Annotated in this window: 55 protein-coding genes (2 of these 55 running past the window's edge); 27 read left to right on the forward strand and 28 right to left on the reverse strand. The window is 58.3% G+C overall.

Features of this window, described 5'->3' with window-relative positions; genetic code table 11:
- The 8 genes from HY247_02815 to HY247_02850 all read right to left on the reverse strand — a co-directional run.
- Positions 1-319 carry the 5' portion of a hypothetical protein gene (locus HY247_02815; GenBank protein QQG49259.1) on the reverse strand. The gene continues 722 nt to the left of window position 1, outside the view, so 319 of the gene's 1041 nt are visible here — the first part of the coding sequence; it begins with the start codon at positions 317-319; its stop codon lies beyond the left edge, outside the window.
- 86 nt (positions 320-405) lie between these two features.
- Positions 406-1371, reverse strand: a complete 966-nt coding sequence (locus HY247_02820) for a hypothetical protein (protein QQG49260.1) — start codon at positions 1369-1371, stop codon at positions 406-408.
- A 71-nt stretch (positions 1372-1442) separates the two neighbouring features.
- Entirely contained in the window at positions 1443-1946 is a 504-nt protein-coding gene (locus tag HY247_02825) for a hypothetical protein (GenBank protein ID QQG49261.1), read from the reverse strand.
- A 30-nt stretch (positions 1947-1976) separates the two neighbouring features.
- Positions 1977-4925, reverse strand: coding sequence for an MMPL family transporter (locus HY247_02830; protein QQG49262.1), 2949 nt, complete (start codon positions 4923-4925; stop codon positions 1977-1979).
- Between the two features lie 47 nt (positions 4926-4972).
- Positions 4973-5284 (reverse strand): Rieske 2Fe-2S domain-containing protein, encoded by a 312-nt coding sequence (locus HY247_02835; protein QQG49263.1) that lies wholly within the window; start codon positions 5282-5284, stop codon positions 4973-4975.
- Positions 5285-5320: 36 nt separating this feature from the next.
- Positions 5321-5983: a nucleotidyltransferase family protein gene (locus HY247_02840; protein ID QQG49264.1), complete on the reverse strand. Its 663-nt coding sequence runs from the start codon at positions 5981-5983 to the stop codon at positions 5321-5323.
- 148 nt (positions 5984-6131) lie between these two features.
- Positions 6132-8723: a hypothetical protein gene (locus HY247_02845; protein QQG49265.1), complete on the reverse strand. Its 2592-nt coding sequence runs from the start codon at positions 8721-8723 to the stop codon at positions 6132-6134.
- Positions 8724-9072: 349 nt separating this feature from the next.
- On the reverse strand, positions 9073-9627 hold the full coding sequence (locus tag HY247_02850) for a zinc ribbon domain-containing protein (protein ID QQG49266.1): 555 nt from the start codon (positions 9625-9627) through the stop codon (positions 9073-9075).
- A gap of 100 nt (positions 9628-9727) precedes the next feature.
- On the opposite strand from HY247_02850, the gene HY247_02855 reads away from it, so the two are divergent.
- From HY247_02855 to HY247_02910, 12 genes are all read left to right on the forward strand, one after another.
- A complete protein-coding gene (locus HY247_02855) occupies positions 9728-11344 on the forward strand; it encodes a glycosyltransferase family 39 protein (protein QQG49267.1) in 1617 nt (538 codons plus the stop codon).
- Positions 11345-11520: 176 nt separating this feature from the next.
- Positions 11521-12657 (forward strand): hypothetical protein, encoded by a 1137-nt coding sequence (locus tag HY247_02860; protein ID QQG49268.1) that lies wholly within the window; start codon positions 11521-11523, stop codon positions 12655-12657.
- On the forward strand, positions 12654-13571 hold the full coding sequence (gene hemC, locus HY247_02865) for a hydroxymethylbilane synthase (protein ID QQG49269.1): 918 nt from the start codon (positions 12654-12656) through the stop codon (positions 13569-13571). Before HY247_02860 ends, hemC begins: the two co-directional genes overlap by 4 nt.
- On the forward strand, positions 13568-14317 hold the full coding sequence (locus HY247_02870; protein QQG49270.1) for a uroporphyrinogen-III synthase: 750 nt from the start codon (positions 13568-13570) through the stop codon (positions 14315-14317). Before hemC ends, HY247_02870 begins: the two co-directional genes overlap by 4 nt.
- Before the next feature lie 48 nt (positions 14318-14365).
- Positions 14366-15298, forward strand: coding sequence for a porphobilinogen synthase (hemB, locus tag HY247_02875; protein ID QQG49530.1), 933 nt, complete (start codon positions 14366-14368; stop codon positions 15296-15298).
- A complete protein-coding gene (locus HY247_02880) occupies positions 15295-16005 on the forward strand; it encodes a chlorite dismutase family protein (protein ID QQG49271.1) in 711 nt (236 codons plus the stop codon). The genes hemB and HY247_02880 overlap by 4 nt, the downstream gene beginning before the upstream one ends.
- Before the next feature lie 9 nt (positions 16006-16014).
- Positions 16015-17301, forward strand: a complete 1287-nt coding sequence (gene hemL, locus HY247_02885) for a glutamate-1-semialdehyde 2,1-aminomutase (protein ID QQG49272.1) — start codon at positions 16015-16017, stop codon at positions 17299-17301.
- On the forward strand, positions 17298-18323 hold the full coding sequence (gene hemE, locus HY247_02890; GenBank protein QQG49531.1) for a uroporphyrinogen decarboxylase: 1026 nt from the start codon (positions 17298-17300) through the stop codon (positions 18321-18323). The genes hemL and hemE overlap by 4 nt, the downstream gene beginning before the upstream one ends.
- Before the next feature lie 17 nt (positions 18324-18340).
- Positions 18341-19243: a ferrochelatase gene (gene hemH, locus HY247_02895; GenBank protein QQG49532.1), complete on the forward strand. Its 903-nt coding sequence runs from the start codon at positions 18341-18343 to the stop codon at positions 19241-19243.
- Between the two features lie 92 nt (positions 19244-19335).
- Positions 19336-19986, forward strand: coding sequence for a hypothetical protein (locus tag HY247_02900; protein ID QQG49273.1), 651 nt, complete (start codon positions 19336-19338; stop codon positions 19984-19986).
- Between the two features lie 120 nt (positions 19987-20106).
- The gene (locus HY247_02905; protein ID QQG49274.1) at positions 20107-20757 is read left to right on the forward strand and encodes a nucleotidyl transferase AbiEii/AbiGii toxin family protein; all 651 of its coding nucleotides are present in this window, start codon (positions 20107-20109) and stop codon (positions 20755-20757) included.
- On the forward strand, positions 20745-21329 hold the full coding sequence (locus tag HY247_02910) for a hypothetical protein (GenBank protein ID QQG49275.1): 585 nt from the start codon (positions 20745-20747) through the stop codon (positions 21327-21329). Before HY247_02905 ends, HY247_02910 begins: the two co-directional genes overlap by 13 nt.
- 120 nt (positions 21330-21449) lie before the next feature.
- On the opposite strand, the gene HY247_02915 is transcribed toward HY247_02910, so the two are convergent.
- The 5 genes from HY247_02915 to HY247_02935 form a co-directional block, all read right to left on the reverse strand.
- A complete protein-coding gene (locus HY247_02915) occupies positions 21450-21590 on the reverse strand; it encodes a hypothetical protein (GenBank protein ID QQG49276.1) in 141 nt (46 codons plus the stop codon).
- A 93-nt stretch (positions 21591-21683) separates the two neighbouring features.
- Positions 21684-22106 (reverse strand): type II toxin-antitoxin system VapC family toxin, encoded by a 423-nt coding sequence (locus HY247_02920; protein QQG49277.1) that lies wholly within the window; start codon positions 22104-22106, stop codon positions 21684-21686.
- Entirely contained in the window at positions 22084-22335 is a 252-nt protein-coding gene (locus HY247_02925) for an AbrB/MazE/SpoVT family DNA-binding domain-containing protein (GenBank protein ID QQG49278.1), read from the reverse strand. Before HY247_02925 ends, HY247_02920 begins: the two co-directional genes overlap by 23 nt.
- Positions 22336-22434: 99 nt before the next feature.
- Positions 22435-22917, reverse strand: a complete 483-nt coding sequence (locus tag HY247_02930) for a PIN domain-containing protein (GenBank protein ID QQG49279.1) — start codon at positions 22915-22917, stop codon at positions 22435-22437.
- On the reverse strand, positions 22895-23125 hold the full coding sequence (locus tag HY247_02935; protein QQG49280.1) for an AbrB family transcriptional regulator: 231 nt from the start codon (positions 23123-23125) through the stop codon (positions 22895-22897). The genes HY247_02930 and HY247_02935 overlap by 23 nt, the downstream gene beginning before the upstream one ends.
- Before the next feature lie 210 nt (positions 23126-23335).
- Between HY247_02935 and HY247_02940 the strand changes: the two genes are divergently transcribed.
- A complete protein-coding gene (locus HY247_02940; protein ID QQG49533.1) occupies positions 23336-24493 on the forward strand; it encodes a S53 family peptidase in 1158 nt (385 codons plus the stop codon).
- Positions 24494-24568: 75 nt separating this feature from the next.
- On the opposite strand, the gene HY247_02945 is transcribed toward HY247_02940, so the two are convergent.
- Positions 24569-25312 (reverse strand): hypothetical protein, encoded by a 744-nt coding sequence (locus HY247_02945; protein QQG49281.1) that lies wholly within the window; start codon positions 25310-25312, stop codon positions 24569-24571.
- A 141-nt stretch (positions 25313-25453) separates the two neighbouring features.
- Here HY247_02945 and HY247_02950 point away from each other — a divergent pair, with 141 nt between their 5' ends.
- The 3 genes from HY247_02950 (at position 25454) to HY247_02960 (ending at position 26614) form a co-directional block, all read left to right on the forward strand.
- Positions 25454-25690 carry a hypothetical protein gene (locus tag HY247_02950; protein ID QQG49282.1) on the forward strand — a complete coding sequence of 79 codons (237 nt, stop codon included), beginning with the start codon at positions 25454-25456 and terminating at the stop codon, positions 25688-25690.
- Between the two features lie 280 nt (positions 25691-25970).
- The gene (locus HY247_02955; GenBank protein QQG49283.1) at positions 25971-26219 is read left to right on the forward strand and encodes an AbrB/MazE/SpoVT family DNA-binding domain-containing protein; all 249 of its coding nucleotides are present in this window, start codon (positions 25971-25973) and stop codon (positions 26217-26219) included.
- On the forward strand, positions 26216-26614 hold the full coding sequence (locus HY247_02960; protein QQG49284.1) for a PIN domain-containing protein: 399 nt from the start codon (positions 26216-26218) through the stop codon (positions 26612-26614). Before HY247_02955 ends, HY247_02960 begins: the two co-directional genes overlap by 4 nt.
- Before the next feature lie 206 nt (positions 26615-26820).
- On the opposite strand, the gene HY247_02965 is transcribed toward HY247_02960, so the two are convergent.
- From HY247_02965 to HY247_02975, 3 genes are all read right to left on the reverse strand, one after another.
- A complete protein-coding gene (locus tag HY247_02965; protein QQG49285.1) occupies positions 26821-27222 on the reverse strand; it encodes a type II toxin-antitoxin system VapC family toxin in 402 nt (133 codons plus the stop codon).
- Positions 27219-27434 (reverse strand): antitoxin VapB family protein, encoded by a 216-nt coding sequence (locus tag HY247_02970; GenBank protein ID QQG49286.1) that lies wholly within the window; start codon positions 27432-27434, stop codon positions 27219-27221. Before HY247_02970 ends, HY247_02965 begins: the two co-directional genes overlap by 4 nt.
- Before the next feature lie 332 nt (positions 27435-27766).
- Positions 27767-28201 (reverse strand): pyridoxamine 5'-phosphate oxidase family protein, encoded by a 435-nt coding sequence (locus HY247_02975; protein QQG49287.1) that lies wholly within the window; start codon positions 28199-28201, stop codon positions 27767-27769.
- A gap of 165 nt (positions 28202-28366) precedes the next feature.
- Here HY247_02975 and HY247_02980 point away from each other — a divergent pair, with 165 nt between their 5' ends.
- Both HY247_02980 and HY247_02985 read left to right on the forward strand, forming a co-directional pair.
- Positions 28367-28555, forward strand: a complete 189-nt coding sequence (locus tag HY247_02980) for a hypothetical protein (protein ID QQG49288.1) — start codon at positions 28367-28369, stop codon at positions 28553-28555.
- Positions 28556-28602: 47 nt separating this feature from the next.
- Complete coding sequence (locus HY247_02985) at positions 28603-28809, forward strand: type II toxin-antitoxin system RelE/ParE family toxin (GenBank protein ID QQG49289.1); 207 nt, start codon at positions 28603-28605, stop codon at positions 28807-28809.
- Positions 28810-28940: 131 nt separating this feature from the next.
- On the opposite strand, the gene HY247_02990 is transcribed toward HY247_02985, so the two are convergent.
- Positions 28941-29108, reverse strand: coding sequence for a hypothetical protein (locus tag HY247_02990; protein ID QQG49290.1), 168 nt, complete (start codon positions 29106-29108; stop codon positions 28941-28943).
- 578 nt (positions 29109-29686) lie between these two features.
- Between HY247_02990 and amrS the strand changes: the two genes are divergently transcribed.
- The 3 genes from amrS (at position 29687) to HY247_03005 (ending at position 32562) form a co-directional block, all read left to right on the forward strand.
- A complete protein-coding gene (gene amrS, locus HY247_02995) occupies positions 29687-30766 on the forward strand; it encodes an AmmeMemoRadiSam system radical SAM enzyme (GenBank protein ID QQG49291.1) in 1080 nt (359 codons plus the stop codon).
- Positions 30767-30941: 175 nt separating this feature from the next.
- Complete coding sequence (locus HY247_03000) at positions 30942-32267, forward strand: UbiA family prenyltransferase (GenBank protein QQG49292.1); 1326 nt, start codon at positions 30942-30944, stop codon at positions 32265-32267.
- A gap of 154 nt (positions 32268-32421) precedes the next feature.
- Positions 32422-32562 carry a hypothetical protein gene (locus tag HY247_03005; protein ID QQG49293.1) on the forward strand — a complete coding sequence of 47 codons (141 nt, stop codon included), beginning with the start codon at positions 32422-32424 and terminating at the stop codon, positions 32560-32562.
- Positions 32563-33296: 734 nt separating this feature from the next.
- Here the strand turns inward: HY247_03005 and HY247_03010 are convergent.
- The 4 genes from HY247_03010 to HY247_03025 all read right to left on the reverse strand — a co-directional run bounded on the left by HY247_03010 (position 33297) and on the right by HY247_03025 (position 38609).
- Entirely contained in the window at positions 33297-33728 is a 432-nt protein-coding gene (locus HY247_03010; protein QQG49294.1) for a hypothetical protein, read from the reverse strand.
- 12 nt (positions 33729-33740) lie between these two features.
- On the reverse strand, positions 33741-35459 hold the full coding sequence (locus tag HY247_03015; protein ID QQG49295.1) for a type II secretion system F family protein: 1719 nt from the start codon (positions 35457-35459) through the stop codon (positions 33741-33743).
- Complete coding sequence (tadA, locus tag HY247_03020; GenBank protein ID QQG49296.1) at positions 35452-37260, reverse strand: Flp pilus assembly complex ATPase component TadA; 1809 nt, start codon at positions 37258-37260, stop codon at positions 35452-35454. The genes HY247_03015 and tadA overlap by 8 nt, the downstream gene beginning before the upstream one ends.
- A 182-nt stretch (positions 37261-37442) precedes the next feature.
- Positions 37443-38609, reverse strand: a complete 1167-nt coding sequence (locus HY247_03025; GenBank protein QQG49297.1) for a hypothetical protein — start codon at positions 38607-38609, stop codon at positions 37443-37445.
- A gap of 830 nt (positions 38610-39439) precedes the next feature.
- Between HY247_03025 and HY247_03030 the strand changes: the two genes are divergently transcribed.
- Positions 39440-39832, forward strand: coding sequence for a hypothetical protein (locus tag HY247_03030; protein QQG49298.1), 393 nt, complete (start codon positions 39440-39442; stop codon positions 39830-39832).
- A gap of 470 nt (positions 39833-40302) precedes the next feature.
- Here the strand turns inward: HY247_03030 and HY247_03035 are convergent, their stop codons facing one another.
- A complete protein-coding gene (locus HY247_03035) occupies positions 40303-40791 on the reverse strand; it encodes a hypothetical protein (GenBank protein QQG49299.1) in 489 nt (162 codons plus the stop codon).
- Positions 40792-40865: 74 nt separating this feature from the next.
- Between HY247_03035 and HY247_03040 the strand changes: the two genes are divergently transcribed.
- From HY247_03040 to HY247_03050, 3 genes are all read left to right on the forward strand, one after another.
- The gene (locus HY247_03040) at positions 40866-42023 is read left to right on the forward strand and encodes a glycosyltransferase family 4 protein (protein QQG49300.1); all 1158 of its coding nucleotides are present in this window, start codon (positions 40866-40868) and stop codon (positions 42021-42023) included.
- On the forward strand, positions 42007-42519 hold the full coding sequence (locus tag HY247_03045) for a methyltransferase domain-containing protein (protein QQG49301.1): 513 nt from the start codon (positions 42007-42009) through the stop codon (positions 42517-42519). The genes HY247_03040 and HY247_03045 overlap by 17 nt, the downstream gene beginning before the upstream one ends.
- 104 nt (positions 42520-42623) lie before the next feature.
- On the forward strand, positions 42624-43889 hold the full coding sequence (locus HY247_03050) for a glycosyltransferase family 39 protein (GenBank protein QQG49302.1): 1266 nt from the start codon (positions 42624-42626) through the stop codon (positions 43887-43889).
- Positions 43890-43928: 39 nt separating this feature from the next.
- On the opposite strand, the gene HY247_03055 is transcribed toward HY247_03050, so the two are convergent.
- Complete coding sequence (locus tag HY247_03055; GenBank protein QQG49303.1) at positions 43929-44699, reverse strand: methyltransferase domain-containing protein; 771 nt, start codon at positions 44697-44699, stop codon at positions 43929-43931.
- Positions 44700-44936: 237 nt separating this feature from the next.
- Between HY247_03055 and HY247_03060 the strand changes: the two genes are divergently transcribed.
- Together HY247_03060 and HY247_03065 are read left to right on the forward strand one after the other, a co-directional pair.
- A complete protein-coding gene (locus HY247_03060; protein QQG49304.1) occupies positions 44937-45092 on the forward strand; it encodes a hypothetical protein in 156 nt (51 codons plus the stop codon).
- Positions 45093-45568: 476 nt separating this feature from the next.
- Positions 45569-48022: a hypothetical protein gene (locus HY247_03065; protein ID QQG49305.1), complete on the forward strand. Its 2454-nt coding sequence runs from the start codon at positions 45569-45571 to the stop codon at positions 48020-48022.
- Between the two features lie 6 nt (positions 48023-48028).
- Here the strand turns inward: HY247_03065 and HY247_03070 are convergent, their stop codons facing one another.
- The 4 genes from HY247_03070 to HY247_03085 form a co-directional block, all read right to left on the reverse strand.
- Positions 48029-48829: a methyltransferase domain-containing protein gene (locus tag HY247_03070; GenBank protein ID QQG49306.1), complete on the reverse strand. Its 801-nt coding sequence runs from the start codon at positions 48827-48829 to the stop codon at positions 48029-48031.
- Between the two features lie 39 nt (positions 48830-48868).
- Positions 48869-50578 carry a type II secretion system F family protein gene (locus HY247_03075; protein QQG49307.1) on the reverse strand — a complete coding sequence of 570 codons (1710 nt, stop codon included), beginning with the start codon at positions 50576-50578 and terminating at the stop codon, positions 48869-48871.
- Positions 50575-52290, reverse strand: a complete 1716-nt coding sequence (locus tag HY247_03080; protein ID QQG49308.1) for a type II/IV secretion system ATPase subunit — start codon at positions 52288-52290, stop codon at positions 50575-50577. The genes HY247_03075 and HY247_03080 overlap by 4 nt, the downstream gene beginning before the upstream one ends.
- A gap of 141 nt (positions 52291-52431) precedes the next feature.
- Positions 52432-57671: the 3' portion of a hypothetical protein gene (locus HY247_03085; GenBank protein QQG49309.1), read on the reverse strand. The gene runs 784 nt beyond the window's last position; 5240 of the gene's 6024 nt are visible here — the last part of the coding sequence; its start codon lies off the right edge, out of view — the gene reads right to left on this strand; the stop codon is at positions 52432-52434.

The following is a 57671-nucleotide window of genomic DNA, read 5'->3' on the forward strand; positions in this document are numbered from 1 at the left end:
CGACCCCGTTGTGAGAGACCCCGTACTTTGCGAACTCTGACTTTAGCCATGTACCGTATTCGTCGGCGCCGGCCAGGCCAACGAGGCTGACCGAGGCGCCAAGAGAGACCAGCTCCCTTGAGAGGTTCGCGGCCCCCCCCGGCAGGAATGTCTCCCCGATGTAGTCTCCGGCAGGGACCGGGGCCTCGCGGGCGAGCTTCCTGGCTGCGACCTCCACGAACCTGCTGACTATGAGGTCCCCGATGACGAGAACCTTGCGCCCTTGGAACTGTCGCAAGAGACCGGTCAGGCTTTCCTTGTCGACCGTGTCTAAGGGCATCCTTTTTCGATAATTCTGCCTCCCCCTGACACATTTAACCTTTGAAGAGAATTTTCGGACCGGATGAAAGTCGAGACCTTGTCCGGTCAGCCGGGGACCAAGCGGGGCCTGGCCAGGCCTCTCCTCGCGACGAAGTAGGAGGCTACGAGAGCTGCGGTCACCGCGAGCGCCAGCCCGGCCTGGGGCGGGAACTCTGGGATTCCGCCTCCCTGGTTCGTGGAGCAGGAGGTCGTCGTCGACTTTGTTATGGTGTCGTAGGTGGTCTTGAACTTGGAGACGTCGTAGCGGGTGCTCGTAGAAGAGATCGTGACCCTGGTGACGACGTTGCCTGTGATGGTCGTCGTAAGCTGGCTCGTTGTGGCCGACGTCGAGTTGACCGTTTGCGTGGTCGGCACGTTGGTGGTGCTGTAAGTCGTTGCTTCGGTGACCTGGGTTGTGTTGCCTGTCAAGGTCGAGGTCGTAACGGTCCCGACCGTGTCGGAGAAGGTCTGCTGAGTGGTCGTCACGTCGGCGTGATAAGTGGTGTAGTACGAAGTATCCTGCTGTACCGTGCTGGTGACTGTGGTGAGCGCGCCGACCGCGCCCACGGTGGTGTAGGTGGTGGTGTAGTAGGTCCCGTACGTCCCTGTGAAGGTCTGGCTTGACTGGTATTGCGTCGTGTAAGTGTTGGTTTGCCTCGTCACGACCGAGGTCGTAATGGTCGTCGTCGAGCTAGAGTTGAGGGTCACAGTCGTCTGCGTGAGCTTGGTGTCTACCAACTGGGTGGTGTAGGTGGACGCCACTGGGAAGGTAGTCGCTATGGTGGTGTTGCCGGTGCTCGTCGTCGCGTGCCCGATGGTGTCCGTGCCTGTGGCGCGCGTGATGGAGGTTGTCGTCGAGGTGGTGATCGTCCTAGTCGAGGTCACGACCGTCCCTCCTGACACCGTGATGGTCTTGCAAGGGGCGGCGGCCTGGCCCTCTGAGACCGGAGACGGGAGAAGCGTGAGAAGTACGAGAAGGCCCAGCACCACCGCGAGGATCAGAGGTTTTCTGGAGCCCCTTGGTTCCATCAATCTCTCGTGGCGCTGGGGTGCGGGCGCTGTCTAAAGAACGTATGCCGCTGAAGAGGGCACGTTGCCCCGTCTCATGGCTCGCTTGCTGCCTTCTTCTCGGAGGCCCAGGCCTTCTCCAGGAGCTCCTGGATTATCGGGAGGGCCTTCTTGAGCTCCCTGTCCATCGCGAGCGGGTCGTACCCCTTCGGCGGGGGGAAGTCCAGGAACTTTTGGTTCGGGTCCGCGTTCACGTAGTCCTTGCTGGCCTCGAAGATCCCCATCAGGGCGCGTCCGTCAAGACGGGAGAGCTCTGACTTCCATGAATGGTGGAATCCTTTGTCCGAAAGGAATGTGAGCTTGACGTCGCCTTCCGCCTCCTTCCTCACGTCCTCCCAGAAGGCCTTGTCGAGGTCTCCGGCCACTACCTCTCCCGACTTCAGCTTGTCCGAGTAGGACTTTGCCAGCCTTTCGACTCTCGCCGGGGTGGACTCGAAGCGCTCAGCTATCGCCTCGTCGGAGAGGCCCAGCTGCGAGAGATAGTAGCATCCTTCCTCGAGGACTTCGTCGCTGATCTCGGCTTCGTGGGCGGTGGGCATGGGCTTGAGAGGGTTGCTCGCGCTATTAACCTAGGCGCCGAACTTCTTGTCCCTCTCGTAGAGGGAGTGCGAGCGGTTGAGGTAGGGTATCGGGCTGAACCAGTTCCACTTGCCCATGAACTGCATCACCGCCGGGACCAGGTAAGTCCTAACCACCAGGGCGTCGATTAGTATCGAGAACGCGAAGGCGAAGCCCATCTGCTTGAGGAGGAGGTCGCTCGAGAGCATCAGGGCCCCGAGGGAGCCCGCAAGGATGATCGCGGCCGCGGTGATGATCCCGCCTGTCTGCTCGATTGCCCCGACTATGGAGTCGTCAAGGGATCTGCCTTTGGTCGCCTCCTCGCGGATCCTCGTCAGGATGAAGACGTTGTAGTCCATCCCAAGGCCCAGGAGGGTTACGAAGAGGAAGAACGGGGTGATGAAGAGGATCTGGTAGTTGAAGTACTGGGCGAAGACCAGGCGGGTGACCGCGAGCGTCCAGATTATACTCATGAGGACCGACAGGACTGCGAAGACCGGGAGGAAGAGAGAGCCCAGGACGACCAGGAGGACGAGCGCGACTCCAACTGCCACTATCGGGACTATGGAGTTGAACTGCGCGTCGAAGACGTTCTTCGTGTCGAGGATCGAGCCCGAGGCCCCACCTACGTAGACTCCCGTGACCCCCTGCGCCGAGTCGTAGTTCGCGTGGGCGTACTGCCTGATCGCCTGCGCGTCAGCGATCGCAGCCGTGGAGAAGGGGTCGATGGCGAGGTTGACCGTGATTAGCGCCGTGGAATTGTCCTTACCGATGCTCTGCAGGACCTTGTTGAAGGTCCTCTGGCCCTCGGCCGTGGAGGTGTTGATCGCTGCGTAGTTTACCTGCTCGCCAAAGGGCCTTGTCGGGCCGCTGACGTTGCGTATGTCCGCCGACTGCGCCAGGTGGGTCGAGAGTTCATCGACCTGGCCCATCGACGAGCTGTCGAAGCTATGACCCGTTACGATCGCATGGTCGAAGGTAAGGATGACGTAGGTCGGCGAGAGCCTTCCGCCGCCGAAGGAGTCGGTCAGCTGGTTGGAGGCCGAGACGGACTCGAGGTTGGACGGGGCCGCCGAGAGGAAGTCGTAGGTAGGGGTCGTGGTGGAGTAGACGTAGATCGCTGGCACAGAGACCAGGAGGGCGACGATGATGAGCGCCTTCGAGTTCCGGACTGCGAACGACCCGCTCCTCGAGAAGTACCCGGACTTCTTCTCGAGCTTCGAGAGGACCGAAGCGGAGTATCTCTCGAACCTTTTACCGGAATTAGGCCAGAAGGCCCTGCCTCCGACCATCCCTATGATTGCCGGAACGAGGGTGAGGGCGACCGCCAGGGCCACCAGGACGCCGAAGCCCACCACGAAGCCCATCGTCCTAAGGTAGACCACTGAGGTGAAGGCGAGGGAGAGAAATGAGATGATGACCGTGGCCCCGCTCGTCGCGATGCTCTCCCCGGCCCAGGTCACCGAGGTCTCTACGGCGTCCTGGACTGAGAGCCCACGGACCCTCTCCTCCCTGTACCTCGCGATGACGAAGACGCTGTAGTCAGTCCCGACCCCTATCAGTACGGTGAGCAGGATCGTCGGAATGGTGAAGTCCACCTTGGCCACGTACGTCCCTACGATCACGATGAAGACCTGGGAGATCCCGAGGGCGACCCCGATCGTCCCCAGCGTGATGAAGGGGGTCAGAAGCGACCTGAAGAAGAGTCCCGTGGCCACGATGAGAAGCACCAGCGTCACTGGGAGTATGAGGTCGAGGTCCTGCTGGGTGGACGTGCCGAAGTCGTTGGAGATCGCGTCCTGGCCGGTCACCTGAGGAGCTGCCAGGCCCGCGGCCGCGCTCTGAGAGTAGACGTGGGCCACGATCCAACGCACCGCCAAGAGGTTGGGTGTGCCACCCGTGTTGAGCCCCAGGGAGACGATCGTCGTGTCCCTGCCAGGGGAGACGAAGGACGAGATGAGCGACGCAAGCCCGGGGTCGACCGCGTATCCCTTCGGGTCGGCGACAACGTTCCCGGCCAGGGCGTAGAGCGACTCGTTGTCTGGCGATGGGCCCAGCGAGTAGGCTGCGTCGACGAAGGTCTCGGAGAAGCCGCTCGAGACGCTGACGTAGTGGACCGCAAAGACGCCAAGTGAAGAGGAGAATTGGGCCTTCGTCTCGTTGAGGAAGTCCCCGAAGGTGATCGACCTTGTCAGGCCTTCGGCGAAGGGCTTCGGCCCGGCATAGTGGGATGCGATGAAGGCCCGGTCTGCGACGTCGGCCGCGTAGGCGGCCCTGGCCCCGAAGGAGAGGCCGGATGTAGTCGAGTTTGACCAGGATGCGACCCAGGCGTCGTTGAAGTCTGTGAGCATGAATGATGTGTAGTGTTGGTACGCCGTCGCGTTCGCTGAGGAGAGTGTTGCCCCCGCGTTCTGGTATGCTATGTTGTTCGAAGCGTTGACGTCGTGGGTCGAGTTGAAAGCCCCGCTCCAAATCCCGAGGTAGAGGGCGGGCACGCCGTACAACGGCCGCAGGGTGGCGTTAGCCCCGTCGCGCGCAGAGTATGCACCGATGTTGACCCCCGAGATTGCGGCATAGAGCCTGGAGTAAACGTCGACGGTCTGGTTCAGGCCGACGATGGTCGTGTTCGACTTCAAGGAGGAGGTCAGTTCCCTCACCAGCCGCTGAGTGGCGGCAGAGGAGACGTTGTCCGCCGAGATCACGATGAGCAGAGTGCTGTTGGGGACGGACTTCGCGAACTGGGCTGCGACGAGGTCGGCCGCCTTGACCGACTCCAGCTGGTTTCCGGTGGCCGAGCCTTGCTGGAGGGAAGTGACCTTGCCGACGTTGGAAATGATGGGGATGACGAGTACTAGTGCGACAATCCAGGCGACGAGCACGACCTTCCTTCTACGATAGACGACCTTGCCCAGCCTCTTGAAAGGAGTCGAGGAGGGCCTTTGAGATGACTCAGAGACCAATGAAGCCGGGCGAATTTCTATCCTATAAGAATCTGTCCGGCTGAAATCTATCTCTTCTTGACGTAGAGCATCCCGGCCTCTTCCTTGACTTCGTAAAGAGGCTCGTCCGCGACCGGCTCGTCGTAGACTCCTTTACCCGTGTTGAGGTCCCAGACTGTCCCGTGGCCCGCGCAGGTGACCTTCGTCCCCTCCAGGGTTCCTTCGGACAGGTCCCACTCTTCGTGGGTGCAGATCGCCCCCATGCCGTAGTACCTTCCATCGACGTTGCAGATGAGGACCGACTCCCCGTCCACCTCGACCGTCATCATGTTTCCGGTGGGAATCTTCGACGCCTCGACGGCCTTCGCGAAATCGTTCATAACCCACGCGGCCTGCGGTCGGAGATAAAACCTTCCCTAGGCGGGCTGCTGCAGCGCTTCTTCCAGTTCCTTGAGATCCTTTGGCGAGTCAATGTAATGCCAGTCGCCGTAGTGGGGAAAGGAGAGGAGCTCTCCGTGCGCTACCAGCTTCGGGAAGGTCTCCCTCTCGATGTCGCCGTTCTCAGGGAGGTACTTCAGCGCCTTGCGCGCGTTGAGCACGTAGACCCCGCCGTTGATCCAGACGTCCGGAAAGACCGCCTTCTCTTCGAATCCCCTCACAGTCTTCAGCTTGTCTATCTTGACCACGCCGAACCTGGACTTGTACGGGACCACGAGCATCGATGCCGTGATGTCCCCGGCCTGCCTGTGGGCGTCGACCATCCTGCTTGGCGAAAGGTCGGTGACGATGTCCCCGTTGACAATCAGGACAAGGTCCTCGTTGGGCACCCCGGAGAGGGCCTTCTTCACAGCGCCACCCGTCCCCAGGGGAGATTCCTCCACGGAATACCCGACCTTGACTCCTTTGTAGTCGCTCCCAAAGTGCTCCTGGAGCTTCTGCCACTTGTATCCGCAGGCGAAGGTGACCTCGTCGACTCCCCCTTCCTTTGCGAGCCAGTCGATCTGGAGCTCGGAGATCGGCCGCCCGTTGACGAGGACTAGAGGCTTTGGGATGTCCTCGGTCAGGGGCCTGAGGCGCATCGCCTGCCCGCCCGCCAGGATTATGGCCCTCGTCGCGAAAGCACCCGGTCCTCGCCCGGCTTGCCTTCGGACATAAGCGTTCTCCCTGGAAGAGGTGCAGAGCTTACGCTAGGTTTCGGAAAAAAAGAAAGAAGAGAAAGCCGTCTGTTTAGGACAGCTTTCTGATCAGGATTGCAAGAGCCAGCACTAATGTGATGGCTGAGAGTGCAATGGCTACTAGGACGTACGTCGAGACTTGGTTAGCGGCATTTAGCGTGTCCGTAACCTGTCCCGAAAGTCCTGATAGACCATTGACAGACGTCTGAACTTGGCCCAGGGTTGTGCTGATCGAGTTGACCTTCGTTGTCAGGTCGTCGATCTTGGAAGTGATGCCGGAGGTGCCAGTACCTAGTGAGGTACTGATGTCGGCGACTGTTGCCTTGATGGACGAAACATCCGACTGGATGCTCGTGACCATCGAAGAGATGCTTGTGACTGATGCTTGTAGCGATGTTACACTAGCTGAGAGGGTGTTGACAGAGGACTGGATGGATTGCACGGTGGACTGGATGGAGCTGAGGGTCGAGGAGAACGAAGCTATCATCGCGCTGAGCGCGGACAGCTGGTTCGACAGGCCGTTGTAGACCGTGTCGTTGCCCGTCCCTACCCAGAACGTGTCATAGACTTCTGGACCGTATACGTGAGGCGAGCCCGTGTAGTTCTCCGGGGTACTGGTGAGTGAGATCTCGTGGATGCCTGGCCTGAAGCCGGCTGCTACGATCCACAGCCACGCAGTACCGTTGGGGTTGGATGTGACCAAACCGTGTACTCCGACGAAAGAGCCGGAGCTTCCGGTCACGGTGATTGTCTTGCAGGTCACGTGGACCTCGCCGCCTCCGATACCCGAGCCGGTGGTCTTAGTAGTGCAGACCACTTCGGTGTGGGTTCCACTAGTGACGCCGCCAATGAGTGTAGTTGAGAAGTCCGCCATCTGGTTGTCGATGTTGACCGAGTAGTAGTTGACGGGGATGAGCCCTTCTGCTACCACCTGGATTAGGGATCCGGTGTTGTTGAAGGCGTTGTTGTTGTTGACTTCAAGGCTTGCGACGACTGTGAATGGGGTCATAGTGATTCCTGCTTCTGGGAACTCTTCGCACATGTCCTCGTACAGGCCGTCACCAAGGTCAAAGCAGCCCTTGTTGTTCGGAAGGACCGCGTATGACGTTAGTACGCCCGACTCGAGGATGTCTTGGGTAGTGTAGTCGATTGCAGCGACATTGTGGCTACCGCCGAAGGTCTCTGGAACGGTGAACCAAACGGTCCCGTTGAACTGACCGTTGGATCCAGTGGTTCCGTTGACTAGGTTGTACCAGTTACCGTCATTCCACGTAGTGGAGTTCCAGTAAATGAGCACCTTGATGTCCGCCGGGAAGCCATAAGCGCTTAGAGTGACGTTTGTGTTGGGGTTGCTCGCAGTTCCCTGCGATGGTGTGAGAACAAGAGTTGGGAGGACCCAGATGTTGAAGTTGTACCACACGTTGTTGCCAAGGTTGACCTTGACATTGTGGAGGCCGTTGGAGAGGGTAGTCGGGACTGTCAAGCTTCCGTTGAAGAAGCCCTTGGAGCTGGAAGTTGCGCTCCCAACTTGGGTTCCGTTAATCCAGAAGCTGATGGCCGAGCTGACGTACGACCAGTTGCCAGCGATCCAAATTGCGCCGAAGATCTTGGCATAGACGCACTGGGTAGGGCCGGAGCACGGCTTCGCCAGGGCGAGAACGCCCGCAGAGGTTGTGATCGCTGTGTCGTTGGCGTAAACCTTGCCCGAGACCCACGAATTGGTCACATCCACCGCGGTTCCACCGCTGTCGTAGGAGAGTATAGAGGCGAAGCCCCTGTTGCTCTCCGTGAACGTGGTGGTTGCATACGCGGTGTGGGGGCTGTTGCCCTTGTAGGCTGTGAAGGTGATGACGGTCGTCGCGTGAGGACCGCCTGTTCCACCGACACCCTGCTTTGTGTCCAACATCACGGCTGATTGGTTGAAGTAGCCTGGACCGGTGCTGAAGTTGCCGACGATGTTACCCGTCTTCAACTTTGCAGTTCCGTTCGTCCAGTAGTAGAAGGTGTAGCTGTAGCCGAGGAAGATGTTGATGCCCGCTGGGAATCCACCGCCCATGAAAGTGGCTGGCGTTCCAGCCGCACCCGAGGAGGGTGTCACCTGGAGACCAGGCTTTACGATGAGCCTCTGGAGGGCGCCGGCGATTCCGGTACCACCGCAGAAGGTTGGATTCGACCCGCAAGATCCGTCGTATATCTTGATGTAGGCATACGCGCTAGAGATTGTGATCGGGATTGGTCCGATGATCAGCTTCTTCGTAGTTGAACCAGTTCCGATGTAGTAGGTGTGACCCGAGAAGGTCTTGGTCTTGAACGCGCCGACTAGGTCGGTCACGTTGAACGGACCGGCATACCTGATGTCGCCAGCCGTGGTGTTCACGTTACCAAAGCCGTTCTTCGAGATGTAGAGGAAGAACTGCGGGGCAGTGAATGTGACTGGGCCCGTAGTGAAGTCGATCGCGAGCTCAGCAGGGAGCGTTCCCGATGGGACCGCGTTGTCCTGCAGAGTCACGAGTGAAGAACCTGCGACAACCGTTACGTTGTTTGTTGCACCAGCGTAAACGGTGTGTGCCGGGTTCACGTGACCAAGTACCATGTTGCCTGTGATCGTTGCATGAGAGATGCCGATCGGGACGAACAGAATCAATCCCGAAACCAGCAATAGAGCTAGTAATGTTCCTGAACCGAGTTTTCTTGCATACGAATTACTCGTATGTATGTTCATTTTCAGAATTCGCCTCCCAAATCTAGTATTTAAGCCCCATGGACAAATTGTCCATTCTTTGTGGCGTTCGCACCGCTTTGAGGGCTTTTCTCCGGTTCGCCCGGGAAAAAAGAGTGAAAACGTGGCATTAGAATCGTTCAGACGCGTTCAAGAGAGATTTTCAAAGAATCGAAGTGTTTCCTTTTAGAATGGCGGGCAAATGGGGCTCGATTCCCGGTCCTTTATAGCGTTCAACCTCGCGAAGGGGAGTTCTGGGTCCGGAGGCTCTGAGCTACTTGCTCTGCGCTGCGGCCTTTGCGCCCGCTGGCCTGCCCAGGAAAGCCCTCGCATCTGCTCCTCGGAGGTAGTAGACCCCGTAGGCTCCGAAGAGGATGCTGGGGACCCCCAGCTGCCACGCCCCGGTTATCAGAGCGAGGACCCCGAATGCCAGGACCCCGGCTGATGACCACAGGGCGACCGTCCAGGCCCATGGCTTGAGCCTGAAGATCCCATAAAAGGCTGCGAGGGTGGCTGTCCCCAGGACGAGGAGTACCACTCCAAGAAGAATCGCACCCGCAACCACACCTGGAAGGCTGAGTGAGCTCAGGGCTATGAGTAGAATCAGAACACCAGCGAAGGCCTCGAGGACCATCAATGCGGTCACCCCGTTGGGCCTCGGAGGGCCCCTGGGAGCAGGAACATAGACTGGGACCTGAGGGGGAGGCGGAGGCGACTCCTGCAAGCTGGGCGCCGCCTGCTGCTGGGCGACCTGCTGGGGTGTTCCGCAGTTTGGGCAGAACTTCGTCCCAGTCACGAACTCCTTCCCACAATTATTGCAGTATGGCATCGGCGAAAAACCGAGGCTCGGTTGTTAGATAAGCGTATCTGGGTGAGCGGCCCCTTTTTCTATCGAGCTCCCACGATGACCGGCCGTGGACGCACCCGCGTTGCCAACCCGAAGGGACGGGCTGGCCCGCATAGCCCTGCGGCTGGGGGCCGGCGCCCTCGTTGCCCTTGGAGTCTTGCTCTCTCTCCTCGTCCTCAATGCGGCGAGTCCGGGACCCATCCTGTTCGCGGGAGTCGAGTTGGCGTTCTTAGCCTTCTTCGTGTTTGTGACATCTGCGATTTTCTCCGGGTTGTGGCACGCGTACTCGACGCACCCAGCAGAGAGGAAGGCAATGCTGGCGGTCGGAATCATCCTGGGCTTGACCCTAGGAGCGCACCTCTATATCATCAACTCGCCGGCGACGGCGGACTGCTACGACTCGGGGGACATGGTCAATGGGTGCATCGGGGACGAGCAGTACTACGTCCTTGCCGGGGAGAGGATCCAGCATGGCGTCAGCTGTAACGTTGACTTCCGCTCTCTCGTTTCAGATTGCAACTTCGAACACCCCTACCTCTCGAAGGCCTTCGTCGGGGCCGGGATTGCGCTCTTCGGGGACAACGACTTCGGTTGGAGGATATTTCAAGTTCTGCTTGGAACGTCCAGCCTCCCCCTGCTCTACCTCTTGGCGTGGAAGTTGACCGCGAGCCGGAGGTTCTCACTCATCGCTACGGTCCTCCTGGGGCTCGACACTATGTTCTTCGTCCATTCGAGCGCCGCCCTCATCGATGTGCACATGGTCTTCTTCTCCTTGCTGGCATTCGTCACTTACTTCTACAGAGTCAAACTCTGGAGGCTCGACAGGTTCGTCGTCTCAGGCGCCCTTATGGGGATTGCGGGGCTGACAAAGGAGACTGCGGTCTTCCTCGCCCTGACGCTCCTGACTTACCACCTGCTGGCCGGAGAAGCCGGGGAGGGGATCACGGGGGGAGGGTGGATGGCTGCCTTGAAGGCGAGGCTGAAGCCGACCGTGGTCATCGCCGTCTCCGGGTTCGCAGTATTCGCCGTGGGGCTTCAGGTCTACGACTCGCTGTTCGTCAGTTCCTCCGTCCACAGCTTCATAGACCACATAGTCTTCATGCTGAGGTACGGGGCTTCGCTGGTCGGGAAGGGAAGCTACGTGTATGGGCCGAGCAACACCCCAGTCACGCCCTTCTCGTGGCTTACGTACTACTGGCCGATCCCCTACCTCGTCGAGACGTACAGGTACTGCCCGAACCCAGGACCCGGACCTGCCTGCGTGAGCGTCTTCTACACCACTGTTGGGTACCGCAGCTTCACGAACCTCCTTGAGGCTTGGGCTACTTTCCTCTGGGTTCCGCTCACCGTCTACACTCTGTGGAAGAGACTGAAGCCCAGGTCACTCTCCCCCGAGGCAGCGGAGGCTCAGGTGACTGGACCTTCGGACCTCAAGGTCTCGCTACTCTCACTCCTCTGGTTCTCATGGAACTACTTTCCTTATCTTCTCCTCTACGCCTTGGGACGAGTGACCTACCCATTCTACCTGATACCAGCGATGCCGGGCCTCGCCCTTGGTACGGCGTACCTCCTGACTAGGAAGGGGATCCCACGGCCGATCGTCTATCTCTATCTGGCAGGAGTCTTCGGAGTCTTCTTCGTCCTCTTTCCCGTCAAGGCCTTCCTTCCTGAGTGGCTGCGCATCCTGATCGGGTACTAGGTGCGGTGCCGCCCCTTCTAGAGGGGTTTTTGGAGTATAACAACCGTTAAATAAAATATTAGAGCGCGGCCGATGCCCTGCCTAAGATAGCAGACATCACGAGCCAACCGATTCGAGGACTCTCCCTACTGCGCCCAGTTCCCCTGGTGGTCGGATGTTCCTTCAGGAACTCGACCTTGGACTATCGCGAGAAGTTTGCTTCCTTGCTTGGAGGGGTTGGGCTCAGGCGAGCCGTCGGGGACTCGGAGTGGGCGGTCATAGTCACCTGCAACAGGGTGGAGCTGGTGATGGCGACCCAGGACCCCGAGGGCGCCCTTGGCAAGGTCACTGCTTGGTCCATGAGGCGGATCGGGCAAGCACCACTGTACTGCATACAGGGGAGAGAGGCCCTCTCACACCTCTACAGGGTCGCCTCCGGCCTCGACTCTCTTGTAATCGGAGACGCCCAGATACTTGGACAGCTGAGATCCGCTGGGAGGCAGGCGCGTCTCGCCGGGTCCTCCAAGGGGATACTCTCTTCGGTCTTTGACTCCGCTGTGGAGGTGGGATCCAGGGTCGGAACCAATCTTAGAGCGAGAAAGGAGTCTGTGGCTACGCTCGCAATCGCGTTCGCCAGGAAGAAGCTCGGGAGGCCGCCGAAGGGAGTCCTCCTCGTCGGAACGGGCAAGATATCGAGGATCGCTGCGTCCAGCCTCGGGGGGCGGGTCCGAGTTGCTACAAGGAGGCCGAAGCTCCCTCCAAGCTTCGCAGGTGCGGAGCGCGTGGGTTGGAGCCGGATAAGGGAGGCGCTCTCTGAATCAGAGCTAGTGATATGCGCGACGTCGGGGAGCAGACTGGCAGTAACGACCAGTGATGTGAAGGACACAAAGAGGAGAGTGATACTAGACCTCGGGTTCCCGAGGAACGTCGACCCAAGGGTCCGTGGCCGGGGAAGGACGCAGCTATTCGACCTCGACGACCTTGCAAGAGTCGTGAAGGCCCCTGACGACCCGTCGGTCGCCCAGGCGCTGGCCGCCGTGGAGGCCGAGTCATCGAGGTTTGAACGATGGCTCAATGCGAGCAAGCTTGCGCCCGAGCTGCCCGCGATGTTCCAGTGGGCGGAGGCGATAAGGGTTAAGGAGACCGAGGGGACCCTGCGAAGGCTCGACGGGCTGAGCCCAAGGGAGAAGCGGCTCGTAGAAGCCCTCGGGCGGAGGATAACCAGTAAGGTCCTGGCGAAGCCCGCGGCGTTTGCAAAGTTGTCTACTCCTGACCTTCCTCAGGAACAAAGGATGAAGCTCCTTCGTGAGATATTCATCGAGGAGAGACCATGAGGCGGATCAAGATCGGCACGAGGGGCAGCAGGCTGGCCTTGGTCCAGACCGAGATTGTATGCGGGCTGCTTCGGGCACGCGCGGCAACGGAGATCGATGTGCTAGTAGTCAACACCACCGGGGACAAGCTACCCGAAGAGCGAAGGGGAGAGGTCGAAGGCAAGGGAGCGTTCACTGGAGACCTCGAGGCTATGCTCCAGTCCAACGAGATAGACCTCGCCATCCACAGCATGAAGGACCTCCCCACCAGCCTTGGAAGAGGCCTAGAAGTAGGCGCGACCCCGGTCAGGGCGGACCCGCGCGACGCACTTGTCTCCGCGCACGGGCTACTGCTCTCCAACTTACCAAACGGGTCGGCAGTGGGAACGAGCAGCATACGGAGGAAGGCCCAGCTCAGGGCGCTCAGGGGGGACCTGGAGGTCGTGGACCTTCACGGCAATGTGGACACGAGACTGAGGAAGGTGGGAAGCGGGAGCCTGGAGGGCATCGTGATCGCTGCGGCAGGCCTCGAGAGGTTGGGCGAACTCCAGAGAGTCACCGAGTTCTTCTCGATCGACAAGGTCGTCCCCAGCCCCTGCCAGGGGACCATCGCGGTCGAGAGCAGGGTCGAAGACGCGGATGCCGCCTCTTACCTTCGGAGCATCGAGGACCCTAGTGTGAGGACGGAGTCCGAGTGCGAGAGGGCCTTCGCAGCTCGGCTCGGTGGAGACTGCGACCTTCCGGCCGGGTTCTGCGCGAGGCTCGAAGGCGGGTCCATCAGGATGACCGGCGCAATCGCTTCACCCGACGGCTCGAAGGTTGTTCGCCTGGTCGACAATGCTCCGGCCGAAGAGGCTTCGCGGGCGGGCAGAGACTTCGCGGACCGGATGCTCAGCATGGGCGGGAGAGAGATCCTGGAGGAGGTCTTGGCTTGACCGCCGAGCGAAAGACCGTCCTGCTTACTCGGTCCCATGAGGGGAACTTGGAACTCGAGGGAAAGCTCAGGGCCATGGGACTCGAGGTAGTCGCTCTCGACCTTCTCGCCTTCCGCTCCCCCTCATCCTGGTTTGAGGTGGACTCGAAGCTCGAGGAACTTGCGCGGTTTGACTGGCTCGTCTTCACCTCCTCCACCGGGGCCAGGTTCTTCTCGGACAGAATGAAGTATCTTGGCCATCCTCTCTCATGGGGGCCCAAGCCTAAGGTGGGGGCCGTAGGAGAAGGGACTAGGGGAACTCTTGCAGAGCGCGGCGTCCGTGTCGACTTCACTCCTCGGGAGTATCTTACCGAGGCCCTGGCGCGCGACCTCCCCGGGCCGCCAGGGAGCGTCCTGCTTCTCCGGGCAGACATCGCCGAGAAGAGGATGACAGAAGTCCTTCAGGGGAGGGGATTCTCGGTCGAGGATGTTCCCATCTACAGGACTGAGAAGATGAAAATCGATGACCCGGGGCAGGTCCTGGGCACCCAGGTGATAGTCTTCGGCAGTCCGTCAGCGGTTGACTCATTTTGTACCTCCATCCCGGAAGGGATGCTGAACCAGGTCCTTGCGAAGACTGCGGTCTGCATAGGGCCGGTGACAGCCGCAGCGGCGAGGGACCGCGGCTTCACCTCGGTGGTCATGCCCGACCGGAGCACTTTCGAATCCCTCCTCGACCTTGTCCGAGAGACCATGGGGGACCGCTAGGTGGACGCACGCGCCTCACGGCTAAGGAGGCTCCGCGGCTCGGCAGGGATGAGGGCCCTACTGAGAGAGACCGAGCTGAACCCGTCAAGACTCGTCGCCCCACTTTTCGTGTGCGGCGGGACTGGAGTCGTCCGTCCGGTCGAGGGCCTTCCGGGGCTTACCTGCTACTCCGCAGAAGCGGCGGCTTCGCAGGCTAAGAAGCTGAGCGATCTCGGGATCCGGTCCTTCCTTCTCTTCGGGGTGACCGACAGGAAGGACGAGACAGGGTCGGGGGCCTACTCCCCCGATGGAGTGGTGCCGAGCGCAGTCAAGGAGATTCGGACGAAGGTCCCAGACGGCGTGATAATGGCTGACGTCTGCCTCTGTGAGTATACGTCGCACGGGCACTGCGGTGTCCTCTCAGGCGATGTAGTGGACAACGATGCGACCATCCCGCTGCTGGGGAAGGCTGCACTTGCCTATGCGAGGGCAGGGGCAGACGTGGTCGCACCAAGCGCCATGATGGACGGACAGGTCGCGGAGATACGCTCCGCTCTCGACGGCGGGGGATTCAAGGAGACCCTCGTGATGGGCTACTCGGCAAAGTACGCCTCCTCCTTCTACGGCCCCTTCAGGGATGCAGCCGGGTCAGCCCCCTCATTCGGGGACAGGAGGGGCTACCAGATGGACCCACCGAACGCGAGGGAGGCCCTGAGGGAGATCGAGAGCGACGTCAGGGAGGGCGCGGACATCGTGATGGTGAAGCCGGCCCTGGCCTACCTCGACGTGATTGCGAGTGCAAGGGCGAGGTTCGACCTTCCCATCGCCGCCTACAATGTAAGCGGGGAGTATGCGATGGTCGTCGCCGCGTCCCGCATGGGGTGGGTGGACGAAGAGAGGGCAGCCATGGAGGTCCTCACATCCATCAGGCGCGCGGGCGCCGACATCATAATCACATACTTCGCGGAGAAGTTTTCCGGCTGGGGAGGGTCCAGGCCTTGACAGAGGGCCAAGGTCCGACCGACGAGGGCAAGGTCAGGTACCTGAAGTACACCTTCTTCAAGCTCTCGAAGGGCTTCCGCTCCAAGGACGGGGAGGCCCGAAAGGCGATGAAGGCAGACTTCCTCTCCGCCCTCGGGAGGCACGTTGGAAAGGTCGGTCTGCAGTGCTTCTCACTTGTCGGACTAAGAGGCGACGTCGACTTCCTCGTGGTCGCCGACGCTGACGACGTCCTAGAGTTTCAGGCGCTCGTCTCCGACCTACTCGGGACCAGCCTGGGAAGATACCTGGACGTTCCCTACTCTTACCTAGCTCTGAGGAGGGGCTCGCAGTACCTTGGAGAACACCGCCATCCCGGACAGGAGGTTGCGGGGCAGTCTGGGACTGGGATTTCCAAGTTCATCTTCGTCTATCCTTTCGTCAAGAAGAGGGAATGGTACAGGCTCCCGTTCGAGGAGAGGAGGAGGATGATGGGAGACCACTTCAGGATAGGCCACAAGTACCCAAAGATCAAGATCAACACCGGCTATTCGTTCGGCCTGGACGACCAGGAGTTCGTACTCTCGTTCGAAGGAGACGACCCAAGCGACTTCCTCAAGCTCGTCGAGGAGCTCAGAGGTTCGGAGGCGAGCATGTACACCGCCCTCGAAACGCCGATATTCACCTGCGCGAGGGTCCGGCCTGAGAGGATGCTGGACCTGGCGGGATAGGGAGCGAGTTTGGAAACCGCAAGGTCAGCGTCGCTCTTCGAGAGGGCGAAGGAGGTCATGGTGGGCGGGGTCAGCAGCCCAGTGAGGTCCTTTGGCTCGGTCGGTGGAGTGCCGCGGTTCATCGACCGCGGCGAGGGGGCGCGCTTGTGGGACCTGGACGGGTCGAGGTACACGGACTACGTGCTCTCTTGGGGGCCTCTGATAATTGGTCACGCCCATCCTGACGTCCTTAAGGCGATAGTGAGCACTGCCAAGCGGGGGACGAGCTTCGGGGCGCCCACGCTCCCAGAGCTGGAACTCGCCGAGGAGATCCACAGGTCCATGCGCGGAATCGAAAAGTTGAGGTTCGTCAATTCGGGCACCGAGGCGGCGATGTCCGCACTCAGGGTGGCCAGGGCCCACACTCGGAGGAGGAAGGTCCTGAAGTTCGAAGGATGCTATCACGGGCACGCTGACCCCTTCCTGACCGCCGCCGGCTCCGGCTTGGCCACGCTGGAAATACCAACCTCGCCGGGGGTTCCCGAAGGGGTCACCTCAGACACCGTCACTGTTCCGTTCAACGACGTCGAAGCGGTCGCCAAAGTGGTAGAGGCTGAGGGTGAAGGCTTGGCCGCGGTGATAGTCGAGCCGGTCGCAGGGAACATGGGGGTGGTCCCGCCCGAGGAGGGATTCCTACGAGCACTCCGAACGCTGACAAGCTCCTGCGGGGCGGTCCTGATCTTTGACGAGGTCATCACTGGATTCAGAGTCGCTCGGGGCGGGGCCCAGGAACTCTACGACGTCGCCCCGGACCTGACGCTCCTGGGCAAGGTGATCGGCGGAGGGCTGCCCGTGGGGGCGTACGGAGGGTCTTCAGAACTGATGAGCCTCGTCGCCCCAGAAGGCAAGGTCTACCAAGCGGGGACGCTCTCAGGGAATCCAGTTGCCATGGCGGCAGGTCTCGCCACGCTGCGGGCCCTTGACCTGAGGGCCTACGAGCGCCTCGAGAGGACATCTTCGGCCCTGGAGGAGGCCCTACTTCAGGCGGCCTCGGAGGCGGGAGTGGAAGTCACCGTGAATCGGGTCGGATCGATGGTAGGGTTCTATTTCGGCGGCTCGAGGGTCCGTAGCTTTGGCGACGCGAGGGCGACGGCCTCCGATAGGTACCCGAGATTCCATCAACGGATGCTGAAAAGGGGAAACTATCTCCCGCCGTCCCCGTTCGAAACAATCTTCCTCTCGACGGCGCACACCGAGCAAGACGTCGGAGAGACTGGAGGTGCGGCGCTTGCCGCCTTGAAGGAGGAAGGAGACTGAGTCCTTTCATAGACGCGTGTTTCGGCAGGGAGGTCGAATACACCCCTACGTGGTTCATGCGCCAGGCAGGACGATATCTCCCATCGTACCGGAAGCTCAAAGGAAACAGGTCCATCCTCGACGTCGCCAAGGACCCAGGACTTGCCTCGACTGCGGCCTGCGACGCAGTCAGGGAGCTCGGGGTAGACGCAGGCATAATCTTCGCGGACATAATGCTCCCTCTGGAGGGCATGGGGGTCGGTTTCAAGATAGAAGAGAATGTGGGACCGGTCGTCTCCAACCCGATCAGGTCAGCGGATGGGGTCGCGGCCCTTGGAAACTTCGACGCCGAACGAGACGCGGGCGCGGTCTATGACGCAATCGATGAAACGGTGAGGAAGCTCGACGGGGTACCTCTGATCGGATTCTCGGGCGCGCCGTTCACCCTCGCCGGCTATCTCATCGAAGGGATGCCGAGCAGGGAGTTGGGAGTCACAAAGTCGATGATGTACACTCAACCCGAATCCTGGGGGGAGCTCATGACGAAGCTCACCAAGATGGTGAAGGACTATCTCAGGGGGCAGGTCGCCCACGGCGTCCAGGCTGTCCAGCTCTTCGACAGCTGGGTCGGCTGCCTCTCGCCGGAGGACTACGCCCGGTATGTCCTTCCGTATACGAAGGAGATCTTCGATTCAGTCGACCAGAAGGTGGCGACGATCCACTTTTGCGCGTCTTCATCCCACCTCATAGAAGGCTTCCGCGAGACCGGGGCCAGAGTCCTGAGCGTGGACTGGAGAGTCCCCATAGGCAGCGTGTGGAAGAGGTGCGAAGACTCGGTTTCCGTCCAGGGCAATCTAGACCCCTCGCTCGCCGTGGCGGGGGGAAGACGGATGGATGAGGGTGTGACGAGGATAGTCGAACAAGCCAAGCAGCACCGCGGGCATGTTTTCAGCCTGGGGCACGGGGTCCTGAAGGAGACGCCGCCGGAGAACCTGAGGGCGATAGTGAAGACAGTTCGCGAGAGGACGAGGGTCAGGAATTGACGAAGGGCGTGATTCTCATGGCCTACGGGACCCCGGCGTCCCTCGAGGGCGTGGAGGCATACTACACCCATATCCGCGGGGGGCGGAAGCCAAGCGACGAGCAGCTGGAGGACCTCGTGGGGAGGTACAGGGCCATCGGCGGAGCATCTCCCCTGATCAGGATAACCGAGAGCCAGAGAGACGGCCTGGAAGCCAGACTGAGGAGCGAGGGGTCGGAGACCTTGGTCTACGCGGGTATGAAGCACTCCCCGCCGTTCATCGGGGAGGTCGTCGAGAGGGCAGAAAGAGACGGAGTGGACAGCTTGCTCGGAGTAGTCTTGGCTCCGCACTACTCAAAGACCAGCACTGGCGGCTATCTCGCGGCCATGGAAGAGGCCAGCAGGAAGCTCAATGGCAAAGTGAAAATCGATTTCGTGAAGTCTTGGCACGAGAACCCGAAGTTGGTCGAGTTGTGGGGCGTCCTAGTCAACGAGGCGCAAGGACGGTTCGATGGCAGTCACTGGCTGGTCTGCTCTGCCCACAGCCTCCCCGAGAGAATCCTCAAGGAGGGCGACCCCTACAAGGATGAGCTGCTCGAGACCTCGAAGCTTGTCGCGGATGCGACCGGCAACGGGAAGTGGTCATTCGCATTTCAGAGTGCCAGCCACACGGGCGAGCCATGGCTAGGGCCGGACATACTGGAGCATGCAGAGGAGCTCGGCCGCCGCGGGGAGAGGAACCTCCTGGTGGCACCGCTCGGATTCACGTCGGACCACCTCGAAATTCTGTATGACCTGGACGTCGAGTGCAAGAATTGGGCAAAGGAAGCCGGGATGAGGGTCGAGCGGTGCGATCTGCCCAACGCCAGGCCAGAGATGATAGATGCTCTGTATTCGGTCGTCGAGTCGGCTGGCTACTCGGGCTCAGCGCCTCGGGCGTAGCCGGCCCAAATCGGTCGAACAAAACTACCCAAAGGGCCAGCGAGAATAAAGCATCCGCCATTAGAACCGACTGGAGCTTCACAGGGCTCAGGATGTCCGGGTTCTCCAAGAACTGGCAGAATAAGCAAGACCAGAGCGGCGGGGGCAAGGGGCTCAGCGGGCTGCTGAGGAGCTCCGCACCTATCCGCCCTCAGATCGACAAGGCCACACGTGACATCAGTCTTCTCATCTCCAGGCTCGGCGCCGCCGAAGCCAAGATCAAGACTAGGGACGAGACGATCTTCAGGAAGGTGGTCTTCGCGATGCAGAAGGGGGACAGGGACCACGCTGCGATTTACGCTAACGAGCTATCTGAGGTAAGGAAGGTCGGGTCCACAGTGACCGGGGCCAAGCTCGCCCTCGAGCAGGTCTCGATGAGGCTACAGACGATCACCGACCTCGGGGACATCGCCGCTACGCTGGCGCCGACCGTGGCAGTCGTAAGGGGCGTCAAGGCGGGCCTGGGGACGGTGCTCCCGAACGCGCAAGGCGAGCTGGACGAGATTTCATCGCTCCTGAGCAGCACTCTGGTTGAGGCCGGCTCGGTGGGCGGAACGTCGCTGAACTTCGGGGCCGCCAACGATGAGGCTGAGAAGGTCCTTGAGGAGGCCTCGGCGGTCGCGTATCAGAGGATGGAGCAGGAGCTCCCTAGGGTCCCCGCGACCGCAGCGCGGAGCGAAGAGGACGAAGGGCTCCTCGCGTAGACCATACGATAGGCCCGGCCCTTGCCGTACGGGCGCGGCTCCATTTCCAGAGCATTCTCTCTTTTCTACAATCTACCAAGATTATGTATATATATATGGACGGTTGATTCTTGATGCGTCTTGCCGGCCCTCGCGCTCGCGTTCCGACTCAGGAGCAGGGCCCAGAAGGACCTCGCCTTTGCGCAGGATCTGGCGGCCGCGGCCGTATACGATGTCTTCCCCAGCGCAGTACTTCATGGCGGGACCGCAATCTGGAGGTGCTACGGGGGAAACAGATTCTCTGGAGACCTCGACTTCTACCTTCCCAAGTCTGCGGGCGGGCGGTTTGAACTAGTCTCGAGACGCCTGGAGTCGGACGGGCTGGAAAGAGAGAAAGTGAAGAGGACCGAGAGAGCGATCTTCGCGAGCTTTCGGTATCAAAGGTCAGCCGTCAGCCTCGAAGCCGTCCTACGAGAGAGAGAAAGGTCGGTAACTAGGCCATTCGAGACGCTGAACGGAGGGTACTTCGCGGTCAGGACTCTTCCTCCGGAAGGACTTCTCGCGGAGAAAGCCGCGGCCTACTCGGACAGGAGGAAGGTTAGGGACCTCTACGACGTGTTCTCCCTTCTCCCACTCGTCAAGACCAGGGATGAAGCAGTCTCGGCTGTCGAGGAGATGCTCACCAAGTATAAGAAGCCCATCGACGAGAACAGCCTGAAGGCCCTCGTGCTCTCGGGCGTGGCCCCGCGGGCTGAAGAGATGAAGGAGGCGATCCAGGATTGGGCAAGGTAGTACATCTCAGCAAGGTGAAGGACTTCATCCGGATGACCCCCGTGTTCAGGGTCCGGGACGTGGAAATCATCGTCGGAGACAAGGGATACGCCTCCCTCCTGCTGCACAACCTGGCGTGCAAGGGGGAAGTAAGCAGGGTTGCGAGGGGGTGGTACAGCGCGAGGACGGACCCGACCTTCGCGGTCATGGCCTTCATGCCGGCCTACTTGGGGCTCGAGGAGGCCCTCAGCCTCCATAGGCTCTGGGACCAAGCCACCAACCCGGTGATAGTGACCCCATCGAGGGTCCGACCCGGGCTAAGAGAGAGCATGGGCGGGAGGATAGTCGTCCACAGGATCGAGGAGCGGTACTTCTTTGGATACGACTACCTAGAGTACGAAGGCGCCGCTCTTCCAGTATCCGACATCGAGAAGACTTTGATCGACCTGGTCTACTTCGGCGTGAGCCCGGGGAGGGAGTTCGTCAGGAGTGCCTTGAAGCAATCCGATCGCGAGAAGTTGCGGAAGTATCTCCAGAAATATGAAGTCCCCACGAGGAAGAAGCTGGCCTCCGGTGGGCTGCTCGGGCCTTGACTTGACGGATGGCAACCCCTACTTTAGTCGCCTTGATGCAGGAGGGAACGTCTGCCGTCGCTGAACTTCGGGCCGCACACGGCGAAGCCGAGAAGGTCCTGGTGGATGCTTGCAGCTCTTCTATCTCTTCTTCCGGCCCGGCCAATGCTTCAGCGCCTTCTCAGCCTGTCCGGCCATGAATTCTTCCCACCTCTTTGGGTCCTTCTTGATTTCCTCCAACTCCCCGACAAAATCCTCTTCGTTATGTTGACTAGGCCTCATTCTCGCTGACTCCGAATGGTGTACAGACGCTCAAAGGCTTCGCGGGGCGGCCGAGACTCTCACGATGGAGAGGGATGAAAGTGAAGCACACGCTCACTCCCCTGCGACCGGATCGAAGGCTTCGAGCCAGTCCACCTTCTTCAGTGCTTCGTCATGGGTCATGATCTTCTTCACCCCGGCCCTGCTCATCAGTGCGAGGATGGTTGCGTCTCTGCCCCCCACGCCAAGATGCGAGTACCTCTTGAGCATCTCCAGGGAGTCAAGCGCGCTCCTGTACTCAAAGTCTGAAATGACCAAAGGGAAACGGAGAAACAGGCCGAGTCTTTCCCCTCCCTCGACTGGGCCCAGGTTCTTGATCAGGAAGTGGCCCAACTCCATGATTATTGTCGTGTTGATTGCTATCTGTTCCGATTTCAGCGCCTTTTCCACTGGCTCGACCACTGACTTGTGCTCGGGAGAGTCACGATCGAAGTAGTAGGCCCAGATGCTGGTGTCAATGATGAGGATGGACGACACCCCAAATTGTCTTGAGGTCCTCTGGCTTGACGCTCGACCCCCTGACGCATCCTCTGAGTCCGGAGGCAAATTCGTCCACGCCGACCTCCGGCGACAGGACGAGCTCCTTTCCTTTCGTGGAAATCTTCAGCCTTTGCTCAGGTCTTAGCTTGAGCTCCACCCTAATCTCATTGGGTATCACTATCCTTCCTCGTTCGTCGATTACTGCCTCTCCCACGTCGGTTCCCATCCCACTGAAGTCCCCACACGATTATAACCCTTCCTCCAGCTGCCTAGTGCGTTCGCTCCCGGTTCACACCAGGAACTGCGACGTCCGAAGACCGCGCCCTCAATAGCGGTCTGGTTGATGACGCTCCCAGCGAGCCAGGTCCCAGACCTTCAAGCCTAGGGTCTCCGATTCTTCAAGGACATACCTATCGCTGGTCAGCAAGGGAAGGTCGTATCTCCTCGCAGTCGCCACGTGGAATGAGTCGAAATAGCTCAGCCTCCGTCGGCCGCCGTGCCTTCGGTAGAGGTCGAGTGCGTCTTCGGCGATCTCGGGGGTCATCGGAAGAGAGGTCTGTCTGAAAGACTTGATGTCGGCAACGAATCTTTGCGCGACTTCGAGCGGCAACCCGTCAGCCCTTATCGCCGTGATTGCGTCATCGTAGACCTCCGAAGAGGTTCTCAACTCGAGTTCCCCTTCTTCGGCCGACTTCAAGACTAGCTCGGCTTGGACCTGGCACCTTCCGCCCTTGAGGTAGAAGAAGAACACGTCGGTATCGCACAGGAGGGAAGGCGGGTTCTCCCTACCTTCGCCCTGAATCGACAAGGTCTTCTCCCTTTTCCTCCAGTTCTTCCCACTCTGACCCGATCAAGTCCCTGTACTTGCCCTTTAGCTCGGCGAGTCCCTGGATGGGTTCAAGTTCTATCTTGTTCCCCTTTACTGTCACCTGAAAGCGCCTGACGTGCATTCGCTTCCTCAACTCCAAAGGCAGCAGTATCCTTCCTTTCTCGTCCACCTCTACCACCGTCCTCATTCCCACCAGTTCACTAGTGGGCTGATATTTAAGCCCCCCAAGGGACGACTAATAGGCGCCTCAGAATGCAAGGTCTGCCCACTTCTATGCATTTTCTAAACCCTTTTAGCCGGCTGTGCCTCGGACTTGCACGTGCAAAAATCACGAAAACTACTTGCACAATCACTTATTGCGACTAGCATACTATTGCTCTCCGGCCTCGGCGGCGTGATGTCAGTTGCGACTGCCCTTAGCGGGACGAGCGCAGCCACGGCGAGCCCACTCTTCCATGTGAGGGGCGACGCCACCACATCACCGACCGGTCTCTCTCCTACAACAATCAACCAGCTCTATCAGTTCAACCTCCTGTCATGCAGCTCAGGCTTGACCTGTGGCTCAGGGCAGACGATCGCGATTGTGGACGCCTTCGACGACCCAACGGCGGAGAGCGACCTTGCCACCTTCAGCACCCAGTTTGGCCTACCGGCTTGCACTACGGCCAACGGCTGCTTCACCAAGGCAACGCCCCAGGGACTTCCGAGGGCCGACCAGGGTTGGGCACTTGAAATCTCCCTAGACATCCAGTGGGCTCATGCCATAGCGCCTGGCGCCAAAATACTCCTCGTAGAGGCCGCGACCAATAGCTTCACAAACTTGTTCGGCGCCATCGACTACGCCGCGACTCAGAGCGGAGTACACCAACTATCGATGAGTTGGGGAGGCGGCGAATTCTCCAGCGAAGCTTCTTCCGACTCGCACTTCCAGGTTTCCGGCGTCAGCTTCTTCGCGTCGTCCGGAGACGGCGGACACGGCGTGATCTATCCATCTTCCTCTCCGAACGTCATAGGCGTGGGAGGAACCACACTGAACTTCAACAGGGACAAGACCTTCACGGGCGAGACGGCTTGGCCCGGCAGCGGCGGTGGGATTAGCGCCTATGAGAGCGAGCCGTCCTACCAGGTCACATACGGCGGGACCTCCACAGGGACGCTTCTGACCACCACGGGCGGGAACAGAGGCGCGCCTGACGTGTCGTACGACGCGGACCCGAAGTCGGGCGTCTCCGTTTACGACAGCTATGGCTACCACGGGCAGCATGGCTGGTTCCAGGTCGGAGGCACCAGCGCAGGGTCCCCACAGTGGGCCGCGCTCTTCGCCATCGTGAACAGCGGAAGGTCTACTCCCATCTCCTCCACTTCCTTCGGCACTGGCTCCATCGTCTACAACTCCGCAACTGGCAGCGCCTATGCTTCGAACTTCAGGGACATCACCGCAGGGACCAACGGAAACTGCGGAACAGACTGTAGCGCCTCCTCAGGCTACGACTTCGTGACCGGAGTCGGAAGCCCGCTGGCAAACAACTTAGTGCCATACCTCCAGTCGCATTAAAAGATCCATCCGATATTTTTTGCAGAGTCCTAGTGAGAACCAGGTCTCGGCATGCGCTGGTGGATGTGCCGTGGCCTAGGTGCGAGCTTCGGACCTTTGGAGTATGCAGCCGCCGGGAGGTACTGCGACCCCGTTGACCTGGACTTGGGCCTTGAACGTGCAAGCAGACGCGGGAGGGGCCCCGGAGTATGGGACCCCGAGGTAGTAGCATACAAGCTGGCCGTCATTCTTCGTCTCGTTGTTGACCAGCAGTGCGCAGTGGTTGGCCTTCCATCCGGAGGTCTTGTTGATCCAAGCGAGTACGGCGTGGGAAGAGTACACTGGGAGTGAGGTGCTCGAGCCATTCCCAGTGACAACGAAGATGTCTGAGAAGAGCTGCTGCAGGGGCGCGAAGGTCATCGTGCACCCGTCGAAGGGTACCAGAGTCCCGTTGACGCGGGGCGCGGGGCCGTTGGGCGCTATGTTGCAGTCCGTGCCTACCTTCCCTTTGTAGTCCTGGCCGTTGTAGGAACAAGTTATGACGCTCTCTGGGGATATCCTGCTGAAGAGGCCGCCGAAGCCCCCTTGGAGATTGTCGGCCCGGCAGCTCTCGGTGGCGAGCTCCCCGTTCTGGTCGAAGACCGCGAAGGAACGCCAGACAGGGGCCGGACCGGTGTTGAAGGCTGACATCAGATAGGGTAGGAGGAAAACGATGCTCGAGACTATCAGGATGACGACAACCACGACGGCAGCGACCAACTTCAGAGGATTGCGACCGACTTCCCAAGACTCGCCGTCGGTCGGCTCCTTCTGGGCTGGGGGAACACCTTGGACTTGCAATCCGTTTCGGGGCTGATGGGTTGGTTCACTCCCGACTTAAAGTCCTCTGAGGCCAATTTGTGCAGACTTTCGCGCGAAGGGTCAAGGCCTGTTGACACCGCTCATTAGGAACCGTAGCGCCCAAGTGTCGACTGTCTGACGATGCGAAGCGACACCGCTGCGACTGGAATCTTCCTGTTCGCGCTGGGAGCCGTTGTTGTGTCCATTGGATACGGCTTGCAGGCGAGCACCCCCGTCCCTGAAGGCCCGGCGATGGCCTTCTACTATCCCCTGGCTTACCTGGCGACGCTCACCCAGATGGGAGGGTGGCTCGCGACGGGTGCGGGGGCCTTGGTTGCGACGTACGGGACCATAGGGAAGAGCCAACAGAGCTTTTAGTGCAACCTAAGTTGGCCTCGTAAGTAGTCGAGGGAACTCTCGGTCCTCCAACGTCACCCTAGAAACTTCCGCTGCGTCTACGACTTTCCCTTTCTTCCTGCCCAAACAGAGTTCTGGAGGTCAACCGACGTCAACCCCCCGTAGTCTTCCTTCAGTTTGCCCTTCATTGCTTGGCGTATCCTGTGGGGCATGGGTACTACTTACTCTCGTTGCCTTTTGAGATCAGGTCTACCTCCCGACCATACGTCGGTCTTAAATACATGGAATTCATTTATTTCGCATGGTAGTGACCGACACCGCGACGATTACAAGCAAGAGCATGGTCAACATCCCTGCCAGCTTGAGGAGAAAGTACGCGCTCAAAGAAGGCACCAAGGTGGCGTTCGTCGAGTACGAGGGGGCGATTTTGCTTGTCCCTCTCCTGTCACCTAGCGAATTGTTCGGGATAGACAGGGACCACAAAGACGAGATTGTGAAGGCGGTACGAGGCTTAGAGAGTGAGCGCAGAAGAGAAGCGGGAAAGGATTGACCGGTTACACCTTCGATACTGGGGTAATCTCCCTTCACTTCGCTGAAGACCGACGGGTAGAGGGTGCGTTCCGCGACGTCGAGTCGGGCCGCTCCCCTGGAAGCGTGGCCAGCGTGAACATGGCGGAACTCTTCTATCTGACGTGCCGCGTCCTCGGAAGACAGACGGCAGTGATCCGGTTCCGTCAGACTGCCGAGATCCTGAACGTGGTTGAGACGGATGAGGACCTTACGTTGCGGGCGGGGGCGTTCAAGTGCAGGGACTCCCAGCTCTCGCTCTCCGACTCCTTCGCCCTGGCGTTGGCACAGAGGACGGGTGCGATCCTCCTTACCACAGACACCCAGCTCGCGAATAACAAGGCGGTGCGGACTAAGCACTTTCCTGTGTCTACCTAGGACTCGGCCCGGGGCCCCTTCATCGATTCATGGGTTGGCCCGACCTAGTGCTGAGGCTCACGTGCAGGTTAGGCCCTCCTGCCGGAGTGGTTTGCCACCGGCCAAGTTCACCAGGAGCGAACTCCCAGTCATCGGGATAGGAGGGAAGATCGGCGACGCGGAAATCGAACGTCTGAGTCCGAAGCCGCGTGGGAGCTTCAGGACGATTAGATGAGCACCGCCCTCAGATCAGCTACCTTTTCCACCTGTTGGAAGTCGAGGTCTGATGTGACTATCGCGCTTGCCTTGTTAGCCACGGCTACCCCGGCAATCAATACGTCTAGAGCATTGATAGGTCTCCCGACTCTAAGCAACGCGCCCATGATTTGGGCCGCCTCTTCCGAGGCCTTTTGGTCTAGGGGGAGCATCCGGATTTCGCCAACCAGGGCTCTGATCGCCATCTCCTCTTTCTTGAGCCTCATGTGAGAGATGGGGGCCATCAGTTCGAAGTAGGAAATCGCCGTGGTGGCGATGACCTCTCCGGACTGCAAGGCTGCCGCCACAATGGACCTAATTCTCTCACCGCCGCGCAGGAATTCTATCACTGCAGAAGTGTCGAGGATCATCAAGTCCGGGACCTTGCGCCATTCCGGATCGCCCGCGACTCCTTCTCCAACTTCGCCAGGTGCTCGCTGTCAGAGAGTGCGCCCCAGAGAGCAAGCGGGTCTTCCTTCCTGTCCAGAATCCTCTCGATGAGGTCGCTGAAACTCTCGCCGGCGCGTTTGACCCCGGCTAACTTCCGATAGACCTCCTCCCTTATGGCGAGGGTTTTGGTGGGCATCTACATATGTGTATACATCACTACATATTTAAGACCTGCTGCGCCCGGTAACGGTCTTTGCAATCCCCCTTGCCTGCCTGGCGATGATTAACCAGATAGGAGGATGGCTGGCAGGGTGACTACTTTGATGAGGATCGTAGTCACCTCTTGAGCGCAAACCTGAGGCGCCTATACTCCTTCTTGCTGTCTTTTCCCTCTGCGGTGCTCCCGCCCAGTATTACGAACTTCACTTTACCGGGACCTTGGCGAGTCTGAACGAATAGTTCACCAAGGACTGGCCATGCATAAATTGAGGCCGTGTGCCTCTCAAGAAGTAGTTTTCACCGGCACCCTCAGACATGGCCGATTTCGGAGGTCTTCTCGGGCGTGAATACTAGGACCGAATCTGGCTTCCTTCCATTAATCCTCCATTTGTCAAGATGCCAGCCCGAGAGTTCTTCTATGATGCGTTTCATCTTCGGAAAATCTACCCCCTTGACCAATTGGGCTTCCCCCTGGAGCATCACACCTCTTCCAATACCATCCTCGACTACGTCCGTTACGATGCAGCACCTAGAATTCCGTTCGATGTTACGGGCTTTCTTTGTTTTGGCAACTGTTGGTATGTAGACAGTTCCCTTGTGATAGAAGTATCCCACAGGGACACAGTGGGGATAACCTTCTGAGTCCATAGTTGCGATGCGGCAAGTATCGATCCGCTTCAGAAATTGTTCGTGCCTTTGACTGAATCGTACTGCGGTTCCCTTCAAGGGTTCACAATCAATCATCGAGAACCTTGGAACCAGTTAGGTGTGCTGTCGCCGGACGACAGAACTACATGTAGGGCGGAAATTCTCCTCTCTCAAGAGTCGAACACTTTCACCGACCCTGTCTGGGAGTTCCGATTCAAAACTTCCAAACTGTTTTAAGCGGGAATTCCTTCAGACTTCACGATGACCACCCTTGAGAGCAAGGTAGCCTCAATCGAAAGACATCTTGAGGAGCTGGAGGAGACAATGGAAGTGATTTCCGACAAGAAAACCACCAGAAGCATAGCCAGGGGCCTCAAGGACTTGCGGGAAGGGCGATTCCGCAGGTACGAGGACGTGAACGAACTCCTCAAGGGAATCCAGCACGGTTGAGCTACGCCCTCATTTCGACGGCCAACTTCGAACGAGGGATGATGCGTTTGTCTTCCGCGGATTTCAACCGGAGCAGGCAGACACTTTTGGACATAGCTTCGGACCCCTACTCTTTCAAGGAACTGAAGGGAAGGTTCAGGAACCTCCGGAGCGCCCGTTTTGGAGACCGAAGGATAATTTACACCGTAGTGGAACAGAAGAAGGAGGTCGTATTGTTGGCCGTTGAGCCTCGTAGATCAGCCTACGCAAGATGATCCGTGCAACCCTAGTTTGAATCAGAAAGTGTGCGGTCGCCCGGACTTCAACCGCGTCGCATGAATGATCGATGGGAATTCTTGTGTTCAGATTCTGCAATCGTAGGTGACTACTTTGATGGGAAACGTAGTCACCTCTTGAGAGCAACCCTGAGACGCCTGTACTCCTTCAGGATCAGCTCCAGGGCGCCGTCGAGAGCGCGATACCTTTCGCTTTCTGGCAGGATGGACAAAAGGATGAGTTGGAGCCTCTCAGTCAGGAACTCTGCCTCGCCTGCTGAGAGCGTGCTACCTTCCATATCCTACGGTAATAAAGGAATGTCACGGCCGCGAAAAGTATTATCCCGAGGATTATTGCGAAGACGACGAACGACAGGGTGGTGCCCAACCCAGCCGGTACGTTTGACATATCCACACACGCCTATCAGAATAAACATCGCTTCGTATTAAAGCCGCGGCTCCCCAAAAAGCCCACAGCCCTTGCAATGCTACTGCGGTAGGCCACTGGTCAAGACGAGGGAAGGGTTTCTGGTCTGCAGGCAGTGCAGGCGGGCACCGGTAAATTGCGATTGCTTCCCGATTTGAATGCGTGACGTAGGGCCCTAAAGGGAGTCGAAAGAGTCCTTCGAAGAGGCTTTAAGGAAGCTGAGAGTTCGTCTTCCTAAGTGGGAGCCCTTTGCTCCTCCAACACATAATGAAGCTGAACTGCGAAGAATGCAAGCTGAGAACTGAGCATTACGTCCAAATTCGAGATAGTGTGATGCTGGTCTGCCGTTGCCTGAGGTGCGGCCAGCTCAAAAGAAGTCTTGGAGAAGATGACAGGGCCTATCCTTCTGATGACCGTAGGCCGATATACGTGTCCTGACTAGTGAGGGAAATGGTTGACAAGGAAGCGATTCTCTGGCACCCAAAGGAGAACGGCAAGGTAGTCTGCAACGCCTGTTACAGAGGGTGCCTGATACCCGAAGGGTCTCACGGATTCTGTTACGTAAGAAAGAACAAAGGAGGCAGGCTGTACCTCTCCTCGTACGGGAAGCTGGCAGCGATGCAAGTCGACCCGATAGAGAAGAAGCCATTCAACCACTTCTACCCAGGGACGTTCGTATCCACCGTAGGTACCGTGTCCTGCAACTGGCACTGCATGTTTTGCCAGAACCATTCGATAAGCAAGGAAACCGAGGTCTACGGCGAGGACGTGATGCCTGACGAGGTCCCCAACCTGGCCACAGCGAACGAGTGCGAGGGGGTCGGGTTCAGCTACAACGAGCCAACGATCTTCATCGAGTACGTAATCGACGCTGCCAAAGAAGCCCACAACAAGGGAAAGTACACCGTCTTCGTGACCAACGGGTATGCCACGGAGGAAGCAGTCAGGGCGATCAAGGGCTACGTGGACGCCGTCGTCGTGGACTACAAACGGAGCGGAGAGCAGCTCTTCCAGAGGAGGCAGACGATGACCGTCGGCGCAGAGCCCGTGAAGCAGACCCTCCTGGAGCTGAAGAAGCAGGGGATCCACACCGAACTCACCGACCTGATTATACCACAGGTCGGAGAGGACCTTGAGGAGGCAGGGAGGCTCTGCAGGTGGCTGTACGACAACCTCGGACCCGACGTGCCGATTCAATTCACTCAATTCCACCCCGACTACAAATTGCTCGACCTCCCCGTCACCCCCTACGAACTCCTCCTGAAGCACTACGATATGGCGAAGGAAATCGGGTTGAACTACGTCTACGTCGGGAATGTCCCAGGCAGCCCCTACGAGCACACATACTGCCCAGGATGCGGAACGGCGGTCATCAAGAGGTATGGTTTCATGATAACAGACTGGGCCCTGGATGAAAAGCACAATTGCAAGAACTGTGGACACAGAATCCCGATAACCGGCCAAAGGGCGAGCCGCTTCCGTTACAGGGACATTGAGGCCTTCTACATTCCGAAAACCTTGCCCCGATGATGCAGTCCGTAGAAGGGGAACGGCGTCCTTGGTGACATGATTAATGCGTAGTCCGCTAACTGAAGGAACCAAAGAATGACTCGCTCAAAGCTTACCAAAGCGTGGGGTCGCCGGGACCACAAACCTACGCGTGGGTCGAAAATTCGTCCCAACTCGCATGGAAAAGCCCGTAGAATTGGGCTCCCAGCAACCATTCCTGAAAGGTTTTAATTTCCAGGGCTACACTGCGTTCAGGATGTCGGAAGAAGCCGAGTATTCTTATTCGGGGATAGCCTGCGACAACACTGGCGTCATCACCTCTTACGGCATAGGGGCAACAAAGCTGTTCGGCTGGAGGGCGGATGAGGTCATTGGGAAGCAGAGCGTGACAATCTTTCACGAGCCTCAGGCGCTCGCGACCCTCGTCCCCCGGCTTCTAAGGACTGCAGCGGAAACGGGCAAGTTCGAGGAGGAGGTGACCCTGGTCAGGAAGGATGGGTCGAAGTTTCTTGCGATGCTCACCGTAAGGCCAATCAAGAAAGGTGGGGATATTGTGGGCTACATGGGCCTGACCAGGCCGATCAGGGAAGTTACACAATCGCCAGTTGAGATCGCGCCCAGGCAACACGGCGTCTGGATTCGCGAGCTCAGGGCACCGTTTCTCCTTCTCCCCGCAATCTTTGTCCCAGTTGGTCTGCTGATGGCCTGGGGCCAGGGGAGTTTCAACCCGCTCTACGCAGTGCTGACACTGGCTGGCGCGCTGTGCCTCCACGCGAGCGTCAACGTCCTCAACGACTACTTCGATTACACCTCGGGCATCGACCTCATCACCGCCCCGACCCCGTTCAGCGGCGGAAGTACGATACTGCCCTCGAAGTTGTTGACACCCAAGAGCGTCCTTACTGGGGGGCTGCTCTTCCTTTCGGTCGGGACGGCGGTGGGAGCATACTTCGTGGTCCGATTCGCCTTCGACCCCGTTGTCCTGGCCATCACAGGAATCGCCGTCGCTTCTATTCTCGCATACTCCTCGTTCCTCTCCAAGTGGGGGATAGGGGAACTCGTTACAGGCCTCAACTTCGGGCCTCTCCTGGTGCTCGGCACCTACTATGTACAGACCAGGGCCCTAGCTGTCCAGCCTCTCGTGGTCGGAGGAGTCCTGGGCATTCTAACGGCTGGGATTCTTTACATTAACGAGTTCCCGGACGTCGACGCCGACGGCTCAAGGGGCCGGCGGGACCTGGTCGTCAGATGGGGCAAGCAGGCGGCCGCTTCACGCTTCAAGGTGCTGCTGGCGAGCGCCTATGTCGTATTGGTCTTGGGTGTGGCGAGCGGTCTCGTCACGCCCTTAGCCCTTCTGGGTCTGCTTACAATCCCGAAGGCACGTAGCGCGGCAAGAATACTTGATAATACCAAAGGAAAAACTCCTGAACTGATCCCCGGGATGGCCGCAATGGTGATGACGACTCTTCTCACCGGAGTGCTGCTGGCCTTGGCATACCTGGCCCAAGGTCTGATTGGATAAATCTAACAAGATCGGGGTGTCCGGTCGCTGAGACTTCCGACCCACGTTCATGCAAGTCTGTGTTCGTTCTTAATTTACCGTAAATTAAAGCTCAAATCCGACCTATGGCATTATCGGCAGTAGTTTGGTCACACCAAGGTGTGAAGGCTCAAGTATGACCACCTCTATTGGTGAAAGGATACCAACGCCCAAGGTCACCAGAAGCGAACTTCCGGTCATTAGGATAGGAAGGAAGATTGGCGACGCGGAGATTGAGCGCCTGATATCCGAAGCAGCCGCCGAAGTCTCGGGATGAGCCCAGAGGCTGTCGTCTACACCTACGTGCCGGTTGACGCGACTGTCGCGGAGACGAGCGCGGACACCCACGGGACCATCGGTAAGAGCCACAGCGGCTCATAGCCTGGCCAATTCGAACACGTGCCAAGTCCCAGCGCCTTCGCGTAAGAGGCGTAGAGACCAAGGAAGGAAGGCAAGACCGAAAACAGAAGGGGCGCAGCCCGGATCTAGATAGATCAGGACCACGCTGTTGCGGTCGTTCCGGCCACTGAAGCAGAGCACGGACCACTCGTGTAACACGTGTGGTATGCTGAGCCTGACGGAGTATGCAGGTAGACGCTGATCCGTACAACTGGAGAACCAGTGCTCAGTGTCTTTGAGGCCCCTGTCGTTGAACAGCTCGACAGCGATACGAATGTCCAGACGCCGTTAGCTTGTCTGAAGTATGCGTATGTGTACGCCGAACCGTTGTTGTTGTTGCACTTTAGGTGTGCTACAGGGAATGATGCTGTTGCTGGGGCAATGGAAAACGCAAACGCAATCCAAATTGCTGCCCCGACCGCCAGTGTGGTCGACATCGTCTTTGATGTGCCCATCGAGCTTCGTGCCGGATGAAGGTGTTAAAAACGATTGTAAGGGAACAACCTTCTGTCAGGCCCTGCGCATAAACATAAGGCACCACGGAGGGGCAGTCGTGTGGAATCTGATAATCTCCATCCAATTGCCCCGTGCTTGGCCACCGGTTGACTCGACTTACCCGAATTCGACAATTATTCTCTCGGGTATGCCCGAGTTGTTCAGAAATAGGGTAAGCGAGGTGCTTCCCGCGAAGTTCAACTGTTCTAGCTCCTCGAAAGCCCGTAGGGCTTCGGCCGTCCCTCTCAGTTTGAATGCGTACTCCTGAAGTAGCTGGAGGTATACCTCGTTCTTGCCCATCAAGGGGTCCGTAATATCTACCATCAATGACCCAACCTTTTTCCATGCGTTTGGTTTCTTCGCTCGATCGGCGCGCTTAGAAGGACTCTCCCTGTGAAGGTTCTCGCGCATCAACTCCCCTGAGGCCGCCCCATACCTGTCGACCTGCTTCTGATAGTGTTCGAGAAGCTTCTTGATGTAGAGTCTCATGCTCTGGGTAGAGTCGAATGTTACAAGATAGTCGGGGAATTGGGGGACTTTGTCGACCAAGTTCGATCGCCTCTAGACGGGTATCGGGAAGAGTGTCTGGGCGATCGCCACCGTCGCCAGGGTGAGGAGCACCATGACTACGGCGTGTTTGAATCCCTCAGCTATGCTGGCTTCCCCCATCTTGCCGGCCACGATTCCGATCACCCAAGACTCGAACACAGCTGCGGCAAATAGGAGATCCACGGTTTCTGGATCGACCTGGAACTGTGTTGCACTCGAAGCCAGTCCGCTCGCTGCTCCTTGTCCTAAGAAGTATATGAAAATGTAAGTCGTCGAGATTATCATTATCCCTGAGATGTAGGCGATGAATGTATACCCTCGGAGGGCCGCCCTCGTCTCCAGCTCCATCGTATTCACCCTCTTTGTGAAGTCAGCCATGTCAGAGAACGACTTCACAGTACCTCCGCCCACGACTACGACCTCCAGCATCAATGTCCCCACTGCGCGTGCTATCCAGCTGTTGACTCGGACTACGAAGGCGGTAAGGACCTTCTTCAGGGACAGGCCCCATGTCAGTTGAGACCCCATCTTACTGACCGGCCTTGACAGAGCGCCATAATTGCGACCTACGAGCCTCTCCACGCTGGCTTCAGGCGCCAGACCTATCTTCCGACCTTCTGCAACGTCTCTGATAAAGTCAGGCAGGGCCTTCTCGATCCCCCTCCTATCTGCCGAGTACTTCGTCGCGAAGATCGCTGCGGGTAGTGCGAGCACGATCAGGGCGAGCGACAAGTGCAGATAGACTCTGATAGGAAGCGGGAGGAGGTAGAGTGCGACCCCGAACGGAAGCGTGATTGCGAATATCTTGTAGGGTCGGGTGTCCGTGAAGGGCCACTTCGGCTGTGTCCCATCAAGCACAAAGATGAAGACCCCGGAGACCAACGGAACGACCACAAACGCGAAAGTGAAGATGTTGGTGAGCCCCGAGACGTCTCCAGCTACCAGTGATTGCACGATGTACAGGGTGAAGACGATTATTCCGAGAACAACTGTTACGATGAGGTAGATTTCGGCGATCGCCCCGGTTATCTCGGAGGCCCTCTTGATTCTGGCCGCCCTCTCGTCGAAGACTTCCTTCAGCTTGATCGCGAGGTAGTTGATGTTGTCCCCGCCCGTCCGCAGGACTGTGGCGTACCCGGAAAGGAGCTCAGAGTACCACTTGTTGGGGTTGTACCTTGATGCACTCTCGAGAGCGTTGACCGGCTCTTCGCCATAGACCTCCACGTCCACGAGTAGCCTGTAGGCCTCCTTCGATGCGCCCGGGAAGATGTTCATCGTCGAGATTCTCTTCAATATCTGCACCAATGACTGCCCGCCCCCAGCGATTATGGACATGAACCCGACCACGAAGGGAAGCTCATTCTCCAGCCGACTTGCCCTCGAAGCCGCGCTGTATCCAGGCGCGTTCAGTACAATCATTGGGACTATGGGGATGGCGAGAAGCAGGAATGCCGCTGCATTGAAGCCAAGAATGGCGACCGAGAGAGTGACTATCGCAATGACTGCTATTCCGGTCGCAAGCGTCAGAAACAAGGCAACCGAGACTAGCCCCTCGGGGGTCACCGATATGTCAGACTTCAACAGGCTCTCCCTCAGACCCGGTATTGCCTTCGCGATACTTCTGGCTGGGGACCTGAAGATCCTGAAGGACGTGGTGGTGAGTCTGTCGAAGACTGTCAGTGGGACGGGTATCTCAGGCCTGCCGGGTTGGTCAAATCCACTTCTACTCACCCGAACCACGGCCTCCAGTCGCTCCGAGTTCTCTCACTGCCCTCTGGTAGGTTTCATTGGGATTCTTGACGTAGGATTCGAAGAGGGGCGTTGTCTCTCTGAAATTGCGAATGTCCTTGCTCCGCATCCACTTCAAGACGACGCTCCTTCTCCTGATTTCCTCCTCGACATCCCCCATGGACTTTCCCAGGTCCGCTGCGAGCTTCTGCAGCTTTCTGCTGTTCTTGAATGGTGCCGCTGTCTGAGTGTCAGTTGTAGGATCCCAATTGAACATGCGTGTGTAGTCGCCGACACCACCCACCTCGTCCACCGAAATGATTCTTCTTGCTGCGATGGTTCCGCCGTCCGGCGTTGGCAGTACAACCCTCCTCACGGTATACACGAGGTCCAGGAAGGAGATGAAAGAATCGGGCACGTCCATTGGCTTTGAAGTCAGCCTCTGTATCGCCGATGCGGCCTCGTCGGCGTGGAGGGTACAGAAACCCCCGTGGCCAGTGCTTATCGCCTGGAACAGGACGTAGGCCTCCTCACCTCTGACCTCCCCCACAACGATAATGTCGGGCCTCATCCTCATCGCTGCCTTTACGAGCTCGAAGAGGCCTATCTCGCCGGGTCCCTCTTCGGTCACGCCGTACTTCTCCCTGGAGACAAGCGGTGACCAGTTCGGATGAGCAAGGTTGAGCTCCTGGACCTCTTCTATGGTGATTATCTTGGCGTTCGTCCTTGTCATGGTGAGAAGCGCGTTGAGGAGGGTCGTCTTGCCAGACCCAGTGGCTCCCACTACCATCGCGACAGCCTTGTTCTCCATCAGCAGCCAAGTGTAGGCTGCGAGGTTGAAATCGAGGACGCCCAGCTTGAGCATGTCGATGATCGTTATTGGGTCTTCTCTGAACCTCCTTATGTTCAGGGTCCCTCCCGAAGGCGAGACTTCCGTCATGTAGGTGGCGATCATCCTGTGCCCGCCGGGTAGGGTTCCCTGCACTATCGGATAAGCGGTCGAAACGTGCCTCCCCGAGATGTGGGCGAACCTACCTATCAGGTCCGTCATGGATTCCGCGTCTTCGAACACCACATTGGTGGGAATCCTCTCGTACTTGTTGTGATAAATGAAGACGGGCTTGTCGATGCCGTCGACCGAAATGTCCTCAATGTTAGCGTCCCTCAGAAGGCCGTCGAGGTCGCCAAAGCCCACAATGTCTCTCTCCGCGAAGTAAAGAATCTTGGACCAAGGAAGCTTGGGAATCTCGATGGAGTACTTTGATGCTATCTTCCTTGCCTGAAGGTCGAAGTATTCGCTTGGGTTGACCTGCGTTCTTGGAATCGTCAATTCGTTCTCCAGGGCTTTCATCAGGTAGGTGTACGTCTGCGCCTCTGAATCTGAGAGGGGGACTTCGTCGAGGAAGTAGACGGTGTTGTTCCCTGTCGGGTCTTGGGCAATTGTCGCGTATACGAACGCGCTGTAGATGGGATACCTCTCGATGACCTTCCAATTCGGAGGGACCGGCCTTCCGGTGCGGGGGCGCATTATTTCCGAAGCGACGGGCTTTCGCTCGAATACGCTCAGCAGTCCCGGCTTCCCTGACTGAGCCACGGTTCTCTTACTTTGCTTCTCCGCTTCCTCGATGGCACGTTCGTCCTCAGCGCTCTCCCTCTTTGTCTGCTTTGCCTGGGCCCTCTCCTGATCTCTACGCTCTCTCTCTTCTCGTCGTGTTGCCTCCATCTCGGCTTTGAGCTTCCTCTCAGCTTCCTTCCTGGCCCTTTCCTGTTCCTTGATTCGCTCCCTTTCCTCTTTCCTCGCCAAGTCGGACTCTTCACTTTTGGCCCCACCTGATTTGTTCTTCTGACTTTCGTCTGTCAATTTTCAACCCATTCCATTTCTAACTCAGGCTCGAATCGTGTACTATTAATCTCAGTCGGACACCGCCAGCTCAAATTCGACGTTCTGGTAGCCTCTCCGGGAGAGCTTAAGGTGCGCATAGCAACTCAATATAGGAAAATTGTGACATAGGGCAGATTTTGGCCGTAATTTGCCGACGTGGCGGCACAACTAGCTTGGTTAGTGCCTTCGCAACCGTGGGATAGTATGAATACGAGTAAATCCGCTGGTGGGGTTATCGAACTTGACCCCGTGGTGATTTGCCCAATACCTACTTGACTTACAGTTCGACACCCTGATCCACCTTGCTGACAGACAGGATAGGGGTTAGCCCCGCCCGATGAAGCGAAAGTGAGGGTCACCGGCTTATTGTACTGCAGGACAATGGGAGTGTAGTGGTCGAGGATTACGCTCCCAGATGTTGAAACTAGGTACCAGTAAAGGAGGCCAAAGCCGCTCGCACCATGAGGCGTAAACATTTCCAGCACAGTGTTCTCGTCCAAGACAAGGTTCTTGTGTAGAGAATTGAGGTTCTTAACGGTAATCGAGAATGCTAAGCCCGAGTAGGTTGGACCAGTGTTCGCATATAACGCACTGTTAATTGTAAATGCAGAAGAAAATGCCGCAGACAAACAGAACCCTGAGGTATCGGTCGCAACATTCGCAGCAGGGCAAGTTGGATTCTGCGCTGGAGTCTGTACTGTGTAGAAGATGAACGAGTTCTGATTGAGGAAAAGATCCCCGATCGCCCCGCTGGAGAGCGCGTTCAGCGCCGCTTGAACAGGAGTGGGCGGATAAGTCTGAACGAATACATTGCCTCGGGAAGTGACAACCTTGAGAAGACAATTAGGGGAGCTTGCGATTGTTATGATACAAGGCACTCCTGTATCGATGAATGAAGAGTTCCCCAGGACACTTGTCGTAACTGGAGGAAAGGGAGGTGATGAACTTGCCGTTTCGCTCGTGACAACGTTGGAGGCATCAGTTACGAAGGCAGCAACTATCGTTGTCGCAACACCACCCCTGTTCGTAGCCATGAATTGAAGATCATTTGTTATCGGGTCGATCTGGGTCGCCAGCACGAGGTTCTCGGATAAGGCAGCTTGCTGGTTCAGAAACCTCGCTTGTTGTGCCCCCTGAAGCAGGGCATTGTTTGTGTTCACACTAAGATAGAATCCCAAACCAACTGTAAAGATCAAGGCGAAGAGGATTACCGCCGCAATTATTCCCGCGACGCCTCTGACTCTCTGGCCTCTTCTTAATTTGATTTTCAAGGTGCCACTCCGAACTGGATAGCTACGTAGCCATAGTTCGTCAATACTCGTGCGAAGTAGATTCTACCGGAGTCGAAAATCTGACCGTTCGGAAGAGATACAGTTACAGACGCGACTTGACCTGGCTGAAGAGGCCATTGATGGATAGTCGTAGTACCCGATGTCTGGGTTGTTATTAGAAGAGTGGTCGTGCCTGAGGTAGAGGTGGTCGTTCCGGACGAAAAGGAGAAGGTACCCGCATTCGTAGCACCTGCCTCCGTGATCAGAGTCGTTTTTGTACCGCTTATCGTGGTTACTAGGAATTGAAATGGCGCTATATTGCACCCTGAGTTCACAGTCTGCGTACCCGTGTAGAGGTTATTGATTGTAGATGTCGTAGCCGATGTCGCAGTCGAAGAGGACGCTGCGCTTGTCGTCAGTGGCGTTAGAGTAGCCGCAGATGTCGAGTAACTGAATCCAGTACTGGTAGTAGACGTTGTAGTTGTGGTCGTCAGAGTGGTTATGAATCGTGTAGTAATTGGTGTGGTTGTCGTCGTCGTGGAATAGGTCAAGGTACCCGATGTCGTGGTCTTAGAGGTAGTACTAGTACCCGAAGTGGTTGTCGTAGTTATCGTAGAGCTTCCCGATGTGGTGCTCGAAGTGGAGGTCGTCGTGCCAGATGTGGTCGTGGCAACCGAGTGCTGCCGGAAGTAGTAGTTGTGGTGGTTGTTAGAGGCACTCCCCTGCTCGTTGTGGTCACTGTGATTATCCTTGTACCAGATGTGGTGCTCGAAGTACTCGTCGTTGTCCCTGAGGTCGTCATCGTGGAATAGGTCAAGGTACCCGATGTCGTGGTCTTAGAGGTAGTACTAGTACCCGAAGTGGTTGTCGTAGTTATCGTAGAGCTTCCCGATGTGGTGCTCGAAGTGGAGGTCGTCGTGCCAGATGTGGTCGTGGCAACCGCAGATGTCGAGGCAATGGTCGACGTCACCGTGGCCGTCGGAGCCGTCGCGGCGCTTGCGGTCAAGAATGTGGTCGTCGAAGAGATAATGGAGGTAACCGTCGGGGAACTTGTTGTCGATGTAGTCGTGGTTGTTACGAACAACGGGCTTGTACTTGTACCGTACATCGTGCTAGTCCCAGGCGAGTTGTACAAGACTAGGGCTACGATTGACAAAGGTTTTTGCCCTGAATTAAGAAGCCACAATGTTGCGGTGTTGGGGTTTGCCGCTTTGTCAAACTGAATTGCGACGACGTCGAGTTTCACGCTGAAGCAATTTACCCCAGCCTGGGCCGACGCCCCTATTTGGCTCCCGGCAACTCCTGACTGCGAGTTTGCAAAGACGAACAGAAGCACGCCAGCGACCAGTGTGATCCCTATCGTCACAACGGACCCTAAAAGCTCGGAAACGGCTAATCTCCTGCGAAATTTCTTCCTAAGATACATGAGCGTACGATTAAACTCAAACGAGTCGTTGACAGATTTAAGTTTTCCAGCCGTCAGTGAGGTTCTGTTAACTTGACTGGTGTCCAAGGTCCTCCCTGTTAACTCGCTGGTGCCGAATGAGTCGGCTCGGCGCAAGTTAACAGAGCCGTCAGTGACGTTGAAACTTGCCTGCCGCTCGAGTTGAAGCATGAATGAGGGGCGGGCTAACTTCTGAAGTGAATAGTGAGAGGATGTTACGAGGTAAGCGAACGCTGTCTTACTTGAGCGCTAAGCGAACGTGTTCGCAAATGAGATTGTCTGGCCCCCAGTGAGGACCACATTGCCGGAGAAGCTGTCGCCAGGGTTCGCCGTTCCGGTTCCTACCGCGGTGAAAGTTATGTATTTCGTGGCCCCGGCAGCAAGGACACAGTTCACGCCTGAGACCGTAACCGTCCCTCCGCCTGCGTTGGATGAGATTGTCACCGACCTAATTGTGCCAGCTCCAGTTCCAGTGTTGTGTAATTCAAGCGATTGACCTGCGGTGGCGGACGCCGTGCAGGTCGCGGCTACTGCCCCTGGGGTCGCTAGTGTTCCGGAAGATATCGTGAGTGTGCTCGACGATATGTAGGAAATCTGCGGTGGATTTCCAAAGATATTGAAGAGATTGAAAACGAACCCTGCGATGGCAATTCCTGCGATCAGTGTAATCGCAATCAATATGACAGTGGCCAGAATTGGAGTAATGGCTTTCCTGCCATGGCTCGCATCTATCTTCATTATTCAAAAGGCCCAAACCGGGCGCATATATGCGTTTCTGCCAGAATCACACAATATTGCAATTGGGGTTTCACTTGCGCATAAACATCGTTCACATGGGCTTCTTTTACTCGGGCGGAGGCGAGAAGGTAGCCATCCGCCAGGCTTTGGGCCTTCGCAGGCGGGGGCATCTGGTCAATGTATTCAGCCCGATTATTTATCCGGATAGGAGCTTCCCCCGGCTTCTAAAGGAGGTGGCTCCTCAGAGGCTCGTACCACACTTCCCATTCCCATTTCCATTCCGGGAAGGTTCCGCGATGCTGGCGTCCGCGATCCTCCCCCTAGGGCTCCGGAAGTCGGCAGACTGCGACGTTCTAATCTGTCACTCTCAACCCAGCATGTGGCTGGGTCTCAGAACCAATTCGCTCTTCGACGTCCCGTACGTGGGCTATCTGCACCAACTGACCACATTCATTCATCAACGTCCCAAGATCGGGGAGAACTGGAACACCCCCGACTTTCAACTCCTCAGTGGGTTAGTCGGGAACCTTGGAAGGCCGGTAGCCAGGGCACTAGATCAGATGTGCCACAGGAGGGCTAGGAAGTTACTGTACAACTCGGACTGGACGAGGGGCCTCTTCTCCCAGGAATACAGGGTCGGAGGAAGCACATGTTATCCCGGGGTCGACCCGCCCATCGTTCGCGGCGCAATTCGTCACAACCAGGTGGTTATGGCAGCCAGACACTACCCTTGGAAGAGGATCGACCTCGCTTTTGAGGTAATTCGTCGCCTGAAGGGGAACATACCCAAGCTGATGATAACTGGAAAGGAGACCTCGACAACTCCCACTCTTCGGAAGCGTGCGTCGGACCTTGGGGTATCGAACTTGGTGGATTTCACTGGGTATCTGGACGATGAGACCCTATCAAGATGCTTTGCCGAGTCGAAGGCATACATTCAAACGAGCATCGCGGAGCCTTTCGGACTAGGCCCACTTGAAGCTCAGGCTCACGGAGTTCCGGCCGTCGTATGGGGTGACTCAGGGGTCAAGGAGACGGTTCTCGACGGGGAGACCGGCTTCCACGCAAAGCCCTACGACCTTGATGACTTTGCATCGAAGCTCCAGACAATTCTCACGGACCAGGAACTCTGGAGGAAGATGTCTGCTCGGGCTGTGGAGTGGGCTTCCAGCTTTACCTGGGACAGACACCTCGACATCGTGGAGGCTGCAGTGATTGACGCTCAGAAGTGATAAGGAACTCACCCTAAACTTGGGGTCCGGCGACCAGACCTATGGCGACGTCAGACTCGACCTCTTCCCCACCGCCTCAACAAACATCGTTGGCGATTGTCAGCATCTTCCCTTCAGGGAGGGCGCATTCGCAAGGGTCTACGAACAGAACCTCTTCGAGCATCTCCCGAATCCGGGCAGGCATCTCGACGAGGTGAGGCGGGTGTTGATGCCTTCAGGGGTCCTAACGCTCATCACCGACAACGCGGCTTGCCTGAAGTTCTACATCTTGGGCACGCACACGGGCGGCTACCGAAAGCACGACGGGAAAGACGTGCACTACGCCGTCTTCACTCTCGAGCACATCAGAAACTTCGTGGCAAATTCAGGCCTCAGGTTGAGGCAGCTCAAGCTCGTCGACACAGACTATTATACCAGAATCATCGACCGCGTCGTTCGCGTGTTCGCCCCGTCTCTCTCCTATCCTAGGATCTACCTTGAGGCGGAGAGGCCCTGAAGCTCCAGCTCACTCTCGACCTCGACATCTACTGGGCCGGACTCAAGGACCTCGCCTCCAAGTTCAACATAACCCACTTCCTGCTCCTCTACTTCGCCGTCCATATGCTTCAGATTGCCTTCCCCAACGACGGAGGGATGGTCTTTGACGAGGCACACTACATCCCGGCGAGCCAGGACACCCTGGGAGGCATAGCGGCGAACGCGGAGCATCCCCCGCTACCCAAGCTCATTTCTGCGCTGGGAATCGGCCTCCTGGGCAACAACTGGTTCGGCTGGAGGTTCCCCCAAGTCCTGATGCAGATTGCCGCGATGTACCTGTTCTATCTCATCGCAAGGAGGCTCCTCGGCGAGAGATGGGGGCTGCTCGCGACGATGTTCCTCGGGCTGGACACTGTCTGGTTCATTCATGGAGGGACGCTCCTCATCGACATGCCGATGTTCCTCTTTGGCCTGCTCGCCATTGAGCTCTACATGCGCAAGCGCCCGTGGCTCTCCGCGGCGAGCATGGGCCTCGCCTTCACGGCTAGGGAGATGAGCATCTTCTGGTTCGGAGCACTAGTGATCTATCACCTCTACACAAACAGACAAACCATGGGCCCGGCGCTGAGGGTTGGCGTCAAGTACCTCGCCGTGGCGCTGCTCGTCTTCGGAGTGGTGATGTTCGCGTACGACATCAGGTACCAGCCTCCGATCTCGACGAGCGTAACGACCACGGTCAATACCCAAGTCATCGAGAACAACGGAACGGCAGTCACGACCTTTACGACGACATTCTTGAGCACCAGCAAGCAGGTTATCTGGAACCCGATTCAACATGTCTTGTTCATCTATCAGTACCACGGCCCCAGCGGGATAGTCATAGACGAACCGTACGCGCCTTACCAATTCGCGTGGAACTGGATCTTGCCGTTTGACCCCGTGCCCTTCAACGGCACTTATCACGCTCCGGAGCCGTTCAACTCAGCCACCTACTATCGGGTGGACGTGGACGTATCGGCTGGGAACGTAACTAACCACTACATCCCGACTTGGTATCAGGCCCAGGCCAACCTTGCGGTCTGGTATGGGTTCTGGCCCGCGCTCGCGGGTGCAATCTACTTGATACTCAAGCGGAGGGAGACCGGCACGGCCCTGTTCATTGCCGGAGGAATCGCCCTCAACTATGCCCCGTGGTTGGCCCTGAGCGTCCTCGTCCGTCGCATAGGCTTCAACTATTACTTCATCTACACGCTGCCATTCGTCGCCCTTGGGCTCGCCTTCTTCTACAAGCAAATGCCCAGCAAGTACGGGAGAGAACTCGCAGTCTTGAACTTAGTGTTGGCGCTCTTCTTCTTCGTGTGGTTCTTCCCAGTTCGTCCTCTCACCTAAGGTGAGTTCAGTACTGGACGTTTTGGCGCAGTTCGAACCCTAGACCGTTGAGCCGCCAAGCTCAGACAGCTTACGGCCTGTCACGATTCGAGCCGAAGAGAAGAGCATCGACCTCACCACCTCTGTTTTCACGTCTCTGAGGCCATTGGTCGTCAGCATGACCTCGGCTTCCTTTCGGTCGCCGGTTACCATCATCGAGATTGCCCCGCCCGGCTTCAGGACCCTCACCATTTCATTGACTGAGTAGATACGGTCTGCAAGCCTCTCGAACTTCCCTGTCCCAAAGCCCGAGAGCACGAGGTCAATGGCCCCAGACTTGATTGGAAGTTGCCTGGCGTCAGAACTTGCCAGTTCCAAACTCTTGGATCCATTTCCCCCTTGTGGCTTGTTGTCGAGTCGCTGAATCTCCTGTCTCCTCGCCCCTATTGATACGTCCAGTGCAAGGACCAACCCCGAAGGGATTCGCGGCGCTACCTCCTTTGTTATCAGCCCGTGACCGCATAGGACCTCCGCGACCACTTCGTCGCCTCCCCATGGAATCTCCTTGACTAAGCGGACTGCTTCCCTTGGCTTTACGACACTTGAATTCCATATTTGAATCACAGCCGCGAACATGTACGCCGAGCCTCCGATGGCGACCAAGTACGAAAGTACCAACGCTGAGAAGTGCGAACTCCCGAACTGGTATGCCCCGAAGACCCCAAGGGCCATCAGCACCTCTCCACACACGATCAGTATCAGGGCGATTCGGCTGGGCTCTAAGAAGTAGAATGACGAATTCCTGGCCGCTCGGGTCTCCTTTTGAGTCATCGCATACTTCGCCTGGACTCCGATATTTCTAGGTTGTTGGAGGTTGCCAACTAGGGAAGTGTGGTGTCCGTCGTAGTGGTCGAATCGGTCGTATGGACTGTAGTTGAGATGTCTGTGGTAGTGGTTGCATAAGTGGTATGAAGGGTCGTAGACGTGTCAGTAGTCGTGGTCGAATGAGTCGTATGGATAGTGTTCGAAGTGTCGGTTGTGGTAGTCGAATAGCTAGTCGAAATCGTCGTGGAGGTCAGCCAAGACGTAAGGGTCGAAGTCGCTGAAGTCGTCGTTATTGCGGGGGCCGTCGTCGTCGTCGTGCGCGTAATGGTCCTCGTTCCCGCCGTCGACCTGAACTCCACCGAAGTAACGGTGAACGTGCTCGTCTGCAACACCGTCTGAGGAAAAGTCGAAGTGACAGTCGACGTAGCGGTCTCAAGCGTGCTTGTGACCACTGAAACCAAAGTGATCGTCGAAGAGAGAGTGAGCCGCGAGGTTGACGTCGATGAGAAGCTCTCGATCGATGTTGTCGGTTGAGTGAGCGTGCTAACAACCGTCGCAGTTTTGGAGTTGGCCCCAAGGATGACCACGGAGGAATAAGTTCCCCCAATTGTCAGGAGTAGGATTAGGATAATGCCACCCAGCGCGTAGCCTCCGACCCGCACAAACTTGGCATCCGAACTCGTGCTTAAAATCATTGGGGCGCGAAAACGACACTTTTCGTCAGAAAATCAGGACTGCGAATCCATAATCGCACATCGTATCATGCCCTTTGGAGTTTCGTGCGGAAAACGGATAAAAACACGTCAAAGGGCAGATTCCTTCGATGAGAGCACCTGCTCGGTCTCCCTCCTCCCAAGAAAGGACCGCATTCCTGATTGGTGGTGTCTAGCTCGTCTCGGCGTTTTACGGCAGTCACCCTGTGCGCGCTATTTGTCCTCGTCGCCTTCGAGATACAAGGAGGAGAGGCAGCCACCGTCCCCAAGGTCGGGCAGCCCTACGCCTTGGCTCTTCAAATCCTTCCGCCGAAGCTCCCCGCTGACGGCAATGAATACTCGGCCGTCGTAGTCTCGCTCCTCGACCCCTCGGGCCGCCCGTCGTTCCCGACCTCTTACGTGACTGTCTACCTCACTTCGTCTCAACAGAACGTGGCGACCGTCGACCAGAGCCTCGTGATCAGTCCGGGCTCGAACTACGGGGTAGCGAACCTGACAACCACGATTACGACCGGGTCGACCGTGATAACCGCTGCCTCTCCCGGCCTTCAGTCCGCTTCATCAGTTTCCACGACCGTAACGCCGAGCGGGTTCCCCTCGAGCCTGAAAGTCTTCGTCGCGCCCAGCACGGTCCCGGCCAGGCCTGGTAGTCAGGGCGTAGTCATCGTCGAGCTGCTAGACAAGAACAACCTGCCGACGAAGCCCACCTCGGACATCACGATTCAGCTTACCACCAGCGAGCCAAGGGTGGCGAACCTGACGGACTCGACCTTGACGCTTCAGGCCGGGAACCTGGAGGTCCAGGGAGGGTTCCTCACCACCTTCCGCCCAGGCCAGGCGGTGGTGACCGCTTCAGCCCCGGGCCTAGGCACTGGAAGGGCCACGGTAAATGTCAAGGGGCCGGCGCCGACCAACCTCAAGGTCTACGCCCAGCCGGCGAAGATCCCGGTTTCGACCAGCGGCAAGCTTACGATAGTCCTGACTGACTCGACGGGCAATCCTGCGAGGGCGCAGAGCGACATCACGGTCCTGCTCAGCTCCTCGAACACCAGCCTCGCCAAGGTCAAGAGCACGCTGACAATCCCCGGAGGTAGCATGTACGCCATCACGACGGTCAACTCGACGGCTGTCAACGGCAACGCGATCATTTACGCCGCTTCCACTAACCTCGTCACCGGATCCGTCTCGATAAGGTCCTACTTCCCGTCACTTACGCCTACAAGGCTGAAGCTGGAGCTTGCGCCCCCGGTGGTCCTCGCCGACAATACAGTGTACAGCTCTATCATGGTGTCATTGGAGGACTCGGGCGGCGCACCGGCGCTCGCAGCTGTTGACACCACAGTGAGGCTCACTGCGTCAAACACCCAAGTGGGAACTGTCCCTGCATCGGTCGTGATTGTCCATTCAACGAACTTCAAGGTCATACCTTTCGACGCCACCTTCTTCTCCGGCTCGACAGGAATCACCGCCCAGGGCCTTGACAGCTCTCTGACCATCGACACCGTCCAGCAGGCTACCTACGGGCCAGTCCCAACGAAGGTGGTCCTGACGGCGCTCTTCGGAACTTCGGGAAGGGGAGGCACACTGCCGGCTGACGGAAAGCTCTACAACGCTCTTGAGGTCTCCCTCGTGGACGCGTCCGGTTCGCCTGCGGTGGCACCGGAGGACCTCCCCATCCAGCTCCTGTCCACAGCCTCCGGGGTGGTCTCAGTTGATACGGCCGCCACAATCCCAGCCGGCTCGACTGCGATCATAACCGGTGTCCAGACGAGCACCCTGTCCGGCCGGGCCAACCTCACTGCGTTCGCGCAAGGGCTTACTATCTCGGGGCTTCAGGTGCTGACGGTGGTCCCGGCGCCCTCTGCCCTCGCTGCCTGGGTCAGCCCTTCCACAACCCTGTACTCCTCAGTCGCGCTCTCCCCGTTGCTCTTCGTCCAGCTCCAGGACTCCGCGGGCAACCCGGCCAGGGCGCAGTCGCCCATCAGCGCGACCGTGACTTCGTCCAACGGGGCTGAGGTCCAGACTCCCATTGCCTTGACATTCCCGCAAGGTACCGACCACATCTCGGTCCGGGTTGAGCTGAAGCACAACGGGTCCACCGTGCTTACCGTGACTTCGTCCGGACTTACCTCGGCGAACGCGAGGATCGACGCCCGGTCTCCGACGCTCGCAATCGCCATAACCGCAAACCCGCCCACGATCTTCTCGAACGCGAGCTCGATAGTCAAGCTGACCTTGATGGCAGAGGGGGCGCCGCTGCCGGGCGCGACGGTCGCTTGGAACTCCAGCCTGGGCAGAGTGGAACCCAACGCCACCTTGACATCGACCTCCGGGCTGGCCTCAATCACATTCAAGCCGTCGCAGAGCGGCCTGGCCAAGATCTTTGCGATCATCTCGCACCCGTCTCTGGGCACCTACACCATGAAGGTCTCGGTGACTATCAACCCCGCGCCGAATAGAGCTCCACCTACGCTTTTGCAGCTAATCCTCTCCTACCTGATCTATGTCATCCCGGTCGTCGCTGCGATCATCGGGCTGGTGGTCTTCCGTACAATCAGGCGGCGGAGAAGTAAAGCCAGAGAGGAATTGGAAGCAGGGTTCCAGACCCTCTCCTAGTACGAGTCAAGCCTCGGCAGTGTGATACGCGACTCTCCCCTCAATCGAGTGCGCGGGAGGAAGCAGGCCCAATCGAAGGCGCGAGACTTTGGCCTCTTTGAGCCGGCCCTCTTCGGTGATCTCCTCGAATACCGAGCTGTTCCCGGCTATCAGGAGCGCGACCCTGCCGCCGTCCTTCAAGACCCTGATCACCTGCACCGAGGCCTTCCTCATCTCGAGCGACCCCTTTAGCCTGTGAAGGGCCATTCCCGATACGACGGCGTCGAAGGCCCGGTCCTTGAACGGGAGGTGGGTCGGCTCCCCCATGACTAGTGAAATCTTGGACTCGGTGCCGCAGATTCGCGCGTTGGCAAGGAGAGAGGCAGGGCTGTTTCCCGTCACCTCCGTGGGCCTCCATCTGTCCAGCGAGACCACTAAGCCGTCCTTCAGCCTGGCAGCCACAGTATTGGCGAACATCCCTCTCCCGGACCCTATGTCTAGCACCACTTCGTTTCCTCCCCAAGAGATCGTCGCTGCCAGCCGGGCCACCTCCCTAGGCTTCCACGCCTTGCGGCCCAGGTACAGGCCCGCCCCGAACCCGATGAAGATCAGCCCTGCAAGAAGAAGGAGGAGGCTCAGCATGAAGACCCAGAGGGGTCCGAGAGTCGACCGAAGGAACTGCACCGAGAAGCCCGAGGCAGCCACCAAGATTCCCGCCGCCAAGAGCGAAAAGATGGTCACTGGGTCGTCCGTTCCATAGTCGGGCTTTCCTGGCAGTAGTGAAGGCGCTTGGCGGTCCTCAGACTTCGGCCCTGCCTTGTTGGGCATTTCGATTGGCGGGTGCCCTTTCACAAGGGCCGATAAGCGTTACAGTGGTATGGGGATGAAGAGGCGGGCCAGGCTGACCGCTATGATGCTCGCGATGACGAGGGCGAACCCGTGCTTGAAACCGTCCGACAGGCTGCTCTCCCCCATCTTCCCTGCTACGAGTCCGATTATGAAGGAGTCGAAGACCGCCGTCGTAAGAAGGAGGTCGATCGTGTGAGGGTCAATCGAGCTCGTCTTGTACCCCAGGGTCGCGGGGGCAGAGAGCATGTAGACAAGGATGAAGGTCGTGAGGATCACCATAACGCCCGCGATGTAGGTAACGAAGACGAAAGGCCTCAGTGCCGAGCGCCGCTGGCTTTCGAGGTCGTTGATTGTCCGCGCAAAGGAGGCCATTTCGGTAAAGCTTCGGATTGTTCCTCCGCCAACGTCGACTACTTCTATCATCAGGATTCCTGTGGCACGGGTGATCCAGCTCGCGACCGAGGAGGTGAATGTGGAGATGACCTTCGAGAGAGAGACGCCCCAGGAAAGCTGGGCGCCCATTTTCTTGACGTGCCTCGAAAGCACCCCATAGTTCCTTGATGAGAGGCGTTCTATGCTCTGTTCAGGAGATAGGCCTGTCTTCCTCCCCTCTGTCACGTCCCCTATGAAGTCAGGAAGTGCCCTCTCAAGCCGTCTCCTCTCACGAGAGAGCCTGAAGGAAAAGGCGGCTGGAGCACCAGACGCGACGCCCAAGGCGAGGGAGGTGTGGATGTAGAGTGGCACCGGGAGGGGAAGGAGCATTGTTAGAATCGCAAACGGGATCATGATTCCGAAAAGCCTGTAGGGGCGGTAGTCCGTGTAAGGCCACTTGGTCTGAACGGCATCTGTGATATAGATGAAACCGGCCGAGAGCAGAGGGACGACCAGGAAGGCGAAAACGTACAGGTTCTGTAGGCCCGCGACGTTCTTCGAAATCATTGTCTGGACCATGTAGAGGGTATACAAGGTCATTCCAAGGACGACGGTCACTGTCAGGTATGCTTCCGCTATCGTCCCTGTGATGTCGGAAGAAGCCTTGACGATCGCGGACCGGTTGGCGATAAGGTCCCTCAGCTTGAGCTGGATGTAAGCTTCGAAGCTGCCTCCGGACTTTAGGACCGCCGTATAGCCCGCGAGGAATTCCGACCAGTACCTGCTGGGGCTGAGCCGCGAAGCATTCTCCATGGCGGTGATGGGGTCCTGGCCGAAGACATCGGTGTCCACGAGTATCCGCTTCGCTTCCTTCTTGGATGCGGGCAGGACGTCCATCTGGGAAATCCTCCTCAGGGTCTCGATGGGAGACACGCCTCCTCCCGCGAGGACGCTCATGTATCCTAGCACGAAGGGAAGCTCGGTGTCGATGGCTGCGGCCCTGCCGGCCGAGCTAAGTTTCGGAAGGTTGGTGATCAGGATGTAGACGATGGGGGTCGCGACCGGAAGAAACGCGAAGAACACCATGTTGAGGACAAGCACACCGTAGACCGCGAACACTGAAGTGACTAGACCGGTCACGAACGCGGAGAAGAGCGCAAGTGAGACCAGCCCCTCTGGCGAGGTCCTGAGGTTGGACTTCAGAATCTGCGAGCGCAGGCCTGGCATCCCCTCCGCGATGCGCGCCGAAGGACCTTGGAAGATCTTGAAGGTGAGAGCCACGAACTTGTCGAAGAGGCTCAGGAGGGGCTCTCGTTTGGCTTTGCCCTCCAGCTCGCTCAGGAGCACGTCGCTCATTTCTGGATCTCTTCTATCTGGGGCGTGGCGATCCCCATCGCCTTGACCTCGTTGAGGGCCCTCTGGTAGGTCTCCTCGGGTCGGCTGACGTAGTAGTCGAGGATTGGAGAGACCTCCTTGAAATTGCGGATTCCCTTCTGCTGAATCCACTTCAGGACTATGCTCCTCCTGTTGATCTCTTCTACGAGCTGACCAGGCTCGAATCCGCCGTCCCTCGCGAGGCGCTGGATCCTAGGACTCTTCTCGAGGTTGGCTCCCTTGAACGTATCAGTGCGGGCGTCCCACTTGAAGATCTTCTCGTATACCTTGTCGCTGACAATCTCGTCGACTGAGACGATCCTTCTGATCGACTTGAAGCCACCCGTGGGAGTCGGCATCGAAATCCTCCTGACCACGAAGATGATGTCGAGGAAAGGCAGGAACGCTGCGGGGACGTTCATCGGGGCTGAGAGGAGCCTCTGGACGGCCGAGGTCTCGTCGTCGGCGTGGAGAGTGCAAAGTCCGCCGTGTCCCGTGCTGATCGCCTGGAAGAGGACATAGGCTTCTTGGCCCCTCACCTCTCCTACCACGAGTATGTCCGGCCTCATCCTCATAGCGGCCTTGACAAGTTCGAAGAGGTCGACTTCGCCGGCCCTCTCCTCAGTTGCCGCATAGCTCTCCCTCGAGACGAGAGGTGTCCAGTTCTGATGTGGTACGTTGATCTCTTGGACCTCTTCGATTGTAACAAGCTTGGTGTTTAGCCTGGTCAAGGTCAGGATCGCGTTCAGAAGCGTGGTCTTGCCGGCGCCGGTCGCGCCCACGACTATGGCGGTTGAGCGATTCTGCATGAGGAGCCATGTGTACGCCGCAATCTTGTAGTCGAGGAGGTTGAGATTGAGCATGTCGATAATCGTCAGTGGGTCTTCCCTGAACTTCCTGATCGTCGCACTGCTTCCTTGAGGCGAGACTTCCCTGCGGAAGGTAGCAATCAGCCTGTGCCTTCCAGGCAGGGTGCCCTGGACGATGGGGAAGGCGGTAGAGACATGCTTTCCGGCCATGTGGGAGAGCCTTGTAACGATGTTGTCGAGCTCGTCGTCGTTGGGGATGGTGATGTTCGTCTCGAGGGTTTCGTGACCCTTGTGGTAAATGAAAATCGGCTTGCCTGAGCCGTCCAGTGAAATGTCTTCGATGTTGGGGTCCTTGAGGGGGCCGTCCAGCACGCCGAATCCGACCAAGTCGCGCTCAGCGAAGTAGATGATCTTGGACCAGGACGTAGCAGGTACGCGGATGCTGTACTTCAGGACGATGCGCCTGGCTTGGTCTGAGAAGTACTGGCGCGGATTGACCTCTGACCTTGGGACGGTCAGTTCAGCCTCCAAAGTGTCGAGGATGTAGGAGTAGATGCCCGCCTCGGCCTTCGAGAGGGGGACCTCGTCCAAGAAGTACTTCTTCGCTCCAAGGGGGCTCTCGGAGATCTCGGCGAATGCGAAGGGGCTGTTGACTGGGTACCTGTCGATGACCCTCCAAGATGGAGGTATCCTCGTCCCGGTCATCGGGAAGCGGATATTGGTCTTCCTGAGGAGCGAAATCAGCTTCTCCTGCGACTTCTTCGTCTCGCCGGGCCTTGCTTCTCCGCCTGGGCGGCTCAGTACGTGGCCCTCCACCGCTTCAGGTTCCGACGGTTTCGAGATCTCTTCGGCCGGAACCGTCGAGTCCTGACTCCCAGACGACATCTAAGGTCCACCTGGCACAATTCTGAGACTCGGCAATTTCGTCCCAAAGCGGGCTTCCAACCTAATATAGATTTGAGAGGGGTTGTGAGGGCTCATCAGGGGCATCAATCGGAGTCCTTGAGAAGGTGTGGAGAAGTACAACTAAGTCTCCGTGAAGGTCGCGCTCGCGGCCACGACCGAGGTCGTTGTGTCGTAGACGATGACATAGTAGGTTCCAGCCGTCGCTTGGTTGACGGTCAATGTGACGCCACCCGGTATAGCGCCTGCCCCACTCGTCGTAAGGGTAAAGGAGCTGCTCACACAGGTGGCGGTTGTGGCGCTTGAGCTGAGGCAGTATGAGTAGGACTTCGAGTTTGCGTAGTTGGAGCCACTGAGTGTCGTCACCGTGTTAGAACCATGAGGTCCAGAAGTGATTGTGAGACTCAACGTTGGAGCCGGGGAAACGGTGAAGACAGCCTGAGCGGTATTCCCTTGGGCATCTGTCGCCACCACAGAGTGGGTACCCCCGCCCGAGGTCGGGACTAAGAAAGTAGTTGCCCCCGGGATGGCGCCAGCACCTGTGGCGGTTACGGCTGCGGGGCTGGTCGTCAAGACATTGCCGTCGTAGGAGAAGCCTATTGGAGCGCTTGCCGTGAAGCCCGATCCGGTCAAGGTTACAGAGGATCCGAGTTTGCCGCTTACGGGGGCCAGGCTTAGGGTTCCAGGGGTCTGGAAGTAGGTCAGCACTAGTGGTTCGTTCTCACCTACTGGCACAACGCTCCCCGTACAACCTGTGTAACCTAGAGTAGTACACCCAACCCCAAATACGCCGTGCAGATAGAAGGAACCCGGACCGGTCCCACCGGCGGCAGGGCACGTGGTCGCCGAACAGCTATTGCCCATAGGTGTCCCTGTGAAGTAGACCGTCACTGGGTGAAGAGAGTTCGTCGTGACATCGGGAGCGGGAAGCAAGATACCGTCTCCCAAGCACACAGGAGTGCCTGAGCCAGAGGTTCCTCCGCACGTGATAAGTCCTGTACTCGATACCGACCCTATGTACCACACGAAATTCTTGGAGCTGGAACCGGGCGGCTGATTGGTGATAAAGAACAGGCTGTCAGCGTCCAAGACTATGTTTCTGTGACCAGTTGTGTCTGTATCCGAGAGGTTAGCCGAGAACACGAGTACTTTTCCCGTGTTCGTTAGTGGGCTCACCGTGGTCCATCCCGTCGGGGCATTCTTCACGTTAAATGTGCCGCCTATGCAGTTTGTGTTGAATGGGTTGTTCGCGCAGCCGAAAGAATTGTAGTTGTCAAGGTGGCAACCGGAAGCTCCGGGCAGACATCCATTCCCGCCGGTCACTACCGTGCCCCAACTCCTAAAACTGTCGAAGTCCAGCGCTATGTACCCAAGCCCGCTCGAGCTGGTCGCGCGGCACGTCGTAGTCGTCGGATCGCAGCCTTGGGTGACTACGAGTGGTTCGCAGGAGCTTGTTGCCCCGGCGTTGTTCGAGTCTCCTGAGTAGACAGCATGCCAGCTGAAAGCCCCTAGGCTGTTGAATGTCACCGAGGCGGAGTTAGGCACCACTGCGTTTGTTACGGTAACAGCTACACCAACGGTTGTCGCCATTCCGCCGCAACCAGCCCCAGTGAAATACGAATAAGTGACGGTTCCACCTGCGTTGGTCGTCACGCCTATCAGGTTCGCCTGGTCATAAACTGAGGTAGCAGGAAGGACCGAGGTGGCCGACAGCGTGGTAATGATGGCGCTCACAAAGTTGAGGTTCGTCACCAAAAGTGGCTCGCATGGGCTGGTCGCCGGGTTGTTGTTGGCGTCTCCGCCGTACACTGCGACCCAGCTGAAGGAGCCCGCGCTGGAGTAGGCGAAGGCGCTTGAGTTTGAACTTACCTTGCCGTTGACTACGGAGGAAGTGCTGACCTGGACCCGGGTCCCTTGGCAGATTCCGCTTGCCGTGTACCTGTAATAGGTGACGGTCCCTCCTGCATCGGACGTCACGCCATCCAGGGTCGCTTGGTCGAAGACGGAGCCTCCCGGGGAGATGACGTTCGCAGATAGGGTGGTCGTAAAGGACGAAATTATCGTGTGAAGAACCAGGAGTGGCTCGCAGGGGCTGTTCGCCGCGGCGTTGTTGGCGTCGCCGGAGTAGACTGCCTTCCATGAGTACGCGCCGGCCGTGCTGTACACCACAGTGGATGAGGCAGGTGCGATTCCGTTCGTCACCGTCACCGGAGAGCCAACCTGAGTCTGACCCGTAGTACACAGGCCATCCGAGTAGCGGTTGTAGGTCACCGTGCCGCCTGCCGTACTTGTGACCCCCTCGAAGTAAGCCTGGTCAAAGACGGACCCGCCAGGAGAGATGACATTCGCCGAGAGGGTGGTGGTGAAGGCTGGGATGTAGGTCTGAGCCACGTAAAGCGGCTCGCAGGGGCTGGTCGCTCCTGCGTTGTTCGCATCGCCAGAGTACACCGCCTTCCAGGAGTAGGCCCCGGCTGTATTGAAAGTCACGGACGAGGAACTTGGGACCACGGCGTTGGTTACAGTGACGGGAGAGCCCACAGTGGTCTGACCGGTGGTGCAGAGGCCATCGGAATAGCGGCTGTAGGTGACCGTCCCTCCCGCTGTTGTTGTTACTCCCTCGAGAGTGGCCTGGTCGAAGACCGACTGCCCGGGCGTGATGACGTTGGCTGAAAGGGTAGTGGTGAAAGCGGGGATGTACGTCTGGCTAACCAAGAGTGGTTCGCACGGGCTAGTCGCGCCTGCGTTGTTCGCGTCCCCCGAATAGACTGCGTTCCAACTCAGGGTCCCGGCCGAGTTGAAAACGACAGAAGCGGAGTTTGGCACAACTGCGTTCGTGACTGTTGCGGCAGAGCCCACCTGCGTCTGTCCCGCCGAGCAGAGCCCGTTGGAGTACCGATAGTATGTGACGGTCCCGCCCGCAGTAGGCGTCACTCCGATCAGCGTCGCCTGGTCGTAGACAGAGTTGCCCGGGGTTATCACGTAGGATGAGAGGCTGGTGACCACCCCGACAGCAGAATTCGAGTTGGTCACGAAGAGGGGCTCGCAGGGGCTATTGGCCGCGGCGTTGTTCGCGTCTCCCGAGTAGACGGCCTTCCATGAATAGGCCCCGTAGGTGTTGTAGGTCACTGAAGCTGAGTTGGGGGCGACGCCGTTTGTAACCGTCACAGGAGACCCCACCTGCGTCTGTCCCGCCGAGCAGAGCCCGTCGGAGTATCGGTAGTAGGTCACAGTGCCCCCGGCGGTGCTTGTCACGCCCTCCAGTGTTGCCTGGTCGAACACTGACCCACCTGGGAGGATTACATTCGCCGACAGCGTTGTCGTGAACGACGGGATGAAAGTCTGAGACACGAGCAAAGGCTCGCAGGGACTGGTCGCAGCCGCGTTGTTCGCGTCGCCCGAATAGACTGCGTTCCAGCTCAGTGTCCCCGCGGAGTTGAACGTTACAGAGGCGGAGTTCGGCACCGCCCCGTTGGTCACGGTCGCGGCCGACCCCACCTGGGTCTGCCCAGCCGAGCAAAGGCCGTTGGAGTACCGATAGTAGGTGACGGTCCCTCCCGCCCCTGGTGTCACGCCGATCAGTGTCGCCTGGTCGAAGACGGAGTTCCCTGGGGTTATCACGTAGGATGAAAGCGTGGTGACCACACCAACTTTGGAGTTGGAGTTTGTAACGAAGAGGGGCTCGCAGGGGCTGTTGGCCGCGGCATTGTTCGCGTCTCCTGAGTACACTGCCTTCCAGGAGTAGGCCCCGTACGTGTTGTAGGTTACTGAGGCTGAATTCGGGGCAACACCGTTCGTGACCGTCACTGGGGACCCGACCTGGGTCTGGCCGGCCGAGCAGAGCCCGTCTGTGTAGCGGGAGTAGGTGACCGTGCCACCTGCGGTGCTAGTGACGCCCTCCAAGGTCGCCTGGTCAAAGACTGAGCCGCCAGGCAGGATCACGTTTGCCGACAGGGCGGTCGTAAAGGACGGGATGAAGGTCTGTGCCACTAGCAAAGGCTCGCATGGGCTGGTAGCGGCGGAGTTGTCGACATCACCGGAATAGGCGGCGCTCCAGCTGTAAGTCCCGGCAGTGTTGTACGTGAAGCTCGAGGAGGCAGGGACCAGTCCGTTGGTCACAGACGCGGGCGAGCCAACCTGGGTCTGCCCCGAGCTGCAGAGTCCGTCCGAGTATCTGTAGTAGGTGACCGTGCCTCCGGCCGCGATGGTGACTCCAGCGAGCAACGCTTGATCGTAAACCGAGTTGCCGGGCGTAATCACGTTCGAGGAAAGGGTGGTGATGATGGCCCTTACGAAGGTCAGAGAAATCGACAGCGGCTCGCAGGCGCTGGTCGTGGGGTTGTTCTTGGCGTCTCCCGAGTAGACTGCAACCCAGCTGTAGGAGCCTGCCGTTGCGTAGACGACGGACGAGGAGTTGGCCCCAACAATTCCGTTGGTGACAGTCGCCTGGCTGACCTGGAGCCTGCCGCCCTGACATATGGCGCTAGAAGTGTATCGATAGTAGGTGACCGTCCCGGAGGCGTCAGTAGTGACCGCGGAGAGCCTCGCCTGGTCGAAGACCGACCCGCCGGGCAGGATTACGTTTGACGAGAGGGTAGTCACGAGGCCAGGTACGAAGGTGTCAGTGACATACAGAGGCTCGCATGGGCTGTTCGCTGGGAGGTTGTTGGCGTCCCCTGAGTAGATCGCGTTCCAGCTGTATGAGCCTGCGGTGTTGAAGGTCACGGCGTTGGAGCTCGTCTGGACGATGCCGGCCACCACATCCACGGGGGAACCTACCTGGGAGGGCGTGCTGGAGCAGTCGCCGCTTGTAGAGTAGTAATAGAAAGTTACAGTTCCCCCCGCGCCCGTCGTCGCCCCCGCGAGGGTGGCCTGGTCGCTCACCGAACCGCCCGGCTTGATTACGCTGGAGGAGAGGGTGGTGGTAAGGGACGGCTGGATGTTCGATGAAGTGGCGGTCAGAGGCTCGCAGGCGCTTGTAGCGCCGGCGTTGCTTCCGTCTCCCGAATAGACTGCCTTCCAGCTGTACAACCCCGCGACGGCGAACGTCGCAGAGGGAGAGTTGGGAACCAGCCCGCTGGTGACTGTCACCTGCCCGACCTGGGTTTGACCTGTCGTACAGGTCCCGTCGGAGTACCTGTAGTATGTGACGGTGCCGCTGGCGGTGACAGTGACCCCGTTGAGCGTCGCCTGGTCGTAGACCGAAGCAGGGGGGACTACGGTTGTCGCGGAGAGCGTCGTGACTATCGTCGTGAGGATGCCGGATGCCGTGTTGATCAGGAGGGGCTGGCAGGATCCGGTGGCAGCGTTATTGGCCCCGTCGCCCGAATAGATCGCTCTCCAGCTGTAGAGGCCTGGGCTGCTGA

Source organism: archaeon (assembly GCA_016432545.1).
Classification (GTDB): Archaea; Thermoproteota; Nitrososphaeria; order Nitrososphaerales; family Gagatemarchaeaceae; genus UBA183.

Excerpts from the sequence above, each read along its gene's own strand:
- HY247_03075 (QQG49307.1), bottom strand. The coding sequence starts at position 50,578 with ATGAGCGACGTGCTCCTGAGCGAGCTGGAGGGCAAAGCCAAACGAGAG.
- HY247_02980 (QQG49288.1), top strand. The coding sequence starts at position 28,367 with ATGACCACCCTTGAGAGCAAGGTAGCCTCAATCGAAAGACATCTTGAG.
- hemB (QQG49530.1), top strand. The coding sequence starts at position 14,366 with ATGAGGGCCCTACTGAGAGAGACCGAGCTGAACCCGTCAAGACTCGTC.
- HY247_02925 (QQG49278.1), bottom strand. The coding sequence starts at position 22,335 with ATGGGAACCGACGTGGGAGAGGCAGTAATCGACGAACGAGGAAGGATA.
- HY247_03035 (QQG49299.1), bottom strand. The coding sequence starts at position 40,791 with ATGAAGATAGATGCGAGCCATGGCAGGAAAGCCATTACTCCAATTCTG.
- HY247_02950 (QQG49282.1), top strand. The coding sequence starts at position 25,454 with ATGCGAAGCGACACCGCTGCGACTGGAATCTTCCTGTTCGCGCTGGGA.
- HY247_02970 (QQG49286.1), bottom strand. The coding sequence starts at position 27,434 with ATGCCCACCAAAACCCTCGCCATAAGGGAGGAGGTCTATCGGAAGTTA.
- hemC (QQG49269.1), top strand. The coding sequence starts at position 12,654 with ATGAGGCGGATCAAGATCGGCACGAGGGGCAGCAGGCTGGCCTTGGTC.
- HY247_03005 (QQG49293.1), top strand. The coding sequence starts at position 32,422 with ATGACCACCTCTATTGGTGAAAGGATACCAACGCCCAAGGTCACCAGA.
- HY247_02900 (QQG49273.1), top strand. The coding sequence starts at position 19,336 with ATGTCCGGGTTCTCCAAGAACTGGCAGAATAAGCAAGACCAGAGCGGC.
- HY247_02840 (QQG49264.1), bottom strand. The coding sequence starts at position 5,983 with ATGCGCCTCAGGCCCCTGACCGAGGACATCCCAAAGCCTCTAGTCCTC.
- HY247_02850 (QQG49266.1), bottom strand. The coding sequence starts at position 9,627 with ATGCCATACTGCAATAATTGTGGGAAGGAGTTCGTGACTGGGACGAAG.
- HY247_03055 (QQG49303.1), bottom strand. The coding sequence starts at position 44,699 with ATGACTCAAAAGGAGACCCGAGCGGCCAGGAATTCGTCATTCTACTTC.
- amrS (QQG49291.1), top strand. The coding sequence starts at position 29,687 with ATGGTTGACAAGGAAGCGATTCTCTGGCACCCAAAGGAGAACGGCAAG.
- HY247_03050 (QQG49302.1), top strand. The coding sequence starts at position 42,624 with ATGCTTCAGATTGCCTTCCCCAACGACGGAGGGATGGTCTTTGACGAG.
- HY247_02825 (QQG49261.1), bottom strand. The coding sequence starts at position 1,946 with ATGCCCACCGCCCACGAAGCCGAGATCAGCGACGAAGTCCTCGAGGAA.
- HY247_02915 (QQG49276.1), bottom strand. The coding sequence starts at position 21,590 with ATGAGGCCTAGTCAACATAACGAAGAGGATTTTGTCGGGGAGTTGGAG.
- HY247_02835 (QQG49263.1), bottom strand. The coding sequence starts at position 5,284 with ATGAACGATTTCGCGAAGGCCGTCGAGGCGTCGAAGATTCCCACCGGA.
- HY247_02975 (QQG49287.1), bottom strand. The coding sequence starts at position 28,201 with ATGATTGATTGTGAACCCTTGAAGGGAACCGCAGTACGATTCAGTCAA.
- HY247_02940 (QQG49533.1), top strand. The coding sequence starts at position 23,336 with ATGTCAGTTGCGACTGCCCTTAGCGGGACGAGCGCAGCCACGGCGAGC.
- HY247_02935 (QQG49280.1), bottom strand. The coding sequence starts at position 23,125 with ATGAGGACGGTGGTAGAGGTGGACGAGAAAGGAAGGATACTGCTGCCT.
- HY247_03070 (QQG49306.1), bottom strand. The coding sequence starts at position 48,829 with ATGCCCAACAAGGCAGGGCCGAAGTCTGAGGACCGCCAAGCGCCTTCA.
- hemH (QQG49532.1), top strand. The coding sequence starts at position 18,341 with ATGGCCTACGGGACCCCGGCGTCCCTCGAGGGCGTGGAGGCATACTAC.
- HY247_02955 (QQG49283.1), top strand. The coding sequence starts at position 25,971 with ATGGTAGTGACCGACACCGCGACGATTACAAGCAAGAGCATGGTCAAC.
- HY247_03080 (QQG49308.1), bottom strand. The coding sequence starts at position 52,290 with ATGTCGTCTGGGAGTCAGGACTCGACGGTTCCGGCCGAAGAGATCTCG.
- HY247_02990 (QQG49290.1), bottom strand. The coding sequence starts at position 29,108 with ATGGAAGGTAGCACGCTCTCAGCAGGCGAGGCAGAGTTCCTGACTGAG.